Raw genomic sequence first — 43795 nt, 5'->3', positions numbered from 1 at the left:
AACCAATAACCAATAACCAATAACCAATAACCAATAACCAATAACCAATAACCAATAACCAATAACCAATAACCAATGACTTCTTATTTCAATAAAAGCGGGAAAAAATGACCTACTGGCCCTTGCCCTTCCCCAAGATCCAAAGCATATTTGAGAGCAGTAGTCACATAATCCTTAGCTAATTTCACGGCTGTAAATAAATCTTTACCTAATGCTAAATTAGCAGCGATCGCAGCACTCAAAGTACAACCAGTCCCGTGAGTATTCCCAGTATCAACAGTCTCAGTCTTCAACACATCCAAGCGCGTACCGTCAAACCAAACATCAATTCCCCGCAAATCTCCCGCCATCCCGCCGCCTTTCACCAAAACAGCTTTCGCACCCAAACGGTAAATCTGCTGCGCCGCCGCCCGCATATCGTCTAGAGAAACAATCTCCAAACGGCTCAAAATCTGAGCCTCAAACCGATTCGGAGTCACGACAGCAGCCATTGGAATCAATACATCCCGCAAAAACGCGATCGCCCCGTCATCAATCAATCGATCGCCCGATCGTGAAACCATCACCGGATCGACAACCAAATTCCCTATTCCCAAAGCTTCCACCTGTGAAGCCACCGCCGCCATAATTTCCCGATTCAGCAGCATCCCAGTTTTCACAGCGTGCACCCCAATATCCCCAACCACCGCCTCAATTTGAGCCGCCACAGCCTCCGCAGACAAAGCATCAACTCGCATCACCCCCAAAGTATTTTGAGCCGTCACGCAAGTCAAAGCACTCGTACCGTGCACGCAGTGAAACGCAAAAGTCCGCAAATCCGCCTGAATTCCCGCCCCACCGCCACTATCCGAACCCGCCACAGTCAAAGCCACAGGAATCTTCAATTTAATCATCTTATTTCAACCCCAGATCAACGCCAACTTAAACCAAACAAATCCCATCTTATCCGCGTTCATCAGCGCTCATCCGCCCTCATCTGCGGTTAAAATTCCCCAAACAAAATTAGCTATGATTAAACCAAATGTAAAGAATTATTGCAAACAACTGTGAAAGTCACCCGAATCGACCTCAACTCTTGGATCTTCCACATCGCAGGCCAAACCATCCTCGTCGATCCCTGGCTGGTCGATCCCCTGGTATTTTACGGTCAACCCTGGCTGTTCACCGCCTACCACAACACCCCCGTAGCCTTCACTCCCAGCACCTTACCGCCGATCGACCTCATCCTGATTTCCCAAGGATTAGACGACCACTGTCACAGACCAACACTCGAACGGCTCGATCGCACAATTCCCGCGATCGCCTCACCCACCGCCGCCAAAGTCCTCAGCAGTTTAGGCTACACCAATATCACATCTTTAGCAAATTGGCAAGAGTTAAATTTTAAAGAAAAGTTACAAATAACCGCCGTACCCGGAGCAGAAATCCAGCCCGGACAAGAAGAAAACGGCTATTTGCTCAAAGATTTAAGCAGCGGCGAGACACTTTATTACGAACCGCACCTGCCGCCATTAGACAAAGTTAAACAGAAAATAGACACAGTAGACGTAGCCATCGCCCCAGTCATCGGTCAAATCTTCCCATTCCTCGGACAAGTCATCATCGGCCCTTCGGAAGCCCTCAAACTCGCCCAAACACTCAAACCTCGGTTTTTCCTGCCTACAGCGGCGGGAGACATCCGAGCCACAGGCATTTTACCAATGTTAGTGCGATCGGTCGGCAGCATCCCGGAATTTCGCGATTTACTAGCAAAATCGGGACTCTCCACCCAACTCCTCGAACCCGAACCAGGCCAAACCTTGGAGATTTTGGATTTTAGATTTTAGATTTTCGATTGAAGATTTTCGACTGGAGATTTTCGATTTTCTAGATTGGAGATTTTCGATTTTTTAGATTGGAGATTGGAGATTGGAGATTGGAGATTCAATCCCAAATCCCAAATCCCAAATCTAAAATCTCAAATCTCAAATCATCTTGGCGGGCGACGGTTGCGCAAAAACTCAGGAATATCCAATCCCAAATCCTGCGGCGGTTTCGTTTTCGGATCGGGCGTCTGTTGAGCAGGAGTCGTCGGCCCAGTTGCAGCCCGCCAAGGAGCATTAACATTTTGCGTCCGCCCCTGAGTCGGAGGCGACGGAACTTCGCCGGAAAAACCAGTAGCGATCACAGTAATCTTAATTTCGCCCTGAAGCCGCTCGTCAATCACCGCTCCAAAAATAATATTGGCATTCGGATCGACAACCTCGTAAATCGTCTCAGCCGCCGCATTCACTTCGTGCAGGGTCATGTCAGTACCGCCAGTGATGTTAAAGACTACACCTCTAGCGCCCTCAATAGACGAAGCTTCCAGCAGAGGCGAAGAAATAGCCTGCATCGCAGCCTCCCTAGCCCGCGACTTGCCAGAACCCACGCCGATCCCCATCAAAGCCGAACCCGCATCCGCCATTACCGCCCGCACGTCAGCAAAGTCAACATTCACCAAACCGGGAATAGTAATAATGTCAGAAATACCCTGAACCCCTTGGCGCAGGATATCGTCAGCAACTCGAAAAGCCTCTTGTACCGGCATTTGTTCCGAAATTACAGACAGCAGCTTGTCGTTAGGAATTACGATCAGCGTATCCACCCGGGTTTGCAAAGCCGCAATCCCTTCCTCAGCTTGGCTGGTGCGCCGCCGTCCCTCAAACGTGAAAGGCCGCGTTACTATGCCCACAGTCAAGGCGCCCATTTCCTTAGCGACCTCAGCCACGATCGGAGCAGCGCCCGTGCCCGTACCGCCGCCCATGCCGGCCGTGATAAACACCAAATCCGCATGATTCAGAGCATTAGCAACCTCGTCGCGAGATTCCTCCGCAGCCTTTTGACCGATCGCTGGATTGCCCCCCGCCCCCAAACCGCGCGTCAACTTCTGTCCGACTTGCAAGCGTTTCGGAGCATTTGAGAGAACCAGAGCTTGGGAATCTGTATTCACGCACCAAAACTCGACACCAGAAACCTCGCTAGCAATCATCCGGTTAACGGCGTTGCCCCCACCGCCGCCGACGCCAATTACTTTGATTTTGGCAGCACTGCTGGGCATTATGTCTTTGGGATTGACCATAGGATCGATATCAATACTATCTACATTTACATAACCAGACTTGCGTCTAAAGGGATTGGCGGAATCTGCAGCCACCGGAAAATTTTTTACTTCTTCCGAAGGGGGACTGTCTTGGTCAGACCCCTGTCTATTATTAAGCTTCATTAGAGTCGGGGATAGTAGATTACAGCTTTTTAACTAAACGCCAATTCACAATCAACTATAGGCTAAGTTGCGCGAAAAACTAACACTGGTCGATGCTTAATGTTAGCAATCTCGGATTTGGCAGACCTCGCTAGCCCAGACCTCACTTGACCCCATCCAGGTACTTGACCGGATTAAGGCAGTTGTAAGCAAGGCAGAAGGAAAAAAAAGGATACTAGCCCCAAACGCGGGGTGCTATCCAAAAACTGTGCTGATTGCAAGCCCTGCCTATCGATCCTGGTGGGCAAAAATTCTGCCTATCGATCGATACCTTCTACCTTTTGTTGACACAGAATCAATTCTGGGCGCGAGTGGGTGCGGGGGTGGAACTCTCCAAACTGGGGGGGAGTTCTGGCAAATGGACGATCGGCGAAGCAGGATTTTTCAAGTCAATGTAGGCTATTTTGCTTGAATCTATCTGTTTTGGCAATTGTCGCATTCGGTCTAAAACCTTAAGTTGCTCCGCAGTCCTGGAACTGTACGGCCCTAAGTGTACGGTACCGATCTCTGTTTTCAAGATCAAGTTGTTCGGGTTTTGCCAATTAATCTCAAACACTTTCACCGTCAAGCCGCCGAGTCCTTGGTAAAACTTCGGCCAATAGGCGCGATACTGTTCCAAAGGCCCGATGACTTTTAAAGTGGGCAAAGAACGCTGAGGCTGCGTTCCCGGAATGCTGCCGGGCCCGATCGAACTATTCTGCGATCGTACAGCAGTATAACTATCCGACGGCATCCAACCTCCGCGAGCGTCCAGCCACCCCACTTTTTCCTTGTCACTGTTCGATCTCAACACTGCAGTCGGCTGCGCCACAGCCACCGGCAGGCGTTCTGCCACTTCTACAGTCAAACTCGGCGGAAACAAGTTACGAGTCACCTTCGCTTGGGCGATCGGCCCCGTTGACTCCAGCTTTTCGGCCAGCGCCTGCGGTTGAATCCCCCACAGCGACTGCGGGTAAGACAGCGGAACCAAAGACCGCACCGCCTTGTCTGACAGCCACTGATTGCCCTCCACCTTCACTTGTTCCGATCGGGCAATCAACCAAGCCGGCTGAGCAATCCACCACAGCAAACCTCCAGCCATTGCACTCGCTGCCAGCATTTGCCACACAACAGCCGCCAATCGAGCGCGCCTTTGCTGCCGCAACTTTTGGCGCCTGCGCCCTAACTCTGTTTGAGAAACCGCTCCAAAACTAGCCATCTACGTCTTGACAATATAGTAATTAAGGATTAGCACAAATTCAAAACTGTTTAATCTCTCTCTTGAACCCTGTTTTCCCCTACCATTTAACCAGATCCCCACAAATTTACCCAGACTCCTGCCAATATCAGTAATATCACTGATCCACTTAAGTAATAAAAAATTATTAATTAAGAATTCCCAATTCCAGCGCCGGGAAAACCCCTTGCCAGCTCCAGGTTCTTTGGGTATTTAGGGCATTACCCCACAGTGCAAAAGGTTACAAATCAAACTAAACTCAGGCAAAGAAAGTTTAGACTTTCGATTAACTTTTTTAACTTTTATTCGGCTTCCATTGTGATCGCACTCGAATTAGACAGATTCTATAAAGCCTGCAACCCGAGCAAGACCCTTGTTGCGGGAGACCCAGGAGATTATCAATACTACATTGATTTTGGTTCCGTGCGCGGCGGCAAAATCATTGAATCTTTACAGCGAACCATTACCCGCATCTCCCCCAACGAGCCAACCTGTCAGCTATTTACAGGACATATCGGGTGTGGCAAATCTACGGAATTGTTTCGACTGAAAGCTGAGTTAGAGCAAGAGGGTTTTTGCGTCGTCTACTTCGAGTCTTCCCAAGACTTAGACATGGGTGATGTAGACATCAGCGATATTTTGCTGAGCATTGCGCGCCAAGTCAGCGAAACTATGGAATCGGCTAAAATCAAACTCAGACCGAGCTATTTTACAAATCTGTTTGCAGAAGTAGCAGAATTTTTGCAGACTCCCATAGATTTGTCAGCGGAAGCCGAGTTATCTGTAGGCATTGCGAGAGTTACTGCTAAAACTAAAGACTCTCCCAAATTGCGATCGCAACTCAGGCAATATCTCGAACCCCGCACCAACAGCATTTTGCAGTCGATCAACGAAGAACTCCTCAACAAAGCTAACACCGAACTCAAGCAGCAAGGCAAAAAAGGGCTTGCAGTCATCGTTGACAACCTCGATCGCCTCGATGCCTCCCTCAAACCCAGCGGACGCACCCAGCCAGAATATCTGTTTTTAGACCGCGGCGAACAGTTGAAAAAACTCAATTGCCATGTCGTCTACACGATTCCCCTGACTTTGATTTTTTCCAACGACTTCGGCCGCCTCGCCAGTCGATTTGGAGTCAAGCCCAAGGTGATGCCGATGGTACCGGTGCAAATGCGATCGGGCGACAATCACATTGAAGGAATGGCACTGCTGCGGCAGCTAGTATTAGCTAGAGCTTTCCCCGCAGTTGCCCCCCATCAACGCATCGATTTGATTTCCCAGGTGTTTGACTCTCCCGAAACTTTAGATCGGCTTTGTCGGATTAGTGGCGGTCACGTTCGCAATCTACTAATGCTTTTGTATAGCTGTTTACAGCACGAAGACCCTCCCTTCTCTCGCGAATGTCTCGAAAGCGTCATTCAAGAATATCGCGATGACCTTTTGGGAGCCATCAATGACCTGGAATGGGAATTGCTGTTTCAAGTCGTCAAGCGACAAAGTGTAACAGGCGAAGAAGAGTCTCAAATCTTGTTGCGAAGTATGTTTGTCTTTGAATACCGCGATCAAGAAGGCCGTTGGTTTGGGATTAATCCAGCTCTAGCAGAAACCAGAAAATATAAGGAGTGGCAGCAGCGCACTGAAGCAAAATAGTTTGGATTTGTGAGATAGCTTCGTGACTCTAAGAACCCTTAACCACGAGGGAATTAGAAAGTATTTAACTGAAAATTCATCGCTCACAACTCCGAAATCTTACCATCCAATACAGAAATCAGTCAGCGGTTTTTGCCCCTGGCTGATTTCTGTTGAATGCTGGCTATAGGCGGTGAATGTTATTGTCGTGTAAAACTTTGCGACCACTAAGGACTTTGCCCACTCTCAACTCTCGTATCTGCAATGTCAGACCCCCTATTTCTGTTTTTATCTGTTGCTCTTAATTTCACATAATCTCATCGCGGGCGACAGTTTTTTTGCGGTTGTTTTAAATGCCTGCTACAGATATATCGAAGTTGTTTACTAATAGCTAGCAGTCGGTACGATCGTTAACTTAGCAGTTGCTTATTTACGATCTGTAGTCCTTTATATGTAGCTGAATCAAAAAATCTAATGGTGACCTTAAATTTTTATTGGGAAGTCTAGCATTCTCTGAGATTGAGCGGTATGATATCTTTACATTGGCTCTAATAACTATGTAAGTATTGATAAGACAAGTACGGAAAACTACGTATTTATACAGAGATAAAGCGTCAGACAGAGACGGTCACGTCTAAGTAGATACGCTTTCAGTCACGATTGGCGAGCGTTAGGTAATTGATTAATGCAAAAGAGGTGCACGCATGACCGATCTAATTAAGGTACAAGAAACTGCCAACTACAACGAGCGCTCGCTCAAAACTCTGGTCAGGTCCATCACAATGTCTCAACACCAATTCTCGCTAATTTTGGTGCGTTGCAACTACGAGCAGTTGCGGCAGCAAATAGCGCAGCGGCTGCGAGAAGTGTCCCCAGTTCCAATTCAAGATCTCGTCCTGCCAGCTTCAGTCAAAACCCTTTACACTACTCTGCAGGCAAGCACTTTCCAAGAGGGGTACTCGCCTGTCAGTACAGCCTCAGCTTTGATGGTATTCGGTTTAGAAACAGTAGTAGCGATCGACGAACTGATGGCTTCTACCAATCAAGTGCGAGACGAATTTCGCAAAAATTTTTCCTGCCCAGTGATTTTGTGGGTAACAGATGACATCGTGACCAAAATGATTCGTCTGGCCCCGGATTTCAAAAGTTGGGCCGCCGCCACAATTAAATTTGAAATGGGCGTTGACGAATTAATTAATTTCCTCGCTAAGCGGGCCGATACTATATTTAAAATAGGCGAACTCAATCAAGAACTCGCCAGCAGCAACGTCAGCAGCATAGCTAATTGTGAGAGCTGCGAAACCCCGTGCGAAAAACGCGGTATTGAGCGCGAAATCAGCTCTGGAGAACGCTTTCTAACTTTTAACTCAGCACCCCAAAACCGACGACAATCAGATGTCCGCTCGTATTCGCCATTGAGTCCGGGCAATACCTTCGATTTGGCGATCGGCTCTTTGCCACGCCGAGAACTAGAATTAGCTTTAAGAGATTTACAAAATCGCGGTGAAGAATTAGAACCCGCCCTCAAAGCCAGCCTGCAATTCGTTCTCGGTCGAGATTACTATGTCAGCGACCAAACCGAAACTGCCTTAATTCACTACCAAGAAAGCTTAGTATTTTGGCAGCATCAAACTGGCAATTGGGAACTCGCAAACTGGGAAAATTCCGAAAACCCAGAAACCCTCTCCTGCTCATTGTCCAATCCTGTCCCCAACATCCTATTTTTAGAGAGAGAAGGGATAGTGCTATTTCACATAGCCCTGTGTCACCGCTTGCAAGCAGCCAGAAATCCGGTAGCCAACCGCCAACACTGGGAACAAGCTTGGATTAGCCTGGAACAATCTAGAAACGCTTTCTCCCTTGCCTCACGCCCCGAATTGGTAGCTGAGGTGACAGCACACCTCGGAGAAGTGCTGCAGCGCCTGAAAGCGTGGGGAGAGTTGCAAGCATTAGCTGAAAATTCTTTGCAGTTGCACTTCACTTACGGTACTCCCAGTCAACTAGCTCAAGATTACGGCTTTTTGGCAGAAGTTGCCCTGCAACAGTCGAGGTGGAGTCAAGCCCGCCAGCTAGCGGAGTTGGCTTTGGCGATTTTGGATCAAACGCCTAATGATTTGAGATTGCTGATTGAAGATTTGAGATTGGGGTTTGAGGGAAATTATCCAGAAATTGTGGGTCCTAACGAGTTAAGTAACGAACCCAAATCTAAAATCCAACATCCTAAATCCGACAGGAGTTCGTATCTTTTACTTTTAGCCAGAAGTTTGCGACAGCTAGGGCAGTGGGAAGCGGCCGTTCATTCTTTGGAGTTGGCTCAATCTCAAAGCGAGCCGAAGTACGACCCCCGACTTTACATCGATATTTTGACAGAACTGCAAGCGGTTTATTTCGAGCAGGGAGAGTATCTGAAAGCGTTTCGGATTAAAAAAACCCAGCGGTCGATCGAATATCAATACGGATTTAGAGCTTTTATCGGAGCCAGCCAATTGCAGCAGCAGCGCCAAGCTGTTAATCCTTCGGGTCCCTCAGCTCAAAACCAAGCTGCCATCGCAGCGGAAATGACAGCTTACTCGCGCCAAACAGATATCAATAGCTTGCTAGAAAGAATTAGCAGGGACGACCATAAATTAACTATTATTCATGGGCCCAGCGGAGTCGGGAAAAGTTCTCTAGTCAATGCCGGCTTAGTACCAGCTTTGAAAAATATTACTCCGGGCGCGCGCGATACATTGCCCGTAGTAGTCAAAGTTTACACGGACTGGCTGGTGGAGTTAGAAAATGCTTTGAACAGCGCACTGTACGACAAACAAGCCGAAGAGGAAAGTAAATTAATCTCGAAAGGACTACAGGAAATCCACCAAAAAAGTTGCTCGGTTATTCCTGCTCGCAGCTCGGAAGTCTCTTCTTTTATTATAGAGCAGTTGCGCGAAAATGCCAGAAATAATTTATTGACAGTGCTGATTTTCGATCAATTTGAAGAGTTTTTCTTTGTTTCGACTTCAGTGGCACAAAGACAACTTTTTTATAATTTTTTGCGGTTGTTCTTGAATTTGCCTTATGTCAAGATAATTCTGTGCTTGCGCGAAGATTATTTGCACTACTTACTAGATTGCGATCGCTTCCCAAATCTTGACGCTATTAACAATAATATTCTCGACAAAAGCATCCGTTACCAACTGCGGAGTTTTTCTATCAAAGACGCGCGGGCTGTCATCGGACACTTAACAGAACGGGCGGAATTTTATTTAGAGCCGGCACTGATCGATGCCTTCGTAGAAGATTTAGCAGACGAACTGCAAGAAGTGCGACCAATCGAATTGCAGGTAGTAGGAGCGCAACTGCAAGAAGAAGGTATTACCAGTCTAGCACAATACCAGCAATTGGGGGACAATCCCAAAGCGGAATTAGTGAAAAGATCGCTCGAAAGAGTCATCTCTGACTGCGGTCTGGTTAACGAAGATGCAGCGTGGAAAATCTTGTTTTCCCTGACAGATGAAAGAGGCGTTCGCCTGATAAAAACGAAACACGAACTCTCGTTAGTGACAGGTCCGCAGCCAGCCGAGGCCCGGGAAACCGAATTATCGGCGATCGGCAGAAACCGACTGTCCTTACAGCGACAGTTCGCAAAAGACCCTGAAAATCGACAAAATAAAACCGACAACCTCGACTTAATTTTAGACATTTTAGTTGGTCACGGTTTGCTATTTCTGCTACGGGAAGCGCCCGAAGACCGCTATCAATTGGTACACGACTATTTAGTGCGACCGATCCGCCAAAGATTCGGCTTAGAAGCCAGACTGCACAAAGCAGAAGCAGACAAAAAAATGAGTCAAGCACAGCTCTACCGAGCCAATACTTTTCTCAAACAACTGCTGGGAGTAGCAGTGATCGGCGTCATGCTGCTAACCAGTTCCACCATCGCCGCCGTAAATTTTTGGTGGCGGGCCGTTGGTCAAAAACAGCTAGCTGTCGCTCAAACTCAGCGAGCCGAAATCAGTACCCTGACAGCAGCTTCTGAAGCACTTTATTTCTCAAACAACAAATTTGACGCCATGATGGAAAGTTTGAGAGCTGGCAAAAAGTGGAAACAGATCGAACACTCCCAACAAATGTATACTCTCAAGGACACCGAAATTCTGATTTCTGCTGCCCTCCAGCAGGCAGTTTATGGAGTCAAAGAACGCAACCGCTTGGAAGGACATGGCGATGTAGTTTGGGGTCTTAGCTTCAGTCCAGACGGCGAAACAATAGCTTCTTCCAGTGTAGATAAAACCGTCAAACTTTGGCGGCGCGACGGCAGTTTGTTGGCAACTTTCAAAGGCCATACTAACAGTGTCTCCTGTGTGGCGTTCAGTCCCGACAACAAAACCATAGCCTCGGCAAGTTTAGATAAAACTGTCAAAATTTGGCAAACTGACGGCAGTTTGCTGGCAACTTTCAAAGGGCATACTAATAGCGTTACCAGCGTTGCTTTTAGTTCTGACGGTCAAACGATCGCTAGTGGCTCTACAGATAAAACTATCAAACTTTGGAAAACCGACGGCACGCTGCTGAGAACGATCGAACAATTTGCTCCCGTAAATTGGCTAAGCTTCAGCCGCGACGGCAAAATAATCGCTGTGGCTAGCGATGACGGTAGTGTGAAACTGTGGAGTTCTGACGGCAGGTTAATCGCTAATTTATGGCACAGCGAAAACAGACAACCCTCGAAAATTTACACCGTCAGTTTCTCCCCCGATGGTGAAACGATCGCCAGTGCGGGTGAAGATAAAACGGTGAAAATCTGGAGCATCGCTGCACTCAAACACCCACCAACAGAAAATTCAACACAAGCAAAAAAAGGTGAACTGCTAACAACTTTGCGGGGACACACCAAGTGGGTATTTGGTGTCAGTTTCTCCCCCGACGGTCAAACACTTGCTTCAGGAAGTGCAGACGGGACTGTCAAACTCTGGAGTCTTGCTGGTGTTGGCGACAAACGCCCAACCGATGCTAGCAACATTAAACCAGAGAGTCGCTTACTGAGAACTTTTGAGGGACACGCCGATCGAGTTACTCAGGTGAGTTTTAGCCCGGAAGGCAAAACCTTGGCTTCGGCGAGTTTTGACAAAACTATCAGGCTGTGGCGACTCGATGACGTGCCGCTCAAAACCCTCGACGGACACCAAAACCGGGTGCAAAGCGTTACTTTCAGCCCCAACGGCCAAAGGCTGGCTTCTGCTTCTACGGACAACACTATCAAACTCTGGAGCCGCACGGGAGTTTTGCTAGAAACCTTGGAAGGACACACTCAGAGAGTCGCCAGCGTCAGTTTCAGCCCCGACGGCCAGCTACTTGCTTCTGGGAGTTACGACAAAACGGTGAAAGTCTGGAGTTTGACAGAAGATGGCATGAATAATATTCTCCCTTGTCCTTCGGCTCCGCTATTCCCGTGTTCGCCTTCTGTGCTGTTCACTCTCGACGGCCACGCCGACAGCGTGATGAGCGTGAGTTTTAGCCCCGACAGCGAGGTTCTGGCTTCGGCGAGTAAGGATAAGACTGTGAAACTCTGGACTAGAAACGGCAGGCTGATTAAAACTTTAACGGGACACACAGGCTGGGTGACTGGAGTGACTTTCAGTCCCGACGGCTCGATGCTGGCTTCTGCAAGCGATGACGGTACTCTCAAACTGTGGAATCGGGATGGTCGTTTGCTGAGAACTTTTGAAGGAGCTCACAACAGTTTTGTGTTGGGGGTGGCTTTTAGCCCTGATGGCAAAATGCTGGCTTCGGCTGGTTACGACAATTCCGTGAAACTGTGGAAGGTAGATGGGACTTTGGTGGCGACGCTGCTGAAGGGTTCTAGCGACAGCGTGACTAGCGTGGGTTTTAGCCCGGATGGTTTGTTGGTTGCTTCGGGCAGTTACGATCATAAGGTGAAGTTGTGGAGCCGCAGCGGGACTTTGCTGAAAACTTTGACTGGTCACAAGGATAGTGTGATGAGCGTGAGTTTTAGCCCGGATGGGAAGGTTCTTGCTTCTGCAGGCCGGGATAATCGGGTGATTTTATGGAATTTGGATCTTGACGATTTGCTGGTGAGGGGCTGTGACTGGGTGGGAGATTATCTGAGAACTAATCCTAATGTGAGCGATCGCGATCGGGGTCTTTGTGAGGGGGTTGGGGCAAAATCTCAATTGTAGTCTGAAGGAAGAGGGAAGAGGCAAGAGGCAAGAGGGGAGAAGGGAGAGGGATTCCAAACTTTCCTTGCTCGAACTCTTCCCCTTGGTCTCGGCTTCCTGTAAAGTAAATAATTGTAAAGAAATATGAGTTTTCTCTTATCCTCTGGTTAAGACAGCCAGCTAGCATTCACAATTAAGACCCGGATTATAAGTTCCTATGTCACAGCTTTTCCCGCGAAAATTTCTAGCCTCTGTTGCTGCATTTTTTCTGGCTTTGTCGGTGTGGACGATCGCACCTGCGGCCCACGCTTTCAATAATCCCGATTTGTTGCCTTCAACTCAGACGCCGATCATTGACTTAGCTAAAGCCCTTACGGATATTGAAGAACAAAATTTGGTAAAAAATTTAAAGGCATTTGAAGCCGAAACCGGTTGGAAACTGCGAGTGCTGACTCAGTACGATCGCACGCCCGGTTTGGCTGTCAAAAGTTATTGGGGGCTAGATGACAAGAGTGTGTTGCTAGTTGCTGACCCCCGAGGGGGCAATTTGCTCAATTTTAATGTCGGCGACTCGCTGTATCCGCTGCTGCCGCGAACTTTTTGGGTGGAACTGCAAACCCGCTACGGTAATCAATTTTTTGTGCGGGACAATGGCGAAGATCGAGCGATTATTGAATCTTTGGAGTCGATAGAAGGCTGTTTGCGTCAGGGCGGATGCCGCGTGGTTCCCGGTTTGCCGAGGGAACAGTGGGTTCTGACGTTAATTACGTCGGTGGTTGGCGGCGTCATCTGCGGCTTTGCGGCTCAACCTCGGAAGCCGGGACAGGTTGTGGCTTGGCAGTGGGCGCTGATTTTTTCGCCGCTGTGGGGAATTCTGTTTTTCGCTTTCGGACTTGGGCCGGTGGTGACTCGGACTTCTGACTGGTTGCCTGTGGTTCGGAATGTGGCGGGTTTTGCGATCGGAGTTTTGGTGGCATTCCTGACTCCGGTGTTGGGCAAATCTTCTTCGTCGTCGGAAACTTAGTTGTCAGTTGTCAGTTGGCAGTTGCCAGTCAACAAGTTATCAGTCATCAGTCAACAGTCAACAGTCAACAGTCAACAGTCAACAAATGACTAAAAGCTGGTAAGCTGATACCTGACAACTCAGAGGCGACAGCTATCCAACAAATGGAATGGCACGTAAGCGATGCCCAGAGTCTGGGATTAATCGATAACGAAATTGGCGACCACGGTTTTTCAGCGGCGGAGTACGAAATAGTCCGCCGCGTGATTTATGCGACTGCTGATTTTGAGTACAAGTCTTTAATTAGTTTTTCCGATCAGGCTTTGCAGGCTGGGGCGGCGGCTTTGGCTGCTCGGACTACGATCGTGGTAGATGTGCCGATGGTGCAGGTGGGCATTACGCCCCTGATCCAAAGTACCTTTGCGAATCCGGTTTACTGTTCGATGGAGGCTTTGACACGCCCCCAAAAGGAAAGGACGCGGGCGGCTTGGGGGATTGAAACTTTGGCAAGACGCTATCCTGAAGGGATTTTTGTGGTGGGCCAGGCTCAAACTGCTTTGTCGGCGATCGTGGATTTGATTGAATCTGAGGAAATTCGGCCGGCTTTGGTGATTGGGACGCCTTCTGGGTTTGTGGGGGTGGACGTGGCGAAGTCGCGGCTGCACGATTCGATGATTCCTCACATTCGGATTGAGGGCCGCAAGGGCTCTGCGGTGGTAGCTGTGGCTATTGTTAACGGGCTGGTGGATTTGGCTTGGCAGGCTTACGGCCAAGAGGGGAACAGTTGATGATTTTGTGTGCTGCTGGCGCGGATGGGTGGGTGTAAAAAATCGGGCGGTAAGAAAGTGGCTGAATCTGTCTCTGAGCAAGGCTTGGATTGCCACTTTCAGGCATCGATAAGTCCTTAATTGAAGAGTGAATGAGCCAACAGCGCCGCTTGAGTTCGATCGCGCAAATTCAACCTACTCAAAATATTCGTTACATAGTTCTTTACCGTGTTTTCGGACAAAAATAATGTTTGAGCAATCTCTCGGTTGTTCGCGCCCGAAGCTATTAAACGCAACACTTCTAATTCTCTGGGCGTGAGTTGCTCTAATTCTGGTGGAGAAACAACCGTCGGATTAGTTGCAGCAGGAGTCATCAGGGCTTTCTCAAACAATCCGGGGCCGAGTTGCGTGTGTCCTTTATAAACAGCGCGAATGGCTAACGCAAGTTCGTCGGGTTCGGTATCTTTGAGCAGGTAGCCTTTTGCACCCAGCCGCATTGCTTGGCTGACATATTCATCGTCATCAAAGGTGGTTAAAACCAGCACTTTTGTATCGGGATAAGATTCGGCGATCGCCCCGGTTGCTGCTACGCCATCCATCACGGGCATCCGAATATCCATCAGCACAATGTCCGGCTGTAGGATGGGAATTTGTGCGATCGCCTCCTGTCCGTTTTCAGCTTCACCAATTACCTGCATATCAGAATAGCATTCCAGGATACTCTTGATTCCCCGGCGAATAATATGCCGATCGTCCACTAGCAAAATCCGAATCATATAACAATCCTCGCATCAATTAGCGTCGGGCAAACGGCACTGCATTATCATTTCTTCAGTCTCAAGCGAGAGGGACAAAAGTTTGTATAGACGCGGTTTCAACCGCTGATTCCTATATGTTTTGAGAGGGCAAAGAAACCGAAATCCGGCAACCGTTTTCAGACTTGCTGTAAATCGCAAATTGACCGCCCGCCGCGGCAACTCGTTCGCGCATTCCCTGGAGTCCGAATCCAGTGGTATTTTGTGCAGGGTCGAAGCCTTTGCCGTTGTCAGCAATCGACAAATAAATCTGTCCTGCGTGTTGCTGCAACCCAACTGTCACCATCGTTGCATCAGCGTGTTTGTGAATATTTGTGAGCGATTCTTGCACAATTCTGTAAAGTGTTGTATTGATTTCCTGAGATAGCAGAACTGGTAAGCGAATCGAGTTGGAAACTTCGATCGCAGTCATGCGCTGAAAGTCTTGGAGAAGTTTGTCGACCGCACTTTCGAGCGACAATCCTTGCAAAGGATTCGATCGCAACACCGAAACAGATTTGCGAATTTCTAACAAAGCTTCCGATCCGAGTTGTTTCGCCTGTTTCAGAAACTCCAGCGCTTTCTCATCCTCCGATTTCCAGAACAATAGGGCATTATTGAGCTGAATTGTTTGAGCCGCGAGGGTGTGTCCGAGTCCGTCATGGATTTCGCGGGCAATCCGATTGCGTTCCTGCAAAGTTGCCTGGTCTTCAATTCGCAGCGCATAGTGGCGGAGTTGTTCGTGAGTTATAGCTAATTTATCGTGAGCGATTTCTAATTGCTCTCGGCTTTGGCGTTCCGCAATCAACGCATTAATTAACAATAAAGCAAACACTAATGTCAAACCAAATAATAACACATTGCTAAATCGCCATTCCCAAACAGTTGCAATGACTTTTTCAGGTAAAATAGGTTTTAATAACAGTAGCGAGCTATAGGACAGCAGGGCTAAACCCAAGACTGTCACCTGCCCCGGCTGGCGGAAGATCAGACAACTACGCATCAGCAGCACGAGAAAAAGCAAAAAGCTCGATCGGCTCGATAACCCTTCGCGGACAATTGGCAGCAAAATCAAGCCAAATTCTAGGGCTGTAAATAAAACTTTTCTACCTAACCGAACTGTTGGCAAACGCAACCCGAGCGCGCCGAAAAGTGCGATCGCGCCAACCCGTAACAGCAGCGACCAGAGCGACTGAAACGGATGCAGCACTTCCATCAAGGCTGCCGTCGCCAGCAGCAGCCACTCCAAATAAAGCAACAAACGAAAGGACGGATAGGTCAAGCGAATCATAGAACTTTTCCCCATCAAAAGCTGGAGCGATTCAAGCAAGGTCGCTGACCTAATTGTAGAAGGTATCTTGGAGTCAAAAAACACGTTACCCCCTTATGTTGGGAAGGAAGTTCGGCAACGCGCAGTGAATCGGGATTTAACGGATGAATGTTGAGGGAATTGGTCATTGAGCAATTCTCCCACTCTCCCACTCTCCCACTCTCCCGCTCTTCCCGCGCTCCCCTTTTGCCATAACAGACAAGTTATGTATAGCAGCTTAGCGAATCTGCCAACGATCGCGCTAGAGCCTTTTCGGCTGATTTTGGCATTTGGGACTAGGAAAAAAGTCACAACCGCTAAGTGCTTTTTGACTGGTCAAGTTAGGAATCTTGGGTCATGCGCTGGCTGATTTTAGCCTATAAGATTTGGTGGTGAAGGTTAATTAGAGGCAGTAAATCATGAAAAGAACAACGATCGTACCAGCATTTCTCCTCGTCGGTGCACTTTTGGTAGGCGGTTTGTCTGGTTGTACGCAATCCAATGCCTCCGAAGCTACCCAACCTGACACGACGGCGGCCAATCCAGTAAGTTCCGACCAAGCGAAGGCGGATTCTGCTTCCACTCAAACTGCTCAACCTGTCGCGGCGACTGCAACTCCAAGTTCAGCGCAACCGAAAGCAACGGATGCAGAACGCGCACAGAAACGCGAGGAACTTCGCAAACAAGTCGAAGCGGTGTTGACGCCCGAGCAGGTACAACAGTTAGAAACTAAAGTCAAGGGAGGTGAAAAAATGCGGAAAGCTTTGTCCGAGCTAAATCTCACCGCCGAACAAAAGACAAAAATTAAAGACATTCTCAAGACTGCTTATCCTCGGGGGCAAAAGCAGTCTCAAACAAGTTCGCAATAACGTTCCGATCGGGCAATTTGCAGTGCGTAACTGATACAGGACTTGCGCGGGTTCTCCGGCCTACTCCACAAGAAAATTGATCTGTTGTGGAACAGGCAAGATGCCTGTTCTTGAGAATGATAAATGATACAAAATGTTAGTTACAACTGAGATGTTGCTCACCTTTTGCACCATTGTCAATAAGCCTTTTACGAACAGGCAAGATGCCTGTAAAGCGAGAAAATTTATCTCCTGTAGAACAGGCATATTGCCTGTTTTTGAGAATAGTGCAAGATGTTAGTTACAAAAGAGGTTTGTGATGATCGAGGAAATTATTAGTGAAAGTCGGAATGGCACTCGCCCTAAAGTTTCTGACGAAAATCTGAAGCTGAACGAGCAACCGACGCACAACGTAGAAATTGTTAGTGAAACTCCGAAAGACGCTCTCCGCGAAGTTTTTCAGGAAGCTCCAACATTGCCGGAGAGCGAACCGGCGGAAAGTGTTGCAGCCAAACCACCGACGGAAAAGGTGCTGGCGAAAGGGCGGATTGCGCTGTTTCTGCTGGGGTTGCTGCTGGTGGGTGGGTTGGGATTTTTGGTTTGGGTGCGATCGACTGCTCCTAAAGCGGAAAAACCGAGCCGTAGCGGTAGACTCCAAGTGACTCCGGTGACAGTGGCAACAGTGACGAAAAAAACGGTTCCGATACAGTTGCAAGCGATCGGCAACGTGCAATCGAGTTCTACTGTCTCGGTGACAGCACAAGCTAGCGGGCGGATTACAGGGGTTTATTTCAAGAAAGGACAAGAAGTTAAGAAAGGACAACTGCTGTTTTCGATCGACGATCGCTCTCAAACTGCCTCGATCCAGCAAGCTCAAGGAATCGTAGCAAAAAGCCAAGCACAGGTGCAACAAGCCACAGCCAACCTTTCTAAAGACCGAGGAGTTGTCGAACAAGCCAGAGCGACCCTGGACAAAGACCGAGGAATTGTCGAGCAAGCCAAAGCCACCCTTGCTAAAGACCAAGGAATTGTCCAGCAAGCCAGAATGACTCTTGCTAAAGACAAAGGAGTCGTCGAACAAGCCAGAATGACTCTGGAAAAAGACCAAGGTGCAGTTAAACAAGCGATCGCCACCTTGACCAAGGATCGAGCTCAAGCCCAATATGCCGAAGCACAAAGTCAACGGTACGCAGCCCTCTACCAACAAGGAGTAATCAGTCAAGACCAAGCCCAACAATACGCTACCAGCAGCCGAGCCGCGGAGGCAACGGTCGATCTTGACAAGCAAGCGATCGCCAATGCTGAGACGGCGGTGAAGAGCGATCGCATCGGGATTGCCAATGCTGAGGCAGCCGTCAAAAGTGATGAAGTGGCGATCGCCAATGCTGAGACGGCGGTGAAAAGCGATCTAGTGGGGATTGAGAATGCTGAGACGGCGGTGAAAAGCGATTTAGTGGGGATTGAGAATGCTCGGGCTGTCGTGGAGGGCGATCGGGCTGCGATCGAGGGTTCTCAAGCTGGGTTGAGTGCAGACGGGGGTGCCTTGAAAAATGCTCAGGTGCAATCATCCTATACCAAGGTCTATGCGCCGATCGACGGGCGTGCCGGAAATATTCTGGTGACAGAAGGCAATGTGGTGCCAGCAAGCACCGACAAACCCTTGGTGACAATCTCCACAATTAATCCAATTCAAGTTGCCTTTTCGGTTCCTGAATCAAACCTGCCACAAATCCAAAAATACGCGGACAACGGCAAACTTAAAGTTGATGTCACCTTTGCCGGAAACAACCGTCCGATATCGGGAACCTTGTCATTTGTGAACAATACGGTTGACAATGCCACTGGCTCAATTCAACTGATTGGCGACTTTAATAACGCAGATGGGAAACTTTTCCCGGGTCAATTTGTTAGCACAACTCTAACATTAAGTCAACAACCAAATGCGATTGTTGTTCCCTCACAAGCAGTACAGACAGGGCCGAACGGACAATTCGTATTTGTCGCTCAAGAAGACGATACCGTGGAAAATGTGCCTGTAGTTGTCAGCAATACAATCAACGGCTTAACTGTCATCCAAAAAGGTCTGGATGCGGGTGATGAAGTTGTCACCGACGGACAAGCAAATCTGGTTGATGGTAGCAAGATTCGCATTAAAACCGCAGCGGATGCTAAAGATAATTCAGATACCACTAAAGGCAATAATAATTCAGACACATCAGGGGCTAAAAAATCCCCGGTAAAATCTGGCAGCGATTCCAATTCATCGGGAAATCAGTCATGGAAATCGCGCAAGAATCCCCAGGGCGGAGGTAACTAATGAATCTCTCAGAACCGTTTGTTCGCCGTCCAATTATGACCACCTTGGTGATGGCGGCAATTCTGATTTTTGGTTGGATGAGTTATCGCTTACTGCCGATTAGCGATTTGCCAAACGTCGATTATCCCACGATTCAAGTCAGCGCTTCCCGGCCCGGCGCTAGCCCGGAAACGATGGCTGCATCGGTGGCGCGCCCGCTAGAAAAGCAATTTTCCAGCATTGCTGGACTCGATACGCTAACCTCAACCAGTACCAGCGGCAAAACTCAAATTACGCTTCAGTTCAATCTCAGCCACAGTATTGACGATGCGGCGCAAGATGTGGAATCGGCAATTTCCTCTGCCTCCGGCCAAATGCCTAACGATTTGCCAAATCCGCCTACCTACAGCAAAGTCAACCCTGCCGACGGGCCGATTCTTTACCTTTATCTGACTTCCCCAACACTTCCGCTTTCTGAGGTTGATAAATACGCACAAACCTATCTAGCGCAAAAGCTTTCGACAATCGCCGGTGTGGCGCAAGTACAGATTTACGGTTCTCAAAAATATGCTGCTAGAATTCAACTCGATCCGCAACAGTTAGCAACGCGGCAAATTGGCATCGATCGAGTGCAAACTGCGATCGAACAAGGAAACGTCAACTTACCCACAGGAAGCCTTTCCGGTAGCCATAAAAACTTTACGGTGCAAACCAACGGACAACTTCAGGATGCAGCAGCATTCCGCCGTTTAATTGTGACGTATAAAAATGGACAGCCTGTTTATCTCGAACAATTAGGGCGAGTGGTTGACAGCGTAGAAAATACTCAACTTGCTAGTTGGTATAACAACGATCGCGCAATTATCCTCACGATTCAAAGACAGCCGGGCACAAATACTGTAGAAGTTGTAGAGACGATTCAAAAATTACTGCCCAACTTAAAAACTCAGATTCCGAGTTCGATCGATCTTGGGGTGATGTACGATGCGTCCCAATCAATTCGCGATTCCGTTGACGACGTTCGGTTTACCCTCGTTTTGACGATCGCCCTAGTCATCTTAGTAATTTTCTTATTTTTACGCAATCTGTCTGCCACAGTCATTCCCAGTTTAGCGCTGCCGGTTTCGCTGATCGCAACCTTTGGGGTGATGCACTTATTGGACTACTCGCTAGATAACTTGTCGATGATGGCACTGACGCTATCCGTCGGCTTTGTAGTCGATGATGCGATCGTCATGCTCGAAAACATCGTCCGCCACATAGAAGAAGGAGAAAGCCCGCGAGAAGCGGCGCTAAACGGGTCTAGGGAAATCGGCTTTACGATTTTATCGATGACGCTTTCCTTGGTGGCGGTGTTTATTCCGATGTTATTTATGAGCGAGTTGTTGGGGCGCTTGTTTCATGAATTTGCAGTGACGATTGCCGTTTCAATTTTGGTGTCAGGCTTTGTATCTTTGAGCTTGACACCGATGTTGTGCAGCCGTTTTTTGCGTCCGGTAAATCACGCCAATCAAAGCCGGCTTTATCGAGCTTCCGAGTATGTATTCGAGGTCTTTTTGAGTTTGTACGATTGGAGCCTCAAGAAAGTTTTAAAATATCACCGCACCACGATGATTTTGTCATTCGCAATGGTGTTTGTCACAGTTGGACTATTTATCGCGGTTCCCAAAGGCTTTATTCCCAGCCAAGATACCGGACAAATCACGGGCATTACTCAAGCTGCACAAGATGCCTCTTTTGATGAATTAGTTCGCCACCAGCAAGCCGTTGTCAGCGCGATTCGCCAAGATCCAAATGTGGAAGCAGTTAACTCGAATATCGGGGCAGGAGCGAGTGCAAATGGCGGCGGGGCGGCAGTTGCCGGAAATTCGGGAAGCTTGTTTATTCGGCTGAAACCGATCTCGCAGCGGCAGATGGGAGCCGATGAAATTGTGCAGAATTTGCGATCGCAACTAGCAGAGATTCCCGGCATTCAAGTCTTCTTGCAAAATCCTCCGGCAATCCCGCTGGGCACTCAACAAAGCACTGGATTGTATCAACTCGCGCTGCAAAGTTCTGACGTTTTACCGCTGCGGCAGTACGTCCCGCAACTGGTTGACAAAATGAAAGCAATGCCAGAAATTCAGGATGTTAACAGCGATTTGCAGATGACTTCTCAAATCAAAATTGATATCGATCGCGACAAAGCCTCAGCATTAGGAATTACTGCCAGTCAAATTGAAAACACCCTGAGAAATGCTTACGGTGCTTACCAAGTTTCCACGATTTACGGTGCTAGCAACGAGTATCAAGTTATTTTGGAACTAGAACCAAAGTATCAAAAAGATCCCAATGCTTTGATGCAGCTTTACATCGCTACAGCGGGCAGTAATTCGACTGATGCTTCTGGCGGTCAAACACAAGTACCGCTAGCAACGTTTGCTAAAATCACTCCGGGAACTGCACCGTTAATTGTCAATCACGTCGGGCGGATGAATGCTGCGACAATTTCCTACAATCTCGCTCCTGGGGTGGCGCTGGGAACGGCAAATAGTGCGATCGACAAAATCGTGAAATCGGTAATTCCTGACAGCATTGCCACCAATTATAAGGGTGCGAGTCAAGTATTTCAAAGTTCGCTGCCGAGTTTAGGGTTTCTGTTGGCCGTGGCAATTTTGGTAATCTATTTAATTCTCGGTATTTTGTACGAAGATTTCATCCATCCGATTACAATTCTGTCGGGATTGCCTTCGGCGGGATTTGGCGCATTATTAACCCTGATGTTGTTTGGCGTTGAACTCAACGTTTATTCATTCATCGGCATCATCTTGCTGGTAGGGATTGTTAAGAAAAACGGCATTATGATGGTGGATTTTGCGATCGAAGCCCAGCGCGACGACGGCAAAAAACCAGCGGAAGCAATCTATCAAGCCTGCTTAGTGCGCTTTCGGCCGATTATGATGACCACAATGGCGGCACTAATGGGAACATTGCCGATCGCCCTAGGAGTTGGTGCGGGTTCGGAATCTCGCCGCCCGTTAGGAATTGCCGTTGTCGGCGGACTTTTGTTTTCACAAGTTTTGACACTGTATCTCACGCCCGTATTTTACATCTACATGGAATCGTGGCGGAAAAAGCTCAATGAGGTGAAGTTTCGGCAAGTTTTTTCATTTAAATGAGGACGGTAAAATAACCTTTCTAAAATATTCGTAGGGTGCGTCGCCTGCGATCAATCCCCAACTAAATATCGAGAAGATTGCATAAGTCTTTGATTGATACAGAAACCGCAGATGTCAAGCAGATAAACACAGATAAACGCCGATAATTTTATGATTGTCAAAATGAGATAAGGTGCGTAGCAATAAAGTTGTGGATATTTAGTTAAGTATTTTCGAGGGCGACACACCCTACAACTAAAATCTCAACTACCAACAAACTTTTTAATCCGTTACATCCGTTACATAATCCGTTGCCGAACTTCCTTCTTCTTATGAACATTTCAGAAATTTTTATCCGTCGCCCCGTAATGACCGCACTGGTCACAAGCGGCATTCTAATCTTCGGTTTAATGAGTTATTTTCTGCTACCAATTAGCGCCCTACCTCACGTTGAATATCCCTTTGTAAGTGTCTCTGCTAGCTTACCCGGTGCAACCCCCGAAACAATGTCATCCTCAGTTGCTGCGCCTCTAGAAAGACAGTTCACTGAAATAGCTGGCCTCAATTCGTTTAACTCCACCAGTTCCACTGGTAGCGCAAACATTTCCTTACAATTCGACTTCAGCCGCAGTGTGAATTCTGCTGCTAAAGACGTACAAGCTGCGATCGCCGCCGCCGCAGGTTCATTGCCATCGGGAATGCCCAAACCGCCTAGCTACCGCAAAGTTAACCCTTCAGTTGCGCCGGTTCTATACCTTTATTTGTACTCCAAAACCCTGCCCATTGCAGAAGTGGATGAAGCCGCAGAAGTGACGATCGCACAACCCATCTCAGCGATCGACGGTGTGGCACAAGTGCAGGTTTACGGGCAGAAACAATATGCAGTGAGAATTCAACTCGATCCGCGAGAATTGACCTCCAGGGGAATCGGATTAGATCAAGTTAGAACCGCAGTTACGCAAGGAAATGTCAACTTGCCAACCGGAAGCCTGTCTGGCGATCGCAAAAGCTATTTAATTCAGGTAAACGGTCAATTAAATAATGCAGCCGAATATCGATCGCTGATCGTTGCTTACAAAAATGGCGCAGCAGTGAGGCTGCAAGATTTAGGAAACGTGATTGACGACGTGCAGAATAACAAAGTCTTGAATTTGTACACCGATAAAAATGTTACAAATCAACCTGCAATCTTGCTGGCAGTGCAGCCTCAACCCGATGGAAATACTGTAGAAATCGTCGATTCGATCGTGCAAATGTTACCCGCACTCAAACAACAAATTCCCCAATCGATCGAAATGGGAATTATGTACGATCGCTCTCAATCAATTCGGGCTTCTGTAGATGATGTGAAGTTCTCCTTAGTTTTGTCGGTGTGTCTGGTTGTCTTAGTAATTTTTCTATTTTTGCGGAACCTCACAGCGACGCTAATCCCGAGTTTAGCTTTGCCTGTGGCGATTATCGGTACGTTTGCGGTGATGTATCAGTTGGGATACTCGTTAGATAACCTGTCTCTGATGGCGCTGACGCTTTCAGTAGGGTTTGTGGTGGATGATGCGATCGTGGTTCTCGAAAATATTGTTCGCCACCAAGAAATGGGAGAAGCACCGCTAGAAGCAGCATTAAAAGGGTCGAAAGAAATTGGTTTTACCATTATTTCAATGACGCTTTCATTGGTCGCCGTATTTATTCCCATCATGTTTATGGGCGGGTTGATCGGTCGGTTATTCCACGAATTTGCTGTGACAATTTCTGTGGCAATTTTGGTGTCAGGATTTGTTTCTCTGAGCCTCACGCCGATGTTGTGCAGTCGATTTCTCAAATCGTCCCACCAACACAAACAAAACCGCTTCTACAACCTTTCAGAGCGGGGATTCGAGCTGCTGCTCCAAGGATATGAATGGACGCTAAAACCTGTTTTGAAATACCGTTTCGTAACGGTGATTGGTTCTGTAATTCTGCTGGTATTTACGGCTTATCTGTTCGTTCTGGTTCCAAAAGGCTTTATTCCGACTGAAGACACCGGACAACTGATGGCTAACACAAAAGGAGCCCAAGATATTTCGTTTGAAGATATGCTGCTTCACCAACAAGAAGTCGTTGATATCATTCGGAAAAATCCCAACATCGCAGCGTTGAACTCAACCGTAGGTGCGAGCGGCCCGAACGCCTCGGCTAACAACGGACGCATTACCATTAGGCTCAAACCCCGATCGCAGCGCCGCCTCAGTGCCGACGAAATCATCCAACAACTGACTCCTAAATTGCGCGGAATTCCCGGCATTCAAGCTTTTTTACGCTCTCCTGCTGCGATTCCGATCGGCGGTCAACAAACAAATTCACAATATCAGTTTACGGTGCAAAGTTTAGACTTGCAAGCGCTGCGTCAAGCGGTGCCGGAATTGTTAGCTAAAATCAAAACGCTACCGGGATTGCGCGGTGTGGATAGCGATTTGCAACTGAGTACGCCTCAGCTTCAAGTTAAAGTCGATCGCGACAAAGCCGCAACCGTCGGAGTTAGCGCCCAACAAGTGCAAAAAACCCTCAGCGCAGCTTACGGTTCTGGACAGGTTTCGACGATTTATACCCCCAACAATCAATTTACGGTTGTGTTAGAGCTCAAGCCTGAGTATCAGCGAGATCCGAGTGCTTTGTCGATGCTGTACGTGCGATCGAACACCGGACAAATGATATCGCTAAGTGCGATCGCAAATGTCACCCAAACAGTCGGGCCGCTAACCGTCAATCACCTAACGGGATTGCCCTCTGCTACAATCTCCTTTGACACTCTTCCAGGCACATCGCTGAGTCAAGCAACCGCAGCTATTGAGAAAGTTGCAAAGGATATTTTGCCGCCGTCAGTGACAACAAGTTTCCAAGGTGCAGCCCAGGTATTCAACCAATCTTTTAACGATTTAGGTTGGTTGTTGGTGGTTTCTATTGTGGTGATTTATTTAATTCTGGGCATTTTGTACGAGGATTTCATTCACCCGCTGACAATTTTGTCAGGTTTGCCGTCAGCCGGATTTGGTGCACTGTTAACGCTGGTAATCTTTCAGGTTGAACTCAATCTCTATTCGTTTATCGGGATTATTCTGCTGGTGGGAATTGTCAAGAAAAACGGTATTATGCTGGTAGATTTTGCGATCGAGAAACAGCGCCAAGAAGGCAGAAGCGCGTTTGATGCCATTTACGAAGCCTGCATCGTCCGCTTCCGTCCGATTATGATGACGACGATGGCGGCTTTAATTGGAACTTTGCCGATCGCCCTGGGAGTTGGTAGCGGTTCCGAATCGCGCCGTCCGTTGGGAATTGCGATCGTCGGTGGATTGATGTTTTCGCAAGTTTTAACGCTGTATCTTACTCCGGTATTTTACACTTATATGGAAGCGTGGCGCAAACGGCTAGGTCAACCAAAAATGAAGCTGTCTGAATTTTTATGGCGTCCGAAAACTCGACCTTCGAGCAGAAATTAATCCCAAATCCGCGTTAAAAACTTCTTTTTAATACTGGGCGGTTTTAACCGCAGAATAGAATCTTGAACGTGGATTAGGGAGTCTGTTTTATTAATTAATAATCAGCGGGCGATCGCCTTTTTACATCTCTGCTTTGATTAGTGCGATCGCGTTTGTTTTTCCTGCCTTTTTTAATTTGCTGACTCATCTCCACAAACAAATCCCTACGCAGATAAGGATAGTCGCTCACCCACACGTCACGGCTGGGAATATAAATATCTGAAACTTTGGCAATTTTGCCTAAATCTTCTTGATTTGACATAATTAACATTAAAGCAGCTTGGCCGGGGGCAATTCCTTGGTGATCTTTCCGCAAGGGAGCTCGAAGTGTAGTAGTAAATCCGGTTTTGTCGCCGACTTCTAAATTAATTCGCGGTTCTAGGTTGTCAACTATTACGAGTTGTCCTTTTTGATTGACTGTTTCTTCTTGACTGGTGACTTCATCTGTAATATATATATCCAAAACTCGTCCTTGCCAAAAACCGCAGTATTGATATTTGCGGCATTCTGCATTCCGCAAACTCGCCCACAAAATCGGCCCCCACAGCCAGTACAAACCAGCTATCAATCCGGTGATCAAAACTAGCGGCCCGACATCGGAACCGGCGAAGTTGTAGACTACCAGGAGGAAAACTACGCTGACTGCAGAGATTAACATTCGCCTCAAAAAATCGGGCGGTTTTCCCCAGATATATTTGTATTGCGCTCCGGTGGCGACGGCGGGAATTAGTTCTTGAAAGGTTTCACGGGTTAAGGGAATTAACATAGGAAGTTCGGCAACGAGCAATGTACGGGATGCAACGGCTGTCTGTTCGGAAGCGGATTATATTAAGGGATTTAACAGATTTAAGGGATGGATGTTGAACTCAAAAATCAGAAGTGAGAAGTCAAAAGTTAGAAGTTAGATTAATTCCCATTACTTATGACTAATGACTAATGACTAATGATTAATGGCTACAAGATTTTTTCCAGGCCGTAAACGAGCGATCGCAATTCAAGGACTTTGCGTATAGACAGCAAGACTCCTGGCATATAACAAGCGCGATCGCTCGTATCGTGTCGTAAAGTATAAACTTGACCGGCGCCGCCAAAAATTACCTCTTGGTGGGCAATTAAACCGGGCAAGCGGATGCTGTGAATGCGAATCCCTTCATCGGCTAAAGAACCCCGAGCTCCGGCTAATTTTTCGGTTTCATCCACCTCGGGGGGATTGAATGTTTTTCCCATTTCTGCTAGCATTTGGGCAGTTTGAATGGCTGTGCCGCTGGGGGCGTCGGCTTTTTGATTGTGGTGCAGCTCGATAATTTCAACGTGTTCAAAATACTGAGAAGCTGTGACAGCGGCCTGTTGGAGCAAAACCATGCCGATCGAGAAATTGGGTACGATCAAACAGCCGATGCTGGCTTTGTCAGCAAATTCACCTAATTTTTCAATTTGCTTGCTGCTCAAGCCGGTAGTGCCGACTACCGGGCGAATGCCGTAAGCTATGGCCGATCGCACGTTTTCATAAACTGACGAAGGGTGCGTAAAATCTACCATCACGCCTAACTGCTTTTCCTGAGCTGCTAATACCAGCATTCCTTGCAAGTCGTCAGTGATGGGAACTTCTAACGGGCCGCATCCGGCTAATTCGCCGGCATCGGCGTTGAGGCACTCAGGAGAACGGTCTACAGCCCCAAATAAGGTCATGTCACTAGCATGGGCGATCGCCTTAATTACTTCGCGGCCCATTTTGCCTGCAGCACCGTTAACAATCACCGGAATCGGAAGTTGATTCGCCATCATCTCAAAAATATCCTGAAAGTTTGATCGACTAAATTTTAACGCTTGTGCGAATTTGGGGAAACAACGAATGAAAGACAGGATTTGTCGGCAAATCTTCAAAAACCCGGTACCCGTTCGAGAAATACTTTGCCAAATCGAGTAATTAGCTTAAAGAAACTCGGTTGCGGCACAAGTTCTGAAAAAATTACATTCAATCTCATATTAAGCTCAATTCTGTAAGAACAGACTTGTGCGGAGCGAATTTGCACCCATATATTTTTTCTGTGACTGCCAACTTCTCTCGAAATCTTCGTTGTGTAATGTCTGTCGCAACTGGCTTCGACCTGAGTTCTCACAACCGACGGGTCAGGATTTTGCCTGCAATGCTTGCGGGCGCGACTGTAACGCTGCTGAATATGGGAATTCGGCAGTTGGGAGGCCTGCAAAGCTTGGAATTGGGGAGTTTTGACTCGTTAGTGCGCTTGCAGCCAGATTCGGGTCCCGATCCGCGACTGCTGGTAGTGGGAATTTCTGAGGCTGATATTCAAGCTTTGGGGAGATTTCCGATTTCCGACGGTGCGATCGCTCAAACCTTGACAAAACTGCAAAAGTATCAGCCAAAAGTCATCGGTTTGGATTTGTACCGGGATTTGCCTCAAGCGCCGGGACACAAAGAATTGCTGGCCGGGCTGAAAGCACGGAATGTTGTGGCGATTTATAAATTGAGGGATTCAGAAAGTGAGGGAGTGGCTGCGCCCCCGGGGATACCGCCCGATCGGCTCGGTTTTAACGACTTCGTGCTCGATCCTGATGGCGTTGTACGCCGCAATTTGCTCTCAGTCTCGCAACCAGACAAAAAGATTGCTTTATCGTTTTCTGTGCAAGTGGCTTTGCTGTATCTCAAAGACAGAGTACAGCAGAAAAATAGTTCTGTTCATCCCCACCAAATCAACTGGGGAAAGGCAGAATTTGTGCCTTTAACTTCTCACAGCGGCGGCTATGCAAATCTCGACGCCAAAGGCTACCAAATTCTGCTCAAATACCGTTCTGGTAAGGATGTGGCGCGACAAGTCAGTATCGCGCAGGTATTGAAGGGGGAAATTGAACCAAGCTGGGTTAAGGGAAAAATTGTGTTGATCGGGACGACTGCACCGAGCACCAGAGACGTGTTTCTGACGCCCTACAGTCCCGTTAAAAAGCAAAGTCCGAAAATGCCGGGAGTGCTTCTGCACGCGCAAATGCTCAGCCAAATATTGAGTGCTGTTTTGGATGGGCGATCGCTCTTTTGGGTGTGGCCGGAATGGGCGGAAATTTTGTGGAACGGTGCTTGGGCGATGGTTGGCGGGGTTTTGGCTTGGCGGATTCAGCATCCTGTGAAGGCGGGATTGGCTGGGGGTGCGGGATTGATGGGACTGTTGGGGATTAGTTATGGGATTTTTACTGGGGGTGGGTGGGTACCGTTAGTGTCGCCGACTTTGGGTTTGGTGGTGACTGGTGTGGGTGTCAGTGCTTACAGAAAGCTTTACGATGCTTTTCACGATTCTCTGACGGGTTTGCCCAACCGGGATTTGTTCGTGGATTGTCTGGGGCGGGCGATCGCCAATACTAGGGGCCGGCGTAGCTATCTGTTTGCGGTGCTGTTTCTGGATTTAGACAGGTTTAAGGTGATTAATGATTCTTTGGGTCATTTGGCGGGGGACGAACTGCTGATGTCGGTGGTGCAGCGGTTGAGGGCGATTATTGGCTCCGGGGATACTGTGGCGCGGGTGGGGGGTGACGATTTTGCGATTTTGGTGAGGAATGTTGATGTTGGCAGTGCGGTGGATTTAGCCGGTCGCATTCACCAAGCTTTAATTGTGCCTTTTGATTTGAAGGGGCAGGAGGTGTTTGTGACAGCAAGTATCGGGATTGCGGTGGGCGGCGAACCTGCTACTGTCAGGGAACAGCCGGAACACTTGCTGCGGGACGCCCACACGGCGATGTACCGGGCGAAGGCTTTGGGAACGGGAAGGTATCAGGTGTTTAATGCTTCGATGCACGCTTTGGCGGTGGAGAGATTGCAGTTGGAGACTGATTTGCGGGTGGCCTTGAAGCGTCAGGAGTTTTTGCTGCATTACCAGCCGTTTGTATCTTTGGCAACTGGTAGGATTATTGGGTTTGAGGCTTTGGTGCGCTGGCAGCACCCGCTGCGAGGTTTGATTTCGCCGGTGAAATTTATTCCGGTGGCTGAGGAAACGGGGGCAATTGTACCGCTGGGTGAGTGGGTGTTGGAGGAGGCTTGCTGGCAGTTGCGGCTTTGGGAGGGAATGTTTGATTTCGATCAGCCTTTAATTATGAGTGTAAATTTGTCGGGAAAGCAGTTTGCCCAGCCGGATTTGGTCGATCGCATTCAGATGATTTTGGAAACAACGGGTTTGAGTGCCGATAGTTTGAAGTTGGAGATTACTGAGAGTGTGGTGATGGATGATGTGGAGTCGGCGATCGCGGTTTTAAAGCACATGAAGCAGCTTAATGTCAAGTTGGGAATTGATGATTTTGGCACTGGTTATTCGTCGTTGAGTTATTTGAGTCGGTTTCCTACGGATACTTTGAAGGTTGATAAGTCGTTTGTGGGGCGAATGGAGCTCGAAAGCGAGGGGGAGAATGTGGCGATCGTCCGCACGATTGTGGCGCTGGCTCACGCTTTGGGTATGGATGTGATTGCTGAGGGTGTGGAGACGGCGGCACAATTAGCTAGGTTAAGGGCGATCGGCTGCGAATACGGTCAGGGTTATTTTTTTGCTAAGCCGTTACCGAGCGAGGCTGCGACTGCTTTGATGGCTTCTGAGCCACAATGGTAGTTGTGGGTTATTAGTTATTAGTTATTTGACGTTAGAGCTAAAATTGAAAGTCGATCGGGTTCCCAAAACAGCTCTTTAATCTGTTGGATGCTAAAATTAGTGTTATGTAAACAAACATGAAGCTGAAAGAACTGGTCAGCCATCTCGTTATCGATCCTCGAAAATTAACAGAGTATGCTCTTAATTTAGATAATCCAGTCGGTAGCGATAAAGCTGTAATATTTCAGCGTCGTTTAGGATTTAGCCAAGAAAACTATGAATTGCTGTTAGCACAGATTTCAGCTAAAACTCTTGATTCTGAAGCAGTTTTAGGACTAAATGACAAACACGGACAGCGCTATACTGTAGACTTGGAAATTCTGGGTGTACAGGGACAGCAGGGGATTGTCCGTACAGGTTGGATCGTAGAACCGGGTAGTAATAAGGCAAGACTGGTAACACTATTCGTTCGGAGGTAAGCACGATCGTGCCAGAATTATTTGATGTAGTCGAATTGTTAGTAACATTGCCTGACTCTAATTTGCACCAGGGTGTTAGAGGGGCAATTGTAGATTGTTATGATGATGAAAATTACGAGGTAGAATTTAGCGATAGCTCTGGCGAAACGATAGCTTTGTGTACTCTGTCTACCGAGCAGTTTTTAGTTGTTTGGAAGTCGAAAGAAAGGCGTTGGTTGTCTGTATCTGAGCTATTAGCTGCGATGGTTGAACGTTTGTCTGATGAACGTCAGCAACAAATTTTAGACTTTGCGCGTTCTGTGTCTCAGAAATAGTCTGTTTTTGGCGGGGTTTTGAGAGGAATCAGACTAACTCTGTACTTGGATTTCAAGGCTGCAGATCGACTGTTGTCCGCTTGTATGTCACAATAAACAAGCAATTATTATATTTTGAGTTATCCTGTGAGTCCTACTGCCGAAGTCAGCAATACCCTAAATGCGGGCGCTCTACCAACCGTTACCGCTACCCCAGCCCGCCGCGCTGTTTTTCCCTTCACTGCGATTGTTGGCCAGGAGGAGATGAAACTGGCGCTGCTGTTGAATGTCATCGATCCCAAAATTGGCGGCGTCATGATTATGGGCGATCGAGGTACTGGTAAATCTACCACAATCCGCGCCCTCACTGACTTGCTGCCGGAAATTGAGGTGGTGGCTGACGATCCTTTTAACAGTCATCCCAGCGATCCAGATTTGATGAGCGATGAGGTGCGCGATCGCACTTTATCTCAAACTGACCTTAAAATCGCGCGCAAGAAAGTTCAAATGGTAGACTTGCCTCTAGGCGCTACCGAAGACCGAGTTTGCGGTACGATCGACATCGAAAAAGCTTTGTCGGAAGGTGTTAAAGCTTTTGAACCCGGTCTTTTAGCTAAAGCTAACCGCGGCATTCTGTACGTTGATGAAGTCAATTTGCTCGACGATCATTTAGTCGATGTTTTGCTCGACTCGGCCGCCAGCGGTTGGAATACTGTTGAAAGAGAAGGCATTTCGATCCGCCACCCGGCTAAGTTTATTTTAATCGGTTCCGGGAATCCAGAAGAAGGAGAATTGCGGCCGCAGTTGCTCGACAGATTCGGGATGCACGCAGAAATTCGGACTGTAAAAGACCCGAATTTAAGAGTGGAAATTGTCGAACAGCGATCGAGTTTTGACCAAAATCCGGCGGAGTTTCTCGCGAAATACCAGCGCGAACAAGATGAAATGCAGCAGAAGTTGGTGGAAGCCCAGGAAAGATTGAAATCGGTAACTATCGATCGAGAGTTGCGGGTAAAAATCTCCCAAGTTTGCGCGGAATTGGATGTAGACGGGCTGCGGGGCGATTTGGTGACGAATCGGGCTGCGAAAGCTTTCACGGCTTTGGAATGCCGCACAGAGGTGACTGTGGACGATATTCGCCGGGTGATGACTTTGTGTTTGCGGCACCGATTGCGGAAAGACCCGCTAGAATCAATAGATTCGGGGTATAAAGTGACTAAAGTGTTCGATCGGGTATTCGGCCTAGAAACAACTGAGGGGTAATTAATAATTGGTAATTGGTAATGGGTGGTGAGGAAACATTTCCCAAATTTTTAATGCCTCTTTCCCCATTTCCAATTACTAATTCTGGCAATGGAAAAACGAATTTTAGGATTAGATCCCGGCTTAGCCAATCTCGGCTACGGGGCAATTTGCTGTCAAATTGTCCCCGGTAAACAAGATGAAAACTTTGTTTCGATGATTGATTGCGGCGTCATACAAACAACGCCCAAACAAGAAATGGGCCAGCGTTTGAAAACAATTTACGACGATTTGCACGCGGTAATTGAAGAGATTAAACCAGATGTAGCAATTGCCGAAAAATTGTTTTTTTACAAGATGGGAAATACCATACTTGTAGCGCAAGCGCGGGGTGTTTTGACACTGGTATTGGCGCAGTGTGGAGTGCCGCTGTTCGAGTTTACGCCGGCTCAAATTAAGCAAGCTTTGACAGGCCGCGGTAATGCGGATAAGTCCGAAGTGCAAGAGGCCGTGGCGCGGGAGTTAGAGTTGGGTTATATTCCGAAACCGGATGATGCGGCGGATGCTTTGGCTGTGGCTTTGACTGGTTGGTACGATGATGATATTTGTCCCAAGAAAATACAGTTGGAAACAGGAAAAATTTGAGGCAATATCAAATCATCGGCAAATTAAGGACAAATCCGGGCAAGACATCTTCTCCTCATAAACTCACAGGAAACTGTGCAATCTCTACCTCGCGAGAAGGGCGATAAATTTCTACTTGTTCGTCTTGAGGATTAATTAGCCAACCCAAGCGCAAGCCGCTGTTGAGGTATTCCTGGATTTTCTCCTGAAGGGGTCGCAGCGGGTCTGTGCGCGATTCCCTACGGGATAGCTTCGCTTCACGCAATTCAATGACAAAATCAGGACAAATTGGCGGAAATTTCTCTTGTTGTTCTGCTGTTAAAGCCGACCATTTTTCCAAGCTAACCCAAGCCGCGTCTGGAGATCGATCGCCATTATTGGGCAACCTAAAAATTGTGGAAGAACTAAAAACTCTCCCTAGCTGCGTTTGTTGATTCCACATCCAAACCAAGCCAATTAAATCGGCTTCTCGATTGCCGCTGACTCCGCCTACTGGTGACATAATGATAATTTCTCCTTTAGCAGTCCGTTCAAATTGCCAATCTCGATTCATCTGGCATAAACGGTAAAACTGTTCGTCTGTTAGTTCGACAGTATCTAAGTTTAAAGTAACGGTTGTCATTTTTCCCAAATCCCTAGAAATATGAGCTCTGCAAACCTATTTTAGCGCTGCTTTTTGTCAAGGATCGACGAAACTAATCTAATTTAACATCAGTCTTCTGCAAAAACAGTTAAGCTTTGAAATGGGTTTAAACATCAGGCGGGCTAGGGCGTTAATGCCAGATATCGATCGCATTTAACATCATTTTTATGCCAGAGCACTTAAGCTTTGACATGGGTTCCAACGCCAGGCGGACTATTGCGAAGTCCAAAATATTAGTTGAAAATGCAATGAGGTTCGATCGCCCAATTCCACCTTCACTCCAAAAAATGCTATAATATCAACTTTAATTGCTAAACTTGTCCCGCCAGCAGAGAACACAGGAAAATAATATGATGATTATTACCTCCCAACAAATTGCCCAGTTTCGCTCGCAATTAGCCGAATATCCCGAAGCCCTAAAAGCCCTAGACGCAATCGAAGATTGCGAAGGTAACATCGAGGATGCAGCGATATCTCTAGCAATTCAAGCCGGACAAGAACCGAATATATCAGAAAATTGGTTAGACGGATTAGCCAAAAGATGCCGCGTTGCTATCTGCAAATCCGAGGTTAAAGAAGAGTTGGCAAACGGACAATTGAATGCAGCCTTTAGAGATTTAGTTGCAGCAAAAACTTGCCCTGATATTTTGGTGACTTCGGTGATTATTTATGTATTTAAAACTGGGGTGAATGAGTTTTGCGAGCCTCTCGAATATAAACTGTAAAGCCATCGCTGCCTTTAAAATTTAGGTGAAGCTAAGCTATCGCAAAGGGTAGGGAATCGCCCTGATTTTTCAAAACATGATACAACGAGGCGATCGCACTTTTTCTCTACCCCTTTGCACTACTGTACCCAGCCGGCCTCAAATCAGGCGACAAACCCAAAGATTTCCCCAGCAAACGAGCAAGTTGCACTAAAAAATTAGCAGTATCTTCGTCACCTTCCCGCGCCATAGAAGCCGATATCTGGATTAGCATTTGCACAAATCCCGCATCAATTAAATCGGAACACGAACTCAAAACCTCTGGTTCTTGGCCGTTGGGACAGGTAAGCACTCGCTCGATTAAGTTCAAATAAGCCTCTTGGCGTTCTGGATTCATTTTGGCAGAAGCTGTACAGTAAATAATTTATTATTACGTTTAACTCAGTCCTGTCAATCAGGCGATCGAATAAGCGATCCCCGTTTTTACTCTAGAAACTCCATTCAGTCAGGAATAGACAGAAGCTTAAAGAAAATCTTAAGTTTCTCCATGCTAGTTTAGTCGAGGTAAGTTGGCCCGATGCGCCCCCTAGAATGCAAGCTAAGCTGCGCCAATAATAACCCTAAGATTCAAGGGAATTAAGAATATACAAAATGAAAATAGGAATATTTTTAGGAAATCTAGGAAATCCCGCCATCTACTATCCCAAACTCGCCCCAATTACGGGCGGAGTCGCGGCGAGTATTTTTCTTTGCCAATTATTGCAATGGCAATCACAAAAGTCCAACTCAGGCGAATGGGTAAAAACTAACAGCAGCGAAATTGAAAAAGCCACGGGTCTAAGTTACGAAGAACAAGAACTCGCGAGACGCCTGCTCAAAGTGCGATCGCTCCTGAAAGAAAAATTAACGACTCCCAACACAGACACCCTAGAACTCTGGGCGGATATTGACGCTTTCGAGGAAAAACTCAATAATTTTTGGACACCGAACCCGCCAGATACCATAACACCGATAAGTCGCGAAAACAACAATCACCCTGTAGCAATTTTCCGCGAAACATCACCCCCAAATCATGTAGTTAAAACCGACAAATATTTCGGGCAACCCCGCCAGCAAATAGCCGTTGCTGTCACCCCGAATTACCGATTTAGCGGGCCTTGGAACTCCCAAGAAGAACTGCACAACTTTCAGCGAGCTTTAGAAGCATATGCTCAAGAACGCAGCTTAGGATTTGGCAATCCTTCTGGATGGGCATTTAAAATTATTGACAGCATGACAAAAGGCTTAACCTCCACTTTTTGGGATGAATTTATCGCCGGAATCCCTTTAGGAGAAAGTCAGAAAGTTAAGCGGGATTGGGAAATCGAACCGGAAGTCCCTTATCCTGCTTTTGAAGAGGAGCGAATTCAGTATTACGTGCACAAAGGCGAACCGCTGGAAGCAGCAGTCTCTAAAGCCCGTGCTGATTTGAGAAACCCGGTTTTGGGCAAAGATTTGTGGGAGGGATTTCTGCGAAAGTGCGATCGGCTTGCTGACGATGCACTAAAAGCCAAAAACCAGGGCGTTGACACACCATATCTGCCCTCTTCCTTCAACGAAAAACCGCAAATCACCAAGGATAGCGTTATGCGGAAGTTAGGCGCGATCGCGCCGCAATTAGCCCTCAATCAATCCACATCTGACCAGATTCCAGCACTGCCGAAACTTGCTGAAACAACATCGCCAACTCCCGCCGAAATTCCCAGTATTTCCTCTTTGCAAAAAGCTTACCAGACTCCTCTGGGCAGAAGTATAGTTGAAAAACAAATCGCTGCAAACCCCGACTGGGGCTACGAAATAGTTGACGGCGAAATCGTAGAATCTATCCCTTTTTAATGAGGCTGATATGAAACGAATTAGCGATATCAATCCGCTAGGGGAAGAACGACCAAATCCTTCTGAGGAAGAGAGAGAAAAACTGCGGGGAGAGAGGTTACAGCGAGAAAGAGATGCAGGATATCAAAAGTTAGTTGAACTCTGCAATTTGGGCGAATATGACATGGCCCAGCAGTTAGCAAATCGACATTTTAATTGGGGTTATGAAATAGTTGATGGAATTGTGATGGAAAGGATAGATTAGGTTCGCAGTTATCCCCTTTGTCACTTTCATGGGCGGGCAAGATGCCCGCCCCACAAAAAATTTAATATGTCGTGGAACAGGCATCTGGCCTGTTCCTAAGAATATGGGCAGGCTCTCCGGCATACCCCACAAGAAACTTGATATGTTGTGGAACAGGCATCTTGCGTGTTCCTAAGAATGGTGCAAGTGGACTACCGCAATGTCTATGTTATAATTATAACTAAAAATTAAATAACTATTAAAATATGACGACAACTATTAATGCCAAAAACCTAACATTAGCAGAAGTACACCGTCTGTTCGGCTTTCAAAAGCAGTACACGAACTCATTTACCTCTCTGTTATCCCTTGAAGATATAACAGAACACGAACAGCAGGAACTTATACAAATTAGGGATGATTTCGATGACTACATTTCAACGGATCGAGTTTCTGAAGGATTGGTAAAAGCTCTGACTACCTTTCCCTTAATGCGATTGGCTGGCTTCTACCGCCGCCCGATTAAAATTAGTTTAGAACAAGATATCGCCGAAATTAGCATTGAAGAGGAAGATACTATCATTAAAGGACGCTTTGATATCTTGGCTGTCAACAGGATAAAACCCATCAGAAGCGATACATATTTTTGGGTTTTGGTGATTGAAAGTAAAAATTCTGGAATTAACGCATTGATGGGTTTATCCCAATTGCTAACCTATGCTTATCAAAATTTAAAATATCAGGACACAATCTGGGGCTTGACAACAAACGGAATGCACTATCAGTTTGTCAATATTCAGGGGGGCAATAACCCAACCTATCAGCTAATGCCTTTGCTAAACCTGATGGAGCCCGAACCTTCAATTTTGTTGATGCAAGTTTTAAAAGCTATTTGCAAACTATAAAAAAAGAGGCAGAGAAAATTCCCCACCTCCAATCTGCAATGACTGCTAACCTAAAAGTTAGATTAGCCAGCCAATACTTTTTAGTAGCCTCTGGTGTTAGGCTTGTGCACGATGAAGCTCAGCACTTGGCACTGCTTCACGTTGTCAAAACCCATGACGCGGATGTAGCAAGTAGGATTATCTTGACGGCAAGCTTGAACTTCTGTCATGATTTCATGGACGCTGCGAGCACCAAACAAAGGCAACTTCCACATAGTCCAGTAGCGCATTTCAGCAGCAGAGGTTTCGTTGAATTCTACGCCGGGAATGTAGCCTTGATCGAGGATGTATTGGAGTTGCTTGGCAATTTGCGCGTCTGTCAGCGGCGGCAAATAGGACAGAGTTTCGTAACGACGCTCTTTAGGTAAAGTCTTCATTTTTTGTATCTCTAAGGTGTGTGTTCGATCGACAAGTGCGATCGATTAACTCGACAAATTATCCAGATTCGGTTCAGAATCTATTGATGTTTCAGGATGACTGCTAGAAACAGACCAATTAAGTTGCGTAGTTCGCTCTAAATGCTGGCGTCTGTGTTCCATATTCGCCTGTTGAATGCCAGTACAAACCATTTCTGGCAAAAATTCCGTCACATCGTGAGCCAGATACTCTCGCACAGTCATGATCCGAAAGCCTAAATCTTGATTTTCCAAAAGCAACTCTTGAATATAAGCTTCTCCATCTTGGATTTTGCCCTTAGTGGAAAAGTCGTTCAACCAGATTGCCAGAGGAGGATTGGTTTCGCTCAACTGAGCGACCACCATCCGCACGGATTGATAGGTTAGGTAACTTGCCAGCACCTTAGCGGTGTCTTTCGCAACTTGTTTGAGATCCATTTTGACCCCAGCCCCCTCAAATTTTAGATTTTGGATTTTAGATTTTGGATGCAAACTTACTTGTAAATCTTCTTCAAAGATAAAGACTTCCCAGCAAGTTTGCGACCTAAAACCTAAAATCTCAAACCAAAAATCCTTAAAGGGTATCCATTGCCTCGAACTCAAACTTGATTTCTTTCCAGAGTTCGCAAGCAACAGCCAGTTCAGGAGACCATTTGCAAGCTTCGCGGATCACGTCGCCGCCTTCGCGCATCAAGTTGCGGCCTTCGTTACGAGCTTGGACGCAAGCTTCCAAAGCAACGCGGTTAGCCGTTGCACCAGGTGCGTTGCCCCAAGGGTGGCCCAAGGTGCCGCCGCCGAACTGCAAGCAGGAGTCGTCGCCGAAGATTTCCACCAAAGCCGGCATGTGCCAGATGTGGATACCACCAGAAGCAACCGGCATGACACCGGGCATGGAGGCCCAATCTTGGGTGAAGTAAATACCGCGGCTGCGGTCTTCTTCAATGTGGTCTTCGCGCATCAAGTCTACGAAGCCCATCGTGATGCCTTTTTCGCCTTCGAGTTTACCCACAACTGTACCGGAGTGCAGGTGGTCGCCACCGGACATCCGCAAGCACTTGGCAAGCACGCGGAAGTGGATACCGTGGTTTTTCTGACGGTCGATAACTGCGTGCATGGCGCGGTGAATGTGCAGCAAAATACCGTTGCGGCGGCACCATTTAGCCAAGGTGGTGTTTGCAGTGAAACCACCGGTCAGGTAGTCGTGCATGATGATGGGGGTTTTGATTTCCTTAGCGAACTCAGCCCGCTCCATCATTTCTTCGCAGGTAGGGGCAGTTACGTTGAGGTAGTGACCCTTGACTTCGCCGGTTTCTGCTTGGGCTTTTTCAATAGCTTCTTGAACGAACAAGAAACGATCGCGCCAGCGCATGAACGGTTGCGAGTTGATGTTTTCGTCGTCTTTTGTGAAGTCCAAACCGCCGCGCAGAACTTCGTAAACGGCACGGCCGTAGTTCTTAGCAGACAGACCCAATTTGGGCTTAATTGTACAACCCAGCAAAGGACGGCCGTACTTGTTCAATTTGTCCCGCTCAACGGTAATACCGTGAGGAGGGCCTTGGAAGGTTTTCAGGTAAGCAATGGGAATCCGCAAGTCTTCCAACCGCAGAGCGCGCAGAGCTTTGAAACCGAACACGTTACCGACCAAAGAGGTCAGCAAGTTGGTGACGGAACCTTCTTCAAACAAATCCAAAGGATAGGCAATGAAGCAGATGTATTGGTTGTCTTCACCAGGAACTGGTTCGATGTCGTAGCAGCGACCTTTGTAGCGGTCGAGGTCGGTCAGGAGGTCAGTCCAAACAGTCGTCCATGTACCTGTAGAAGATTCAGCAGCCACAGCAGCGCCTGCTTCTTCTGGGGGAACTCCCGGCTGCGGTGTGACGCGGAAGGCAGCCAAAATATCAGTATCTTTCGGCGTGTAGTCCGGCGTGTAATACGTTAGTTTATAGTCTTGAACTCCGGCTTTATACCCAGCCTTTGATTGAGTTTGGGTTTGCGCGTAAGCCATATCTCGCTTCCTAGTATTCGCTTAATTTTTTTGCCCGATCGCAGGCTGTTAAAAATATATCAACAAAGTGTCACTCTCAAATTTTAATATTCTTTTAATCATCATAAGTATTATTTATTTTGCTTTACATTAGGCAAATATTTGTAACATATCTTATGAAAAGCCAGCGGCGAAGGATGCAGGAGGAAAGGCTGGGGATCGCAGAGTGGGGAGGAATTTCGAGCGAGCGAAAGATATTGTGCAGCGAGCCGAACAGCGGATCAATACGGTTTATGTAAAGAATTTAATACTTAAAAATCAGAATTGGTAATGGGTAATGGGCCAGGGCTAAGTAGTTAGAAATACCTAAAGTTGTGGTTGGTAGTTGAGATCGATCTCAACAGCAATCCAGTATGCAATCTAAAATCCAAAATCCACAATCTAAAATCTAAAATCCCGTGACTTCGAGACCCTCAACTCAAAAATCGACAGCATACCACATAATATGGACAGGACTTGTGCAGCAAGAGCAAGCTCGTTTCTCAAACCAAATCCGTCGTTACAGCCATTTAACCTCGCTGAAAACCGGGTTTCGGTGTTAGCTGCGCGTAAGTCTACTATGGATATTTAGCCCCATTTTTACTCTGGTTGTGCCTCACCCCCCTTCAAAAGCCGTCCACTGCATCAATCCAGATTGCCCAAGGCCCTACCCTCAGACTTGGGGCAACAATTTTTGTCATAGTTGCGGGGCTCCGCTGCGGCTAAAAAATCGCTACGTGCCTCTAGAAAGCCTCGGTTCCGGGGGCTTTGCAGCAATTTTCACAGTCTGGGACACAGAAACTGAAACCGAGCGCGTCCTGAAAGTGTTGCTTGAAACTTCCGCGAAAGCGCTGAAACTGTTCGAGCAAGAAGCTTGGGTTTTGGCACTTTTGCGGCACCCTGGCGTCCCTAGAGTCGAGCCTGACGGTTATTTTCACGTCCAAACACAAAATTTTGCAGGCGGGGATGGAAATCCTGCGGCGAAGCGACTGCCTTGTTTGGTAATGGAAAAGATTCACGGCAAAACTTTAGAAGAGGTTCTCGACGAGCACCCTCAAGGATGTCCGCAGGAATGGGTGTTTAGTTGGCTGAGTCAAGCTGTGGAAATTTTAGAGGAGTTGCACAGGTGTCAGATTATTCACCGCGACATTAAACCCTCAAATTTGATGCTGCGAGACCCGGAATCGCCCCAAGTTTTGCTAAGCAAGGGTTTGGGCGGACTGCAATTGGTGGCGATCGACTTTGGGGGAGTTAAACAGATGGGCGGTGTCGAATCCGTGGGGAAAGATTCTCGGAGTTCGACGCGGTTGATTTCGCCCGGGTACAGTCCGCCGGAACAAATTGTGGGAGGCGGTGTCGTGCCGGCGACGGATTTTTATGCGCTGGGGCGGACTTGCATTCACTTGCTGACGGGGAAGTATCCGGCGGAAATTGAAGATCCGATGACGGGAGAGTTGCGGTGGCGTCACATTGTATCGGTGAGCCCGCCTTTTGCGAATTTGTTGGACGATATGGTGCGATCGAATGTACAGCAGCGTCCGGCGACTGCGGGCGAGGTTCGGGCGCGTTTGCAGGAGATTTATGCTAGGAGTAAGGGCAAAATCGCCATAGCCCCAATGGGTCAAGCTATTTTAGAATTCTGCCGGCAAATAGTGGTGGCAGGGGCGCAAAAAACGGCAAGTTTGACGGTTTTGCTGTTCGGCGCGATCGCTCAAATCGTGGTAGCTTCTCTGGATACCGGCTGGGAAATGGTGCTCGGTGCCGTTGGTGGAAGTGCGGGGGCGATCGGCGGTTTGGTTTTGGCCTATGCTTCGCCTATTGGCCCGGAAATTGCCCGTTTTCTGAATGAAGGTTTGCAGCAATTAATTCCTAATATGACTTTCGCTGTCGGGCCCGAAGTGCTGCTGTTTGGGTTGGCGGGGTTCGGAACTGCGATCGGTTTGACGGATGCGGGGAGTTTTCGCCAGCAAAAACAGTATTGGCTGTCTGGATTGATGGGAGCTCAGGGTTATTTGTTGGCGGGTTTGTGCTGGATGGAAGCAACAGCTTCTAGTGGTGTGCAGGGGGTTATTTTGGGAGCTTTTGCGATCGCCTCTTTGACTGTGGGAATGGGTTTGCGGAGCCATCAATTAGTTCACGCTTTGGTAGTGGCTGTTTTCTCTACGGGAATGTTTCTGTTGCTGAATGCTTGGAACATTTTTCCGGGGAGTTTCTTTGGGATTTTGTCACTGTCTAACGTTACCTTCGGCTGGCTGCAAGTTTGGGGTTCAATTGTGTTTTTTGGTTTGTTGGGAAGTGCGATCGGGCTTTGTTTGGGAGTGAGTCATTATTTAGTTGTGCCCGTGCTCAGGTGGTTGGGCTGGCGCTAGGAATTAACACCAAATCACTATGCTAATCGAGTCGTTATCAATTAAGTCTGTCTCAAGATTTTCAATGGTTGGTGCTCTGGCGATCGCCCTTGTCCTCAGCAGCCCCAATCTAGCCAAAGCCGAATCGCGAGAACAAGCCGTCGATCGATTGACCGATTTCTTATTCTACAGGGTTAATCCTCAGTTAAACAATCGCAAACTCCAACCGGGCGATCGCGAATATAGCAATCAATGGCGGAGATTGCGCGAAGCGATCGATCCGCGAGTCAAGTCGGTACAAGAAGTCTGCTTTAGGTCCGCCCCAGGAGATACAGGATGGGAATTCACGACAATTAACGGCGAAACCTACGAACAAACCTACGATTTACTTGCAGATACAATTTTTTACAGTCGCCATCCTCAACGAACCGGACAGCAAATTCCCAAAAGCGATCGGATCGGCATTAGTGAATGGTCAGCAATTAGACGCGAAATGTATATTTCCAATTGTGGACTGTGAGACTCGATCTCCTTACACCGCAGCATCGATCGAATATAACTCCTATAGTAGAGGTCATCTCTACACAACTCTGTAAAAAGAAAGGTTTTAAACCAATGAGTATGAAAAGTTGGATATGCGATCGCAATCTTGTTACAACCAGAATTATTGCACCCTTGATGGGACTAATCGCCATTGGACATACAAGTTTGGCGGATGCTGCCCCGCAGCCACAATTTCCCAGCATAAATAGTGCAAACATCGATACAACAAGTAAAAAAAATTACCTGAATAATCCCGAAGAAAATTTAACAATCGAGGTTTTAAATAAAAAAGTTCAAGTCAGCATTGAAAATTCTGTAAATGCCCCTGGAAAAATACCTCTTCAACAAGGTATGCCATACGAAGAGGCGCGTCAAATCCTAATTCAACAACGGTGGCAGCCCAGCTTACAGGGTCAACCCAACCTCAGAGATCGTTCGGTTAAAGAGCTATTTGATTTGGGGTATAAAGAGATTAAAGATTGTTCTGGTACAGGAGAGGGGCCTTGTCGTTTTGAGTTTATCAATCAACAAGGAGAACTGCTAGTTATAGTCGCTACGACAAAAGGTTCTGAAAATACAAAACGTTTTGTGAGGAATTGGTGGATTGAGAAAAAGACAGATAGCAATCAACAAAACTCGTCATCAAACATAATTCAAGAAGGTCGTTATTGGTTGGGAGGTACGGATCGGGGTTTAGAGGTCAAGGGAAAACAATATCGATATTATGACGAGTCTAATATCGAGCGACCGTGGCAACCTCTCTCTGAGTTACAATATATCAAAAAAGGCGTTGTGTTTGACGGTAAAAATTATTGGTGTTTATCTACTCTCATACCTAAAACAGGAGGTAACTGCTCACCGCAACTGCGTTGCGGTATTGCCAAGGTCGGCGAGTGAGCTGGGTTCGCTCGCAAGCTCCGTCAG

Annotated in this window: 33 protein-coding genes; 21 read left to right on the top strand and 12 right to left on the bottom strand. The window is 47.4% G+C overall.

Features of this window, described 5'->3' with window-relative positions:
• Window positions 1-83: 83 nt before the first annotated feature.
• The gene (gene thiD / locus QUA33_RS19615; RefSeq protein ID WP_333150435.1) at window positions 84-893 is read right to left on the bottom strand and encodes a bifunctional hydroxymethylpyrimidine kinase/phosphomethylpyrimidine kinase; all 810 of its coding nucleotides are present in this window, start codon (window positions 891-893) and stop codon (window positions 84-86) included.
• A 153-nt stretch (window positions 894-1046) separates the two neighbouring features.
• Between thiD and QUA33_RS19610 the strand changes: the two genes are divergently transcribed.
• Window positions 1047-1826, top strand: coding sequence for an MBL fold metallo-hydrolase (locus QUA33_RS19610; RefSeq protein ID WP_333150433.1), 780 nt, complete (start codon window positions 1047-1049; stop codon window positions 1824-1826).
• A 143-nt stretch (window positions 1827-1969) separates the two neighbouring features.
• On the opposite strand, the gene ftsZ is transcribed toward QUA33_RS19610, so the two are convergent.
• Window positions 1970-3244 carry a cell division protein FtsZ gene (ftsZ, locus tag QUA33_RS19605; protein ID WP_333150431.1) on the bottom strand — a complete coding sequence of 425 codons (1275 nt, stop codon included), beginning with the start codon at window positions 3242-3244 and terminating at the stop codon, window positions 1970-1972.
• Window positions 3245-3578: 334 nt separating this feature from the next.
• Window positions 3579-4481: an FtsQ-type POTRA domain-containing protein gene (locus tag QUA33_RS19600; protein WP_333150429.1), complete on the bottom strand. Its 903-nt coding sequence runs from the start codon at window positions 4479-4481 to the stop codon at window positions 3579-3581.
• 336 nt (window positions 4482-4817) lie between these two features.
• Between QUA33_RS19600 and QUA33_RS19595 the strand changes: the two genes are divergently transcribed.
• From QUA33_RS19595 to QUA33_RS19580, 4 genes are all read left to right on the top strand, one after another.
• Window positions 4818-6149 carry a P-loop NTPase fold protein gene (locus QUA33_RS19595; RefSeq protein WP_333150427.1) on the top strand — a complete coding sequence of 444 codons (1332 nt, stop codon included), beginning with the start codon at window positions 4818-4820 and terminating at the stop codon, window positions 6147-6149.
• Window positions 6150-6832: 683 nt separating this feature from the next.
• Entirely contained in the window at window positions 6833-12307 is a 5475-nt protein-coding gene (locus QUA33_RS19590; RefSeq protein ID WP_333150425.1) for a WD40 domain-containing protein, read from the top strand.
• A gap of 196 nt (window positions 12308-12503) precedes the next feature.
• Complete coding sequence (locus QUA33_RS19585) at window positions 12504-13310, top strand: TPM domain-containing protein (RefSeq protein ID WP_333150423.1); 807 nt, start codon at window positions 12504-12506, stop codon at window positions 13308-13310.
• Between the two features lie 143 nt (window positions 13311-13453).
• A complete protein-coding gene (locus tag QUA33_RS19580; RefSeq protein ID WP_015179019.1) occupies window positions 13454-14077 on the top strand; it encodes a precorrin-8X methylmutase in 624 nt (207 codons plus the stop codon).
• 116 nt (window positions 14078-14193) lie between these two features.
• Here QUA33_RS19580 and QUA33_RS19575 read toward each other — a convergent pair whose 3' ends face one another.
• Together QUA33_RS19575 and QUA33_RS19570 are read right to left on the bottom strand one after the other, a co-directional pair.
• Window positions 14194-14832: a response regulator transcription factor gene (locus QUA33_RS19575; protein WP_333150421.1), complete on the bottom strand. Its 639-nt coding sequence runs from the start codon at window positions 14830-14832 to the stop codon at window positions 14194-14196.
• 112 nt (window positions 14833-14944) lie between these two features.
• Entirely contained in the window at window positions 14945-16141 is a 1197-nt protein-coding gene (locus tag QUA33_RS19570) for a sensor histidine kinase (RefSeq protein WP_333150419.1), read from the bottom strand.
• A gap of 437 nt (window positions 16142-16578) precedes the next feature.
• On the opposite strand from QUA33_RS19570, the gene QUA33_RS19565 reads away from it, so the two are divergent.
• From QUA33_RS19565 to QUA33_RS19550, 4 genes are all read left to right on the top strand, one after another.
• Complete coding sequence (locus QUA33_RS19565; RefSeq protein ID WP_333150418.1) at window positions 16579-17028, top strand: hypothetical protein; 450 nt, start codon at window positions 16579-16581, stop codon at window positions 17026-17028.
• 298 nt (window positions 17029-17326) lie between these two features.
• On the top strand, window positions 17327-19324 hold the full coding sequence (locus tag QUA33_RS19560) for an efflux RND transporter periplasmic adaptor subunit (protein ID WP_333150416.1): 1998 nt from the start codon (window positions 17327-17329) through the stop codon (window positions 19322-19324).
• Window positions 19324-22461, top strand: coding sequence for an efflux RND transporter permease subunit (locus QUA33_RS19555; RefSeq protein WP_333150414.1), 3138 nt, complete (start codon window positions 19324-19326; stop codon window positions 22459-22461). Before QUA33_RS19560 ends, QUA33_RS19555 begins: the two co-directional genes overlap by 1 nt.
• 311 nt (window positions 22462-22772) lie before the next feature.
• Window positions 22773-25913 (top strand): efflux RND transporter permease subunit, encoded by a 3141-nt coding sequence (locus tag QUA33_RS19550; RefSeq protein ID WP_333150412.1) that lies wholly within the window; start codon window positions 22773-22775, stop codon window positions 25911-25913.
• Window positions 25914-26007: 94 nt separating this feature from the next.
• Here the strand turns inward: QUA33_RS19550 and QUA33_RS19545 are convergent, their stop codons facing one another.
• Both QUA33_RS19545 and dapB read right to left on the bottom strand, forming a co-directional pair.
• A complete protein-coding gene (locus tag QUA33_RS19545) occupies window positions 26008-26718 on the bottom strand; it encodes a phosphate ABC transporter permease (protein WP_333150410.1) in 711 nt (236 codons plus the stop codon).
• 188 nt (window positions 26719-26906) lie between these two features.
• Entirely contained in the window at window positions 26907-27734 is an 828-nt protein-coding gene (gene dapB, locus QUA33_RS19540) for a 4-hydroxy-tetrahydrodipicolinate reductase (RefSeq protein WP_333150437.1), read from the bottom strand.
• A gap of 302 nt (window positions 27735-28036) precedes the next feature.
• On the opposite strand from dapB, the gene QUA33_RS19535 reads away from it, so the two are divergent.
• The 5 genes from QUA33_RS19535 (at window position 28037) to ruvC (ending at window position 33194) form a co-directional block, all read left to right on the top strand.
• On the top strand, window positions 28037-30556 hold the full coding sequence (locus tag QUA33_RS19535) for an EAL domain-containing protein (protein ID WP_333150409.1): 2520 nt from the start codon (window positions 28037-28039) through the stop codon (window positions 30554-30556).
• 116 nt (window positions 30557-30672) lie between these two features.
• Window positions 30673-31014, top strand: coding sequence for a DUF6883 domain-containing protein (locus tag QUA33_RS19530; RefSeq protein WP_333150407.1), 342 nt, complete (start codon window positions 30673-30675; stop codon window positions 31012-31014).
• Between the two features lie 8 nt (window positions 31015-31022).
• Window positions 31023-31328 (top strand): DUF4926 domain-containing protein, encoded by a 306-nt coding sequence (locus tag QUA33_RS19525; protein WP_333150405.1) that lies wholly within the window; start codon window positions 31023-31025, stop codon window positions 31326-31328.
• Between the two features lie 126 nt (window positions 31329-31454).
• Window positions 31455-32570, top strand: coding sequence for a magnesium chelatase ATPase subunit I (gene bchI / locus QUA33_RS19520; RefSeq protein ID WP_333150403.1), 1116 nt, complete (start codon window positions 31455-31457; stop codon window positions 32568-32570).
• 90 nt (window positions 32571-32660) lie between these two features.
• Window positions 32661-33194 carry a crossover junction endodeoxyribonuclease RuvC gene (ruvC, locus tag QUA33_RS19515; protein WP_333040653.1) on the top strand — a complete coding sequence of 178 codons (534 nt, stop codon included), beginning with the start codon at window positions 32661-32663 and terminating at the stop codon, window positions 33192-33194.
• Window positions 33195-33249: 55 nt separating this feature from the next.
• Here ruvC and QUA33_RS19510 read toward each other — a convergent pair whose 3' ends face one another.
• Window positions 33250-33795 (bottom strand): Uma2 family endonuclease, encoded by a 546-nt coding sequence (locus QUA33_RS19510; protein ID WP_333150401.1) that lies wholly within the window; start codon window positions 33793-33795, stop codon window positions 33250-33252.
• 371 nt (window positions 33796-34166) lie between these two features.
• Here QUA33_RS19510 and QUA33_RS19505 point away from each other — a divergent pair, with 371 nt between their 5' ends.
• Entirely contained in the window at window positions 34167-34541 is a 375-nt protein-coding gene (locus QUA33_RS19505; RefSeq protein ID WP_333066762.1) for a hypothetical protein, read from the top strand.
• 106 nt (window positions 34542-34647) lie between these two features.
• Here QUA33_RS19505 and QUA33_RS19500 read toward each other — a convergent pair whose 3' ends face one another.
• On the bottom strand, window positions 34648-34917 hold the full coding sequence (locus QUA33_RS19500; protein ID WP_190660572.1) for a hypothetical protein: 270 nt from the start codon (window positions 34915-34917) through the stop codon (window positions 34648-34650).
• A 254-nt stretch (window positions 34918-35171) separates the two neighbouring features.
• On the opposite strand from QUA33_RS19500, the gene QUA33_RS19495 reads away from it, so the two are divergent.
• The 3 genes from QUA33_RS19495 (at window position 35172) to QUA33_RS19485 (ending at window position 37523) form a co-directional block, all read left to right on the top strand.
• Entirely contained in the window at window positions 35172-36395 is a 1224-nt protein-coding gene (locus QUA33_RS19495; protein ID WP_333150399.1) for a hypothetical protein, read from the top strand.
• 10 nt (window positions 36396-36405) lie between these two features.
• A complete protein-coding gene (locus QUA33_RS19490) occupies window positions 36406-36639 on the top strand; it encodes a hypothetical protein (protein WP_333150397.1) in 234 nt (77 codons plus the stop codon).
• 245 nt (window positions 36640-36884) lie between these two features.
• A complete protein-coding gene (locus QUA33_RS19485) occupies window positions 36885-37523 on the top strand; it encodes a restriction endonuclease subunit R (protein ID WP_333150395.1) in 639 nt (212 codons plus the stop codon).
• A gap of 80 nt (window positions 37524-37603) precedes the next feature.
• Here the strand turns inward: QUA33_RS19485 and QUA33_RS19480 are convergent, their stop codons facing one another.
• From QUA33_RS19480 to QUA33_RS19470, 3 genes are all read right to left on the bottom strand, one after another.
• On the bottom strand, window positions 37604-37939 hold the full coding sequence (locus tag QUA33_RS19480; RefSeq protein ID WP_333150393.1) for a ribulose bisphosphate carboxylase small subunit: 336 nt from the start codon (window positions 37937-37939) through the stop codon (window positions 37604-37606).
• Between the two features lie 45 nt (window positions 37940-37984).
• Window positions 37985-38395, bottom strand: coding sequence for a RuBisCO chaperone RbcX (gene rcbX, locus QUA33_RS19475; RefSeq protein WP_333150391.1), 411 nt, complete (start codon window positions 38393-38395; stop codon window positions 37985-37987).
• A 136-nt stretch (window positions 38396-38531) separates the two neighbouring features.
• A complete protein-coding gene (locus QUA33_RS19470; protein ID WP_333045238.1) occupies window positions 38532-39962 on the bottom strand; it encodes a form I ribulose bisphosphate carboxylase large subunit in 1431 nt (476 codons plus the stop codon).
• A 629-nt stretch (window positions 39963-40591) separates the two neighbouring features.
• Here QUA33_RS19470 and QUA33_RS19465 point away from each other — a divergent pair.
• The 3 genes from QUA33_RS19465 (at window position 40592) to QUA33_RS19455 (ending at window position 43768) form a co-directional block, all read left to right on the top strand.
• Entirely contained in the window at window positions 40592-42349 is a 1758-nt protein-coding gene (locus QUA33_RS19465) for a serine/threonine-protein kinase (RefSeq protein ID WP_333150389.1), read from the top strand.
• 64 nt (window positions 42350-42413) lie between these two features.
• Window positions 42414-42848: a hypothetical protein gene (locus tag QUA33_RS19460; RefSeq protein ID WP_333150387.1), complete on the top strand. Its 435-nt coding sequence runs from the start codon at window positions 42414-42416 to the stop codon at window positions 42846-42848.
• Window positions 42845-43768, top strand: a complete 924-nt coding sequence (locus QUA33_RS19455) for a hypothetical protein (RefSeq protein WP_333150385.1) — start codon at window positions 42845-42847, stop codon at window positions 43766-43768. The genes QUA33_RS19460 and QUA33_RS19455 overlap by 4 nt, the downstream gene beginning before the upstream one ends.
• The last annotated feature ends 27 nt before the right edge of the window (window positions 43769-43795 follow it).

Source organism: Microcoleus sp. Pol14D4 (genome assembly GCF_036701245.1).
GTDB lineage: Bacteria > Cyanobacteriota > Cyanobacteriia > Cyanobacteriales > Microcoleaceae > Microcoleus.
This window is presented reverse-complemented; position numbering and strand designations above follow the sequence as displayed.

Coding starts and splice junctions, on each gene's coding strand:
- QUA33_RS19485 (WP_333150395.1), top strand. CDS start 36,885: ATGACGACAACTATTAATGCCAAAAACCTAACATTAGCAGAAGTACAC.
- QUA33_RS19505 (WP_333066762.1), top strand. CDS start 34,167: ATGATGATTATTACCTCCCAACAAATTGCCCAGTTTCGCTCGCAATTA.
- QUA33_RS19535 (WP_333150409.1), top strand. CDS start 28,037: ATGTCTGTCGCAACTGGCTTCGACCTGAGTTCTCACAACCGACGGGTC.
- QUA33_RS19555 (WP_333150414.1), top strand. CDS start 19,324: ATGAATCTCTCAGAACCGTTTGTTCGCCGTCCAATTATGACCACCTTG.
- thiD (WP_333150435.1), bottom strand. CDS start 893: ATGATTAAATTGAAGATTCCTGTGGCTTTGACTGTGGCGGGTTCGGAT.
- QUA33_RS19510 (WP_333150401.1), bottom strand. CDS start 33,795: ATGACAACCGTTACTTTAAACTTAGATACTGTCGAACTAACAGACGAA.
- QUA33_RS19470 (WP_333045238.1), bottom strand. CDS start 39,962: ATGGCTTACGCGCAAACCCAAACTCAATCAAAGGCTGGGTATAAAGCC.
- ruvC (WP_333040653.1), top strand. CDS start 32,661: ATGGAAAAACGAATTTTAGGATTAGATCCCGGCTTAGCCAATCTCGGC.
- QUA33_RS19580 (WP_015179019.1), top strand. CDS start 13,454: ATGGAATGGCACGTAAGCGATGCCCAGAGTCTGGGATTAATCGATAAC.
- QUA33_RS19585 (WP_333150423.1), top strand. CDS start 12,504: ATGTCACAGCTTTTCCCGCGAAAATTTCTAGCCTCTGTTGCTGCATTT.
- QUA33_RS19560 (WP_333150416.1), top strand. CDS start 17,327: ATGATCGAGGAAATTATTAGTGAAAGTCGGAATGGCACTCGCCCTAAA.
- ftsZ (WP_333150431.1), bottom strand. CDS start 3,244: ATGAAGCTTAATAATAGACAGGGGTCTGACCAAGACAGTCCCCCTTCG.
- QUA33_RS19500 (WP_190660572.1), bottom strand. CDS start 34,917: ATGAATCCAGAACGCCAAGAGGCTTATTTGAACTTAATCGAGCGAGTG.
- QUA33_RS19545 (WP_333150410.1), bottom strand. CDS start 26,718: ATGTTAATTCCCTTAACCCGTGAAACCTTTCAAGAACTAATTCCCGCC.
- QUA33_RS19550 (WP_333150412.1), top strand. CDS start 22,773: ATGAACATTTCAGAAATTTTTATCCGTCGCCCCGTAATGACCGCACTG.
- QUA33_RS19495 (WP_333150399.1), top strand. CDS start 35,172: ATGAAAATAGGAATATTTTTAGGAAATCTAGGAAATCCCGCCATCTAC.
- QUA33_RS19490 (WP_333150397.1), top strand. CDS start 36,406: ATGAAACGAATTAGCGATATCAATCCGCTAGGGGAAGAACGACCAAAT.
- QUA33_RS19590 (WP_333150425.1), top strand. CDS start 6,833: ATGACCGATCTAATTAAGGTACAAGAAACTGCCAACTACAACGAGCGC.
- QUA33_RS19600 (WP_333150429.1), bottom strand. CDS start 4,481: ATGGCTAGTTTTGGAGCGGTTTCTCAAACAGAGTTAGGGCGCAGGCGC.
- QUA33_RS19460 (WP_333150387.1), top strand. CDS start 42,414: ATGGTTGGTGCTCTGGCGATCGCCCTTGTCCTCAGCAGCCCCAATCTA.
- QUA33_RS19575 (WP_333150421.1), bottom strand. CDS start 14,832: ATGATTCGGATTTTGCTAGTGGACGATCGGCATATTATTCGCCGGGGA.
- rcbX (WP_333150391.1), bottom strand. CDS start 38,395: ATGGATCTCAAACAAGTTGCGAAAGACACCGCTAAGGTGCTGGCAAGT.
- QUA33_RS19480 (WP_333150393.1), bottom strand. CDS start 37,939: ATGAAGACTTTACCTAAAGAGCGTCGTTACGAAACTCTGTCCTATTTG.
- QUA33_RS19570 (WP_333150419.1), bottom strand. CDS start 16,141: ATGATTCGCTTGACCTATCCGTCCTTTCGTTTGTTGCTTTATTTGGAG.
- QUA33_RS19530 (WP_333150407.1), top strand. CDS start 30,673: ATGAAGCTGAAAGAACTGGTCAGCCATCTCGTTATCGATCCTCGAAAA.
- QUA33_RS19565 (WP_333150418.1), top strand. CDS start 16,579: ATGAAAAGAACAACGATCGTACCAGCATTTCTCCTCGTCGGTGCACTT.
- dapB (WP_333150437.1), bottom strand. CDS start 27,734: ATGGCGAATCAACTTCCGATTCCGGTGATTGTTAACGGTGCTGCAGGC.